Source organism: Pseudogulbenkiania sp. AW2-16 (genome assembly GCF_056824575.1).
The window spans coordinates 4,086,078-4,142,423 of the sequence record NZ_CP157668.1 but is presented as its reverse complement, the minus strand read 5'-3'; the positions used below and the strand labels follow the sequence as shown (position 1 = coordinate 4,142,423).

Annotated in this window: 51 protein-coding genes and 1 pseudogene (2 of these 52 running past the window's edge); 30 read left to right on the top strand and 22 right to left on the bottom strand. The window is 60.8% G+C overall.

The genetic code is table 11. The annotated features are described in order from the left end of the window. On the bottom strand, nt 1-1,271 hold the 5' portion of the coding sequence (gene ctaD / locus ABKF58_RS19920) for a cytochrome c oxidase subunit I (RefSeq protein WP_482582925.1). The gene continues 508 nt to the left of window position 1, outside the view; 1,271 of the gene's 1,779 nt are visible here — the first part of the coding sequence; it begins with the start codon at nt 1,269-1,271; its stop codon lies off the left edge, out of view. A gap of 37 nt (nt 1,272-1,308) precedes the next feature. Continuing rightward, on the bottom strand, nt 1,309-2,439 hold the full coding sequence (locus tag ABKF58_RS19915; protein ID WP_482582924.1) for a c-type cytochrome: 1,131 nt from the start codon (nt 2,437-2,439) through the stop codon (nt 1,309-1,311). A gap of 419 nt (nt 2,440-2,858) precedes the next feature. Between ABKF58_RS19915 and ABKF58_RS19910 the strand changes: the two genes are divergently transcribed. Further along, complete coding sequence (locus tag ABKF58_RS19910; RefSeq protein WP_014086485.1) at nt 2,859-3,374, top strand: hypothetical protein; 516 nt, start codon at nt 2,859-2,861, stop codon at nt 3,372-3,374. Between the two features lie 288 nt (nt 3,375-3,662). Here ABKF58_RS19910 and ABKF58_RS19905 read toward each other — a convergent pair whose 3' ends face one another. The 3 genes from ABKF58_RS19905 to ABKF58_RS19895 form a co-directional block, all read right to left on the bottom strand. Continuing rightward, nucleotides 3,663-3,995, bottom strand: a complete 333-nt coding sequence (locus tag ABKF58_RS19905) for a thioredoxin family protein (protein ID WP_482582923.1) — start codon at nt 3,993-3,995, stop codon at nt 3,663-3,665. A 165-nt stretch (nt 3,996-4,160) separates the two neighbouring features. Then, nucleotides 4,161-5,171, bottom strand: coding sequence for a chorismate transformation FkbO/Hyg5 family protein (locus ABKF58_RS19900; protein WP_482582922.1), 1,011 nt, complete (start codon nt 5,169-5,171; stop codon nt 4,161-4,163). Between the two features lie 55 nt (nt 5,172-5,226). Further along, complete coding sequence (locus ABKF58_RS19895; RefSeq protein ID WP_482582921.1) at nt 5,227-5,913, bottom strand: phosphatase PAP2 family protein; 687 nt, start codon at nt 5,911-5,913, stop codon at nt 5,227-5,229. 237 nt (nt 5,914-6,150) lie between these two features. Here ABKF58_RS19895 and ABKF58_RS19890 point away from each other — a divergent pair, with 237 nt between their 5' ends. From ABKF58_RS19890 to fabG, 13 genes are all read left to right on the top strand, one after another. Further along, the gene (locus tag ABKF58_RS19890) at nt 6,151-6,429 is read left to right on the top strand and encodes a phosphopantetheine-binding protein (protein ID WP_008955199.1); all 279 of its coding nucleotides are present in this window, start codon (nt 6,151-6,153) and stop codon (nt 6,427-6,429) included. Further along, nucleotides 6,426-7,082 (top strand): COG4648 family protein, encoded by a 657-nt coding sequence (locus tag ABKF58_RS19885; RefSeq protein ID WP_014086489.1) that lies wholly within the window; start codon nt 6,426-6,428, stop codon nt 7,080-7,082. Before ABKF58_RS19890 ends, ABKF58_RS19885 begins: the two co-directional genes overlap by 4 nt. A gap of 403 nt (nt 7,083-7,485) precedes the next feature. Next, nucleotides 7,486-8,463: an AMP-binding protein gene (locus tag ABKF58_RS19880; protein ID WP_482582920.1), complete on the top strand. Its 978-nt coding sequence runs from the start codon at nt 7,486-7,488 to the stop codon at nt 8,461-8,463. Nucleotides 8,464-8,465: 2 nt separating this feature from the next. After that, nucleotides 8,466-8,765 (top strand): ApeI family dehydratase, encoded by a 300-nt coding sequence (locus tag ABKF58_RS19875; RefSeq protein ID WP_008955196.1) that lies wholly within the window; start codon nt 8,466-8,468, stop codon nt 8,763-8,765. Beyond that, the gene (locus ABKF58_RS19870; protein ID WP_482582919.1) at nt 8,762-9,688 is read left to right on the top strand and encodes an LpxL/LpxP family acyltransferase; all 927 of its coding nucleotides are present in this window, start codon (nt 8,762-8,764) and stop codon (nt 9,686-9,688) included. The genes ABKF58_RS19875 and ABKF58_RS19870 overlap by 4 nt, the downstream gene beginning before the upstream one ends. Before the next feature lie 22 nt (nt 9,689-9,710). Then, entirely contained in the window at nt 9,711-10,283 is a 573-nt protein-coding gene (locus tag ABKF58_RS19865; RefSeq protein WP_482582918.1) for a LolA-related protein, read from the top strand. After that, entirely contained in the window at nt 10,280-12,631 is a 2,352-nt protein-coding gene (locus ABKF58_RS19860; protein WP_482582917.1) for an MMPL family transporter, read from the top strand. Before ABKF58_RS19865 ends, ABKF58_RS19860 begins: the two co-directional genes overlap by 4 nt. Further along, nucleotides 12,615-13,301 (top strand): alpha/beta fold hydrolase, encoded by a 687-nt coding sequence (locus tag ABKF58_RS19855; protein WP_482582916.1) that lies wholly within the window; start codon nt 12,615-12,617, stop codon nt 13,299-13,301. The genes ABKF58_RS19860 and ABKF58_RS19855 overlap by 17 nt, the downstream gene beginning before the upstream one ends. Further along, entirely contained in the window at nt 13,298-14,101 is an 804-nt protein-coding gene (locus ABKF58_RS19850; protein ID WP_482582915.1) for a polysaccharide deacetylase family protein, read from the top strand. Before ABKF58_RS19855 ends, ABKF58_RS19850 begins: the two co-directional genes overlap by 4 nt. A gap of 61 nt (nt 14,102-14,162) precedes the next feature. Continuing rightward, nucleotides 14,163-15,356, top strand: coding sequence for a beta-ketoacyl-[acyl-carrier-protein] synthase family protein (locus ABKF58_RS19845; RefSeq protein WP_482582914.1), 1,194 nt, complete (start codon nt 14,163-14,165; stop codon nt 15,354-15,356). After that, nucleotides 15,353-16,147, top strand: coding sequence for a beta-ketoacyl synthase chain length factor (locus tag ABKF58_RS19840; protein ID WP_482582913.1), 795 nt, complete (start codon nt 15,353-15,355; stop codon nt 16,145-16,147). The genes ABKF58_RS19845 and ABKF58_RS19840 overlap by 4 nt, the downstream gene beginning before the upstream one ends. Next, nucleotides 16,144-16,596, top strand: coding sequence for a hotdog family protein (locus ABKF58_RS19835; protein ID WP_482582912.1), 453 nt, complete (start codon nt 16,144-16,146; stop codon nt 16,594-16,596). The genes ABKF58_RS19840 and ABKF58_RS19835 overlap by 4 nt, the downstream gene beginning before the upstream one ends. 8 nt (nt 16,597-16,604) lie before the next feature. Further along, on the top strand, nt 16,605-17,324 hold the full coding sequence (gene fabG, locus ABKF58_RS19830; RefSeq protein ID WP_008955187.1) for a 3-oxoacyl-ACP reductase FabG: 720 nt from the start codon (nt 16,605-16,607) through the stop codon (nt 17,322-17,324). A 185-nt stretch (nt 17,325-17,509) separates the two neighbouring features. Here fabG and ABKF58_RS19825 read toward each other — a convergent pair whose 3' ends face one another. Genes ABKF58_RS19825 through ABKF58_RS19815 form a run of 3 tightly spaced genes read right to left on the bottom strand, consistent with a single transcriptional unit; the run spans nt 17,510 to nt 19,532 of the window. Next, nucleotides 17,510-18,004, bottom strand: a complete 495-nt coding sequence (locus tag ABKF58_RS19825) for a 3-hydroxyacyl-ACP dehydratase FabZ family protein (protein WP_482582911.1) — start codon at nt 18,002-18,004, stop codon at nt 17,510-17,512. Next, on the bottom strand, nt 18,001-19,254 hold the full coding sequence (locus ABKF58_RS19820; protein WP_482582910.1) for a beta-ketoacyl-[acyl-carrier-protein] synthase family protein: 1,254 nt from the start codon (nt 19,252-19,254) through the stop codon (nt 18,001-18,003). The genes ABKF58_RS19825 and ABKF58_RS19820 overlap by 4 nt, the downstream gene beginning before the upstream one ends. Then, on the bottom strand, nt 19,254-19,532 hold the full coding sequence (locus tag ABKF58_RS19815) for an acyl carrier protein (RefSeq protein ID WP_482582909.1): 279 nt from the start codon (nt 19,530-19,532) through the stop codon (nt 19,254-19,256). The genes ABKF58_RS19820 and ABKF58_RS19815 overlap by 1 nt, the downstream gene beginning before the upstream one ends. Nucleotides 19,533-19,758: 226 nt before the next feature. On the opposite strand from ABKF58_RS19815, the gene ABKF58_RS19810 reads away from it, so the two are divergent. The 7 genes from ABKF58_RS19810 (at nt 19,759) to ABKF58_RS19780 (ending at nt 27,522) form a co-directional block, all read left to right on the top strand. Continuing rightward, the gene (locus ABKF58_RS19810; RefSeq protein ID WP_482582908.1) at nt 19,759-20,517 is read left to right on the top strand and encodes a lysophospholipid acyltransferase family protein; all 759 of its coding nucleotides are present in this window, start codon (nt 19,759-19,761) and stop codon (nt 20,515-20,517) included. A 136-nt stretch (nt 20,518-20,653) separates the two neighbouring features. Further along, the gene (locus tag ABKF58_RS19805; protein ID WP_482582907.1) at nt 20,654-21,400 is read left to right on the top strand and encodes a glycosyltransferase family 2 protein; all 747 of its coding nucleotides are present in this window, start codon (nt 20,654-20,656) and stop codon (nt 21,398-21,400) included. Nucleotides 21,401-21,445: 45 nt separating this feature from the next. After that, the gene (locus ABKF58_RS19800; protein ID WP_482582906.1) at nt 21,446-22,324 is read left to right on the top strand and encodes a class I SAM-dependent methyltransferase; all 879 of its coding nucleotides are present in this window, start codon (nt 21,446-21,448) and stop codon (nt 22,322-22,324) included. A gap of 727 nt (nt 22,325-23,051) precedes the next feature. Then, nucleotides 23,052-25,184, top strand: coding sequence for a helix-turn-helix domain-containing protein (locus ABKF58_RS19795; protein WP_482582905.1), 2,133 nt, complete (start codon nt 23,052-23,054; stop codon nt 25,182-25,184). A gap of 187 nt (nt 25,185-25,371) precedes the next feature. Continuing rightward, nucleotides 25,372-26,331, top strand: a complete 960-nt coding sequence (locus ABKF58_RS19790; protein ID WP_482582904.1) for a hypothetical protein — start codon at nt 25,372-25,374, stop codon at nt 26,329-26,331. Then, complete coding sequence (locus ABKF58_RS19785; RefSeq protein ID WP_482582903.1) at nt 26,253-27,029, top strand: nuclease-related domain-containing protein; 777 nt, start codon at nt 26,253-26,255, stop codon at nt 27,027-27,029. The genes ABKF58_RS19790 and ABKF58_RS19785 overlap by 79 nt, the downstream gene beginning before the upstream one ends. A 37-nt stretch (nt 27,030-27,066) precedes the next feature. Continuing rightward, nucleotides 27,067-27,522 (top strand): SEC-C metal-binding domain-containing protein, encoded by a 456-nt coding sequence (locus ABKF58_RS19780; RefSeq protein ID WP_482582902.1) that lies wholly within the window; start codon nt 27,067-27,069, stop codon nt 27,520-27,522. Between the two features lie 130 nt (nt 27,523-27,652). Here ABKF58_RS19780 and ABKF58_RS19775 read toward each other — a convergent pair whose 3' ends face one another. The 4 genes from ABKF58_RS19775 to ABKF58_RS19760 are packed head-to-tail and all read right to left on the bottom strand — an operon-like array spanning nt 27,653 to nt 32,856. Further along, nucleotides 27,653-28,081, bottom strand: coding sequence for a hypothetical protein (locus ABKF58_RS19775; protein ID WP_482582901.1), 429 nt, complete (start codon nt 28,079-28,081; stop codon nt 27,653-27,655). Then, the gene (locus tag ABKF58_RS19770; protein ID WP_482582900.1) at nt 28,078-30,084 is read right to left on the bottom strand and encodes a hypothetical protein; all 2,007 of its coding nucleotides are present in this window, start codon (nt 30,082-30,084) and stop codon (nt 28,078-28,080) included. The genes ABKF58_RS19775 and ABKF58_RS19770 overlap by 4 nt, the downstream gene beginning before the upstream one ends. Continuing rightward, a complete protein-coding gene (locus tag ABKF58_RS19765; protein WP_482582899.1) occupies nt 30,081-31,616 on the bottom strand; it encodes a site-specific integrase in 1,536 nt (511 codons plus the stop codon). The genes ABKF58_RS19770 and ABKF58_RS19765 overlap by 4 nt, the downstream gene beginning before the upstream one ends. Next, a complete protein-coding gene (locus ABKF58_RS19760) occupies nt 31,600-32,856 on the bottom strand; it encodes a tyrosine-type recombinase/integrase (RefSeq protein ID WP_482582898.1) in 1,257 nt (418 codons plus the stop codon). Before ABKF58_RS19760 ends, ABKF58_RS19765 begins: the two co-directional genes overlap by 17 nt. Nucleotides 32,857-33,562: 706 nt before the next feature. On the opposite strand from ABKF58_RS19760, the gene ABKF58_RS19755 reads away from it, so the two are divergent. From ABKF58_RS19755 to ABKF58_RS19745, 3 genes and pseudogenes are all read left to right on the top strand, one after another. Beyond that, a complete protein-coding gene (locus ABKF58_RS19755; RefSeq protein ID WP_482582897.1) occupies nt 33,563-34,948 on the top strand; it encodes an HNH endonuclease in 1,386 nt (461 codons plus the stop codon). Between the two features lie 26 nt (nt 34,949-34,974). Continuing rightward, a pseudogene (locus tag ABKF58_RS19750) lies at nt 34,975-35,427 on the top strand (DUF7380 domain-containing protein); the annotation flags it as partial. A 172-nt stretch (nt 35,428-35,599) separates the two neighbouring features. After that, the gene (locus ABKF58_RS19745) at nt 35,600-36,862 is read left to right on the top strand and encodes a DUF4209 domain-containing protein (protein ID WP_482582896.1); all 1,263 of its coding nucleotides are present in this window, start codon (nt 35,600-35,602) and stop codon (nt 36,860-36,862) included. Between the two features lie 318 nt (nt 36,863-37,180). On the opposite strand, the gene ABKF58_RS19740 is transcribed toward ABKF58_RS19745, so the two are convergent. The 3 genes from ABKF58_RS19740 to ABKF58_RS19730 form a co-directional block, all read right to left on the bottom strand. After that, a complete protein-coding gene (locus tag ABKF58_RS19740; RefSeq protein ID WP_482582895.1) occupies nt 37,181-40,393 on the bottom strand; it encodes a hypothetical protein in 3,213 nt (1,070 codons plus the stop codon). 1,009 nt (nt 40,394-41,402) lie between these two features. Beyond that, nucleotides 41,403-41,858, bottom strand: coding sequence for a single-stranded DNA-binding protein (locus ABKF58_RS19735; protein ID WP_008955167.1), 456 nt, complete (start codon nt 41,856-41,858; stop codon nt 41,403-41,405). 90 nt (nt 41,859-41,948) lie between these two features. Next, on the bottom strand, nt 41,949-43,307 hold the full coding sequence (locus ABKF58_RS19730) for an MFS transporter (RefSeq protein ID WP_482582894.1): 1,359 nt from the start codon (nt 43,305-43,307) through the stop codon (nt 41,949-41,951). Between the two features lie 138 nt (nt 43,308-43,445). Between ABKF58_RS19730 and uvrA the strand changes: the two genes are divergently transcribed. Then, a complete protein-coding gene (gene uvrA, locus ABKF58_RS19725; RefSeq protein ID WP_482582893.1) occupies nt 43,446-46,289 on the top strand; it encodes an excinuclease ABC subunit UvrA in 2,844 nt (947 codons plus the stop codon). Nucleotides 46,290-46,371: 82 nt separating this feature from the next. After that, nucleotides 46,372-46,914: a VOC family protein gene (locus ABKF58_RS19720; RefSeq protein WP_014086509.1), complete on the top strand. Its 543-nt coding sequence runs from the start codon at nt 46,372-46,374 to the stop codon at nt 46,912-46,914. Between the two features lie 83 nt (nt 46,915-46,997). Here ABKF58_RS19720 and ABKF58_RS19715 read toward each other — a convergent pair whose 3' ends face one another. Genes ABKF58_RS19715 through ABKF58_RS19705 form a run of 3 tightly spaced genes read right to left on the bottom strand, consistent with a single transcriptional unit; the run spans nt 46,998 to nt 49,808 of the window. Beyond that, nucleotides 46,998-47,771 carry a transporter substrate-binding domain-containing protein gene (locus ABKF58_RS19715; protein ID WP_482582892.1) on the bottom strand — a complete coding sequence of 258 codons (774 nt, stop codon included), beginning with the start codon at nt 47,769-47,771 and terminating at the stop codon, nt 46,998-47,000. 56 nt (nt 47,772-47,827) lie between these two features. Next, the gene (locus tag ABKF58_RS19710; RefSeq protein ID WP_482584408.1) at nt 47,828-48,643 is read right to left on the bottom strand and encodes a carbon-nitrogen hydrolase family protein; all 816 of its coding nucleotides are present in this window, start codon (nt 48,641-48,643) and stop codon (nt 47,828-47,830) included. 10 nt (nt 48,644-48,653) lie between these two features. Then, the gene (locus ABKF58_RS19705) at nt 48,654-49,808 is read right to left on the bottom strand and encodes a methionine aminotransferase (RefSeq protein WP_482582891.1); all 1,155 of its coding nucleotides are present in this window, start codon (nt 49,806-49,808) and stop codon (nt 48,654-48,656) included. 128 nt (nt 49,809-49,936) lie between these two features. Between ABKF58_RS19705 and ABKF58_RS19700 the strand changes: the two genes are divergently transcribed. Beyond that, nucleotides 49,937-50,878, top strand: coding sequence for a LysR substrate-binding domain-containing protein (locus ABKF58_RS19700; protein WP_482582890.1), 942 nt, complete (start codon nt 49,937-49,939; stop codon nt 50,876-50,878). Between the two features lie 233 nt (nt 50,879-51,111). Here the strand turns inward: ABKF58_RS19700 and mnmA are convergent, their stop codons facing one another. The 3 genes from mnmA to ABKF58_RS19685 all read right to left on the bottom strand — a co-directional run bounded on the left by mnmA (nt 51,112) and on the right by ABKF58_RS19685 (nt 53,178). After that, the gene (mnmA, locus tag ABKF58_RS19695; RefSeq protein ID WP_482584407.1) at nt 51,112-52,158 is read right to left on the bottom strand and encodes a tRNA 2-thiouridine(34) synthase MnmA; all 1,047 of its coding nucleotides are present in this window, start codon (nt 52,156-52,158) and stop codon (nt 51,112-51,114) included. 26 nt (nt 52,159-52,184) lie between these two features. Continuing rightward, nucleotides 52,185-52,589, bottom strand: coding sequence for a hypothetical protein (locus ABKF58_RS19690; protein WP_482582889.1), 405 nt, complete (start codon nt 52,587-52,589; stop codon nt 52,185-52,187). Nucleotides 52,590-52,713: 124 nt separating this feature from the next. Further along, nucleotides 52,714-53,178: an NUDIX hydrolase gene (locus ABKF58_RS19685; RefSeq protein WP_482582888.1), complete on the bottom strand. Its 465-nt coding sequence runs from the start codon at nt 53,176-53,178 to the stop codon at nt 52,714-52,716. Between the two features lie 23 nt (nt 53,179-53,201). Here ABKF58_RS19685 and ABKF58_RS19680 point away from each other — a divergent pair, with 23 nt between their 5' ends. Both ABKF58_RS19680 and bfr read left to right on the top strand, forming a co-directional pair. Further along, nucleotides 53,202-53,468 carry a bacterioferritin-associated ferredoxin gene (locus tag ABKF58_RS19680; protein ID WP_008955156.1) on the top strand — a complete coding sequence of 89 codons (267 nt, stop codon included), beginning with the start codon at nt 53,202-53,204 and terminating at the stop codon, nt 53,466-53,468. A gap of 104 nt (nt 53,469-53,572) precedes the next feature. Then, nucleotides 53,573-54,043, top strand: a complete 471-nt coding sequence (gene bfr, locus ABKF58_RS19675; RefSeq protein WP_008955155.1) for a bacterioferritin — start codon at nt 53,573-53,575, stop codon at nt 54,041-54,043. A 59-nt stretch (nt 54,044-54,102) separates the two neighbouring features. Here bfr and ABKF58_RS19670 read toward each other — a convergent pair whose 3' ends face one another. Further along, nucleotides 54,103-55,692, bottom strand: coding sequence for a YdgA family protein (locus tag ABKF58_RS19670; protein ID WP_482582887.1), 1,590 nt, complete (start codon nt 55,690-55,692; stop codon nt 54,103-54,105). 135 nt (nt 55,693-55,827) lie between these two features. Here ABKF58_RS19670 and ABKF58_RS19665 point away from each other — a divergent pair, with 135 nt between their 5' ends. Then, nucleotides 55,828-56,346 carry the start of a DesA family fatty acid desaturase gene (locus ABKF58_RS19665; protein WP_482582886.1) on the top strand. Its footprint extends 648 nt past the window's final position, so 519 of the gene's 1,167 nt are visible here — the first part of the coding sequence; it begins with the start codon at nt 55,828-55,830; its stop codon lies beyond the right edge, outside the window.

Genomic DNA, 56,346 nt, shown 5'->3' with positions numbered 1-56,346 from the left:
GGAAACCAGTGGTAGAGGCCGCCGAAGATCACCAGGATCGGCGACACCCCCATCACCATGTGAAAGTGGGCGACTACGAAATAGGTGTTCGAGAGCGGGATGTCGACGCTGACGTTGCCGAGGAACAGCCCGGTCAGGCCGCCGATCAGGAAGGTGCTGATGAAGCCGATGGCAAACAGCATCGGCACCGAGAGGTGGATATTGCTGTGCCACAGCGTCAGCACCCAGTTGTAGACCTTGATCGCGGTGGGCACCGCGATGATCAGCGTGGTGGTGGCAAAGAAGAAGCCAAAGTAGGGGTTCATGCCGCTGACGAACATGTGGTGCGCCCACACCACGAAGCTCAGCGCCCCGATCATCACGATCGCCCACACCATCATGTGGTAGCCGAAGATCTTCTTGCGGGAATGGGTGCTGATCAGGTCCGAGACGATGCCGAAGGCGGGCAGGGCCACGATGTACACCTCGGGGTGGCCGAAGAACCAGAACAGGTGCTGGAACAGGATCGGGCTGCCGCCCTTGTAGCTCAGCGCCTGCCCCATCGACACGATGGCCGGCATGAAGAAGCTGGTGCCGAGCACCTTGTCGAACAGCAGCATCACGCCGCTGACGAACAGCGACGGAAACGCCAGCAAGGCCATGATGGTGGCGACGAAAATACCCCACACCGTCAGCGGCATGCGCATTAGCGTCATGCCCCGGGTACGCGCCTGCAGCACCGTGATCACGTAGTTCAGCCCGCCCATGGTGGCGGCCACGATGAAGATCAACAGCGAGACCAGCATCAGGATGATGCCCCAGTCCGAACCCGGCGTGCCGGGCAGGATCGATTGCGGCGGGTACAGCGTCCAGCCCGCGCCGGTGGGGCCGCCGGGCACGAAAAAGCTTGCCATCAGCACCAGCACCGCCAGCAGGTAGACCCAGTAGCTCAGCATGTTGAGCAGCGGAAACACCATGTCGCGCGCGCCCACCATCAGCGGAATCAGGTAATTGCCGAAGCCGCCGAGAAACAGCGCAGTGAGCAGGTAGACCACCATGATCATGCCGTGCAGGGTGACGTACTGGTAGTAGTGGTTGGCGTCGATGAAGGCGAAACGGCCCGGAAAGCCCAGTTGCAGCCGCATCAGGTTGGACAGCACCAGGGCCACCATCCCGACGGCGATCGCGGTGAGCGTGTACTGCACCGCGATCACCTTGTGATCCTGGCTCCACACGTAGCGGGTCCAGAAACTGTGCGGTTCGTGATGCTGCTCGGCTGAGGAATACGCCATCACACCCTCCTGCTGTCAATCTTCGGTCCGGGCCCGCTCAGGGCGTCCCGGCTTGCGCCACGGTCTTGTCCGACAGGGTCTTCATGTAGGCGATCAGCGCGGCGAGCTCCGGGTCGCTCAGGCTGAACGGGGGCATGATCGCCGGATAACCGTGCACGATCTTGGCGTTCGGTGTGCGGATCGACTCGGCGATATAGGCAGGGTCGACCTGCACGGTGCTGCCGTCGGCCAGGGTCTCGGTCTTGCCGTACAGGCCTTTCCAGCTTGGGCCGACGCGGGCGCTACCGTCGTCGCTGTGGCAGGCCACGCAACCCCGGCTTTGCGCCAGCAGCTTGCCCTGCGCCGGCAGGGCGGCACCGGTCGCCGCGACCGGCGTGCGGGTGGCGCCATGGGCAAAGGTCGACTGTCGGCCAAGCCAGGCCTGAAAAGCCGCGGGCTCTTCCACCACCACGTAACCGCGCATGTTGAAATGGCCCACGCCGCACAGCTGCGCGCAGAGAATCTCGAAGCGGCCGGTCCGGGTCGGGGTAAACCAGAAATGGGTCACCATGCCGGGAACCAGGTTCATGCGCGCGCGGAAGGGCGGCACGTAGAAGTCGTGCAAGACGTCCTGGGAGCGCAGCAGGACCTTGATCGGCTTGCCGACGGGCAGGTGGACCTCCGAGTTGAGGATCAGGACGTCATCCTGGCCGTGAGGGTCGTTGGGGGCCAGCCCGAGCGGATTCTCCGCGCTCACAAAGCGGCTATCCGTGACCCCCAGCCGGCCATCCCGGCCGGGGAAGCGGAAGCGCCACTGCCACTGCTGGCCCACCGCCTCGAACACCAGGGAATCTGCGGGGGGATCGATATAGGCGGCGTAGACGAACAGGCCAGGGGCCAGCATGGCGATGATGCCTACCGCAGTCAGGCCGGTCAGCCAGCCTTCCAGCTTCTTGTTTTCCGGATCGTGGGCGGCGCGGTGGCCGTCACGCTGGCGGAAGCGGATCAGGCAATAGGCAATGAACAGATTGATGGCAATGAAGAACGCCCCGGTGATGGCGAGGGTGATCATCAGCGTGGTGTCGATCTGTCCCCAGTTGGAGGCCAGCGGCGTGAGCCACCACGGACTCAGGAAGTGAAACAGGACGGCAGCGGCGACCAGCGCCATCAAGACGATTGCGAGTGCCATAGGGTATCGGTCCTGCGTAGTTCTCCTCGCGGAACACTCCGGTCCGGCATGAGGGACGACAGTCACGGGCCGCAGGCTCCAGCGGCGCAGGGCGGGTGAGTGGCCGGCCGGCTTCAATGCGCCAGGCAAGCGTGCCGGATCGACAACATCTCCCGGCCTGGCACAGCAGTCGATGCAACGGACCCCGCGGCGCCTGACCGTTGCCCCGTGTTCGACAGGGCCTGACCAGGCGTGCCCGGATCCGCCATTCCAGTGGTTTCAACTTAGCACATTGTGGGCAAAGGGCACGGTGGCGATCGGTGCGCCGAGCGTGGCGCGGTGGGATGGCCAGGGCGATGCGGGATTGAGAGTGGGCGGGTTTGGGTCTATAAAATGACTTCAAGGTAGTGATTTTCAATCGCAATCCGGGAGGTGGCGCCATGCGCAAACGGATTTATTACCTTATTCCCGACTTGGCCAATGCCCAGCGCCTGATGAACGACTTGCTGCTGGCGCGCATCGAGGAAAAGCACATCCATTTTCTCGCCAAGGAAGGCGTCGATCTGTCCAGTCTCCACCGTGCCAACCTGTTCCAGGAATCGGACATCGTCCACAGCGCGGAGATGGGCTTGATCATCGGTGGGGCCACCGGCTTGATTTCGGGACTGGTGGCCGCCTTGTTCATCCTGGCCGACACCGGCCTGCCGTGGGGCGGCGTGGTGCTGGTGACCTTCCTGATCGGCGCCGTGTTCGGGCCTTGGGCGGCGAGCATGATCGGCTGTTCGGTGCCCAACAGCCGGCTCAAGCCGTTCCGCGAGGCCATCGACCGTGGCCAGATTCTGCTGATGGTGGATGTGCGGGTGGCCGAGGTCGAGGATATCGAGAACTTGCTGCGGAAAATTCATCCGGAAGCCCATCTGGAAGGTGTCGAACCGACGATTCCGGCCTTCCCCTGAGCCTCGTTTTGCCGCAGCCGGCGTCAGGCGGCCGGCGGGAGGCGTGTCGTCAAAACAAACGGCGGGAGCGCGAGGCCCCGCCGTTGTCACGTTAAGTCCGGACGGCCGCTTGGGCGATCGTACCCGCGGCTAGCGTATCACCACTTGTAGATCACCGTGGCCGTCACGTTGCGTTTTTCGCCGTCGCAGCAGGCGCTGCGTCTGGGCCGGGCGTGATGTCCGCGCAGCGATGGGCCTGCCTCGCCGTGGCGGTGCTGCGGTGGTGGTCAAGGTTGGCCGAAGCCCTGGTCACGGCGCGGCATCGATCTGCGCCAGCGCGCGGCCGATCGACCCCGCCTCGTCCGGCCTGACCAGCCGCGCCACTTCCTGGCCGTCGCGCAGGAAGACCAGCGTCGGCCACAACTTCACCCCGAACGAGCGCCCCAGCCGCCGCCCCCTGCCATCCTCGATCTTGATGTGGCACACGCCCGGATGGGGGGAGAGCGCGGCGGCGATCAGTGCTTGCGCGGCCTGGCAGTGGCCGCACCACGGCGCGCCGAATTCGAGCAGGACCGGGCCGGTCATCGCGTCGATCTCGGCGCGTGACGGTTCGTTGTCGGCATAGCGGGTGTTCATGGCCATGTTCTTTCCTTGAACCTGTTTACGATCTGCTGCGCGTCGGCATACGGCGTTAAAAACGTCTGCGGAATGCTCATTTACCGCTTGTAAACCCCGCTTCCTCAGCCGTTTTCGCCTTGTCTCGCTCCAGCTCGCGAGAACGTAAACAGGCTCTTACGACAGACCCTGCTAGGAGCGGCGGGCGATGCCGTGCGCCTCCACTTCCACCAGCAGGTCGCTGCGGCAGACGTCGGCCTGCACATACACGGCCCGGATATCCCGGCCGATCAGTTGCTCCAGCGTGGCGCGCACCTTGGGGTAGTCGGCAGCGTGGCGGATATAAACCCGGTAGTCCAGCCCGGCCAGGGTGTAGCCAGCGGCCGGCGCCAGCTGCCGGGCCTGCTCGACCAGCACGGCGATATTGGCCACGGTTTCCCGGGTCTGCGCCACCACATCGTCGATGTGCACGGTGCCATGGCCGACGATGCTGGCGGTGCCGGAAATGAACAGGATATCGTGCCGGCCACTGTTGGCGATGGCGGCACGGGTAAAGGTGGGGCTGCGTGGCCCGTATTGCCGTGGATACTCGAAAGCGCTGATCTGGCGCGGATTCTCGATGCCGCGCGCGGCCTGGCGCGCCGCCAGGAAGGCAATGCTCAGCGGGCCCTCGGCCACGCCCAGCGCGCAGGCGGCAGGGCTGCTGTTCACCGGCCGCGCGAAGTCGGCAAATGCCTGGTGACGGCCGATGTTGAACTGCCGGTAGCGTTCCAGTCCGTGTTCCATCTCATTGATGCGCGGCACGTAGTTCCACACCCGCCACAGGTGCGGGAAGCCTTCGGCCTCCAGCAGCGAGAACAGCTGGCGGTAGGCTTTTTCCGCGGCCAACTGCAAGGCGGTGCCGGTGTCGCTGCCATGGCTTTCTTGCAGTTCGATCACGCCGTAGAGCAGGTCCTCGTTGGCACTGAAGCGGATGTCCTGGAAGCGGCCGCGGCGGCAGGGTGCCGCACTGTGCCAGTATTCGTGCAGTTGTTGCATGCCGCCCAGCAGAGGCATGCGTACCCGCTGTACCGGCCAGGGCAGGGCTGGCGCCGGATGGTGCAGGCTGCTCATACCCAGGATGCCGGCGTCCGTGGGGAGCGGCTGCCCGCCGCAGGCGGAAGGATCACACTGGAAAAACTGCAAGCTGGTGTCTGGACTCATGATGCGGATGTTTCGGCAGCAACGGCGAAATGGTGAATGGGGTAGGGTGGGCGGCTCAACGCGGCGGCGGCAGGCTGCCGCCTCGGGCATGGGCCTTCAGGCCGCTCAGCCAGGCTGTGCCCAGCCCTAGCAACGTGCCGGCCAGCACGTCGAGCGCCACATGCTGCTTGACCGCCATGGTGGAATAGGCGATGGCCACGCACCAGACGATATTGAGCCATTCGAGGCCGCGGCCCAGCCGCAGCAGCCGGATGCGCCAGTGCAGCCAGAGGGCGGAAAAGACGGCGGTGGCCACGTGCAGCGAAGGAAAGGCATTGCCCGCGGTGTCGACATTTTTCAGAAAGGCCACGCCGGGATACTGCTTCCAGTCGATATCGGCTGGTGCGATGGCGTTGGGCCAGAAATAGAATACCGTCAGCCCCAGGAGGCAGGGCAGGGCAACCCGAAAACCGTACTCGACAATTTCACGCCGGCTCAGCATCAACACCGCCGGCAGGGAAACATAGGCCCACAGCGACAGGTAAATCGGCAATGCCCATGGCTGGAAGCCGAGCAACTGGTCCAGCGGCGTGGCGGGAATGATGGTGACCGCGGAGGCCGGGTGCCGCAACAGGTACACATAGCCGACAAAAAATACCGAGGTGAAGCCCATGGTGCCGAACATTTTGAACCAGAAGTGGGCCAGAATGGTGGCCATGATCCCGGTCTGGCCAGGGGGCTTGCTGATCACTCCCTTGTTCAAAACGGCTCCTTGGAAAATGGTGTCCGGGCGGGGGCGGTGGTATGCCGATGGGAATATTTGTTATACTCCGCGATTGGATTTTCCGCGTGCGCGCGCAGACTTTAGCTGGTGTCGAAAAGACATGTTGAAGGGTTATACCCATGACATGTTTCAATCGGCAGGGCGATGATACCGAAACTGCGTGACGTTGGCGATTGTCAGCATTTCCTTTAAACAAGACCCTATTTATTTCAAATTATGGAACAAGCTACTGCACCGGATCTGGCTCTGGAACGTGAAATCGCCGGGCATATCGTTACCGCGCTAAACTTTGATATCGCACCCGAAGACATCGTTCCTGAGGCGCCGCTGTACGGTGACGCGCTGGGGATCGACTCCATCGACATCCTGGAAATCGCACTGGTGATGTCCAAGCAGTACGGTGTGCAGATGAAAGCTGACAGCGAAGACAACTCCACCATTTTTGCCTCCCTGCGCGCGCTGGCGTCCTATATCCGCGAGCACCGCAGCAAATGACCGGGCTATGGCGCACCGTGCGCCTGGTGTTGCTGGCCCTGGTGGCCGGGGCCTACCTGGTATTTGATTACCTGGCCTCGTCCTCCAGCCAGCCGCCGCTGTACGCAGTGCTGATCGGTGCCACCCCGCTGACTCTCGGGGTGATTGTCGCCTGCTGGAATTCGGCCTTTCGCCTGCCTGCCATGCTGCTGTGCACGGGCGTGCTGCTGGCCGTTGCCCTGAATCTCGATCGCCTGTTGTCGCACGCCGCCTGGCTCTACTTCTTTCAGCACGCCGGCATCATGACCAGCCTCGGCATCATGTTCGGCAGCACCCTGGGCAGCCACGAGGGCGCCCTGTGCTCGCGCATTGCCCGCTTTGCCAGCGCCGAGCCGCTGGATGCGCGCTACCTGCGCTACACCTGGAAAGTCACCCTGGCCTGGACTCTGTACTTTGCGGCCAGTGCCGGCATCTCGCTGCTGCTGTTCGCGTTTGCCGAGCTCGCCACCTGGGCGCTGTTCGCCTCGCTGTTCACCCCGCTGTCGCTAGGGCTGATGTTCGGCGGCGAATACCTGGTCCGCCTGCGCGCGCTGCCGGGGCAGCCACACTTCAGCATCGCCCAGACCATCCAGTCCTATCGCAAATACACACAATGCCGGGACGCCGCTGAATAGTCCCGAACTGCCGACCTTGATCCTTTCCGTTCCATGAGCCTGATTCCGCTGCTTCCCGATGCCGACCGCCATGCCGCTTTTACCTTTCGCCAGGGCAAGGCGATTGACCGGGAGACTTTCCACGCCCACGTGATGGCGCTGGCTGCCGCGCTGCCGGAAGGGCAGCGGGTGACCAACCTGTGTTCCGACCGCTACTGGTTCGCCGTGGCGCTGTTTGCCGCCATCGCCCGCGGCATGCTCACCGTGCTGCCCAATTCGGCCGCGCCCGAGCATATCGCCATGGTGGCGGCCGAGCAGCCGGGCCTCCTAGTGCTGGGCGACCAGTGCCGCCTGCCCGGTGGAGGGCCTGCCGTATTTCCGGGTGGATGTCCTGCCGCAACCGGCGCCGCCTGCCGCGACCGAGATGCCGCGGGTTCCCTTCGACCAGCGTATCGCCTGCATGTACACCTCCGGCTCCACCGGCACGCCGATGCCGCACTACAAGACTTTCGGCCGCCTGCGGCTGGCCGTTCTGGCCGGGGCGGAGCGGGTGTGGGCAGCGGCCGGTGCGCCGTGCTCGGTGGTGGGCACGGTGCCCATCCGCCACATGTACGGGCTGGAATCCAGCGTGCTGCTGCCCATTCTCGGCGGCGGGCGCATGTCGCCGCAAATCCCCTTCTTCCCGGCCGATATCGCGGCTAGCCTGGCGGAAATGCCGGCTCCGCGCCTTTTGGTGATCACCCCTTTCCACCTGCGCAAGCTGCTGGAGGCGGACATCGCCCTGCCGGAAATCGCCGTCATCCTGTCGGCCACCGCGCCGCTCTCGGCCGAGTTGGCCGCACAGGCCCGGCAACAGCTGGGCTGCCCGGTGCTGGAAATCTACGGCTCCACCGAAACCGGCCAGGTCGCCACCCGCGAGACCGAGCGGGAAAGCCACTGGCAGACCCTGCAGGGCATCACGCTGGAACAGTGTGACGACGAGTTCTGGGCGGTGGGCGAGGTGTATGAAACGCCGCAGATGCTCAACGACACGCTCGAGCTGTTCAGCCCGAAGCGGTTCCGCCTAGTGGACCGCAAGGCCAACATGATCAACGTCGCCGGCAAGCGCAGTTCGCTGTCCTTCCTCAATGCCACACTCACCGGCCTGCCCGGTGTGGTGGACGGTGTATTCTGCGTACCCGAGCGCGGCGGCAACGGCGAAGTGGAACGCCTGGCCGTCTTCGTGGTCGCACCGGGACTGGACCGCGCGCGCATTCTGGCCGGCCTGCGCCAGCACATCGATTCGGTCTTCCTGCCGCGCCACGTGGTATTCGTCGAAACCCTGCCGCGCGACGGCAACGGCAAGATTCTGGCCCGCACCCTGCAGGATCTGATCGTGCAACATCTTCCTAAGCGGGACTAAGCATGCAGCACGCCACTCTCCCTATCGCCAGCGATCATCCGGCCTACGCCGGGCATTTTCCCGGCCGTCCGGTGCTGCCGGGAGTGGTGCTGCTCGACCACGCCATGCTGGCCATCGAGGACGCCTGCCAACTGCAACTAAGCGGATTGCTGCTGGCCAAGTTCCATAGCCCGGTCAGCCCGGGGCAGGCGTTGCGGCTGGAATTCCGCCAGGACGCTGCGGCCGTGGCGTTCACTCTCTTCCATGAACAGCGCAAGGTGGCTGACGGCAAGTTCGCCATCGCTGTGGAGCAGGCCGGGTGAGCGAGCCGACCGCCTCGGGACCGCAGCCGGCCGCGCCGGCCTGGATGCAGCAGCGCGAACGCGGCAACCGCTTCTGGTTGCGCGTCATGTCCACGCTGTCCTGCCTGCTGGGCCGGCGTTGCTCGCGGCTGGTGCTGTACGGCATCGCCGCCTATTTCCTGTTGTTTGGCGGCAGGGCGCGTGCGGCTTCCCGCGCCTACCTGACGCGCAGCCTGGGGCGGCCGCCACGCTGGCACGAGCAGTACCGGCATGTGCTGAGCTTCGCCAGCACCATCCACGACCGGGTCTATCTGCTGCGCGACTGTTTCGACGACTTCCACATCGACTTGTCCGGCACCGAGACGCTGCACCGCCACTACGACAGCGGCCAGGGGTTGTTGCTGTTCGGTGCCCACCTGGGCAGCTTCGAGGTCTTGCGGGCGATGGCGCGCAGCCACCCGGAACTGCAGATGAGCATGGCGATGTATCCGGAGAATGCCCGCCAGATCAACCAGGCCCTGCAGGCCATCAACCCGCAGGCGCAGCAGGACATCATCGCGCTGGGGACGCTGGACGCCATGCTGGCCGTGCACCGCCGGCTCGAGGAGGGCGCGCTGGTGGGCATTCTGGCCGACCGCGCCTCCGGGCCGGACCAGTATCTGAGCCGCCCCCTGTTGAGCGCGCCGGCGCGCTTTCCCAGCGGCCCTTTCCGTATGGCGGTCATGCTCAAGCACCCGGTGTACTTCATGGCCGGCATCTATCTGGGCGGCAACCGCTACCGCGTGCATTTCGAGCTGCTGGAGGATTTTTCCGGTACGGGGCGCCAGGGCAGGGAACAAGCGATGGCCGCGCTACTCGACAACTATGTGGCGGCGCTGGAACGTCATTGCCGTGCCTACCCATTCAACTGGTTCAATTTTTACGATTTTTGGGATGAAAGCTAAACCGATCATGCGTGCACCTATCATGAGCAAGACGTTGGCCGGTCTGGCCGTGCTGCTGGCGGCCGGCCTTTGCCAGGCGGCGGAATTGAGCGTGGCGGATTTGATGCAGATGCTGGGGCAGAAAAAATCCGGCACGGCCACCTTTGTCGAGAAGAAATACATCGCCATGCTCAAGCAGCCGCTGGAATCGTCCGGCGAGCTGGCCTTCACCGCGCCCGACCGTTTGGAAAAACGCACGCTCAAGCCGAAGGCGGAATCGGTGGTGCTGGAAGGCAACAAGCTGACGCTGGAGCGCAGTGACGGCCGCAAGATGACGGTGGCCTTGTCCGACCGCCCCGAGGTGGCTGCCTTTGTCGAAAGCATCCGCGCCACCCTGTCCGGCGACCGCGGCGGGTTGGAACGCTTCTATACCCTCGCCCTGAGCGGTGACGCCGAACAGTGGAAGCTCAATCTCACGCCGATCCAGCCGCGCATGCAGAAGGTGATCAGCCAGATCCGCATCGCCGGCAAGCAGGCCCAGGTAAAAACTATCGAATTCCAGCAGGCCGACGGTGACCGTTCGGAAATGGCCATTACCAGCACCAGCGCCAAATGAAGCCACGCCACCACAAACTGGCGCTGTTCGTCTGGCTGGCGCTGATGCTGGCCTCGGTGCTGGTGATCGTTCAAACCCGCTTTGTCGCCGACCTGTCGGCCTTCATGCCCAAGGTGCCCAGTGCACGCCAGCAGATGCTGATCGACCAGCTGCGTGACGGCGCCATCGCCCGTATCGTGCTGGTGGGGATCGAAGGTGGCGACGCGGCAGAGCGCGGCCGGCTGTCGCGCCTCATGGTAAGTGAGCTGGCGCATAACCCGCGTTTCACCTCGGTGCAGAACGGCGATGGCCGGGTCCAGCAGCGCGACCAGCAGTATTTCTTCGCCAACCGTTACCTGCTGAGCCCGGCGGTCTCGTCGCAGCGCTTCAGCGCCGACGGCCTGCGCGCCGCCGTCCAGGACACGCTGGACGCCATGGCCGGCGACGCCGGCCTGGTGGTGAAGAAGATTCTGCCGCGTGACCCCAGCGGCGAAACCCTGCAAATCCTCGACCAGTTTATCGGCGAGAGCCAGCCCAATAGCAGCGACGACATCTGGGTGTCGCGCGACGGTAAGCGTGCCGTGCTGCTGCTGCAACTGGCCGAGTCCGGGCTGGATACCGATGCCCAGGCGGCGGCGCTGGCGGACGTGCGGCAAACCTTCGACCGCCTGCCGGCACGCCATGCCGATACCCGGCTGGTGATGAGCGGCACCAGCGTGCTGTCGGTGGCCTCGCGCGATACCATCAAGAGCGAGGTGGAGCGGCTGGCCACGCTGGGCACCGTGCTGGTGGTGGCGCTGCTGCTGCTGGTGTACCGCTCGCTGCCGCTGCTGCTCTTGGGGCTGATTCCGGTGTTGTCCGGCGCCCTGGTGGGTATTGCCAGTGTCAGCCTGGGCTTCGGCCACGTGCACGGCCTGACGCTGGGCTTCGGCACCACGCTGATCGGCGAGGCGGTCGATTATTCCATCTACCTGTTCATCCAGCGTGCCGGTGGCAACGAGCCCAGCCATTTCTGGCGCACCATCCGGCTCGGGGTGCTGACCTCGATCACCGGCTTTGCCGCGTTGATGTGCTCCAGCTTCCCCGGCCTGTCCCAGTTGGGGCTGTACTCCATCAGCGGCCTGGTCACGGCGGCGCTGGTGACCCGCTACATCCTGCCGGGCCTGATGCCGGCCCGCCTCAACCTGCGCGATTTGAGCGGCGCAGGTCTGCTGCTGCAAAACAGCCTGGATTTCCTGACCCGCATGCGTTGGGTGATGGCGGCGGCCCTGCTGGCGGCGGTGGCGGTACTGGCGTTCAATCCGCAAGACATCTGGAACCGCCAACTGAATGCGCTCAGTTCCATTTCTAAAGAGCAGAACAAGCTGGACGCCGAACTGCGTGGCGATCTGGGCGGCAACGACATGCGCTACGTCGCCAGCTTCAGCACACCGGACCAGGAAAGCGCGCTGCGGTTGGCCGAACGCACCCGCCCCGTGCTGCGCGAGCTGGCCCGTCAGCGCGTCATCGGTGGCTTCCACACCCCGGACGAGCTGCTGCCCAGCCTGGCCAGCCAGCGAGCGCGCCAGGCGGCGCTGCCGGTGGCTGTCGAGGCCAGGCAGCGCCTTGACCAGGCGCTGCAGGGCATGCCGCTGCAAGCCGATCAGCTCCGGGGTTTCCTGGCGGACGTGGAGCGCAGTCGCAGCCAGCCGCTGTTGAGCCGGCAAAGCCTGCAGGGCAGTGCGGCCAGCGTGTTGTTGGATTCGATGCTGATCAAGCGCCCCAACGGCTACCTGGTGCTGATGCCGTTGCGGCCGACCGGCGAGGGGGTGAAGGGCGACCAGATCGCTCTGGACAAGGTGAGGGCGGAGCTGGAGCGGCATCAGCTGGGACAGGTGACAGTGATCGACCTGCTGGAGGAAACCACCGCCATCTTCGACAGCTACACCCACGAGGCACTGGTGTTCTCCTCGCTGGGTAGCCTGGCCATCCTGCTGCTGCTGGGCCTGACCTGCGGCTGGGTGCAGGCGGTGCGGGTGACGATTCCGCTGAGCTGCGCCGTGCTGTGCACAGTGGCCATTTTCGACGCCAGCGGCATCCAGCTGACCATCCTGCATCTGGTGGGGTTGCTGCTGGTAGTGGCCATCGGCTCCAACTACGCGCTGTTCTTCGCCAACAAGCAGCAACTTGGCAACGAGGTGGAGCAGCGCCAGGTGGAAGTCTCGCTGGTGGTGGCCAACCTGGCGACGGTGACCAGTTTCGGCCTGCTGGGGACATCCAGCGTGCCGGTGCTGTCCTTCATCGGCAGCTCCGTGGCGATCGGCGCTTTGCTGGCGCTGGTGTTTTCCGCGATGATGGCGAGGATTCAGCCCCGTGCGCACCATTCTTGATCGTTGGCAGCCGGTAGAGCGGGCCGACAGCCTGCTGGTGCTGCTGCCGCCGGCCAAGGCCAGCCTGGAAGACTTGGTCGCGCAGGGCATGGTGGCGGCAGTGCGCCAGCGCGGCCTGCCGCTGGACATCGTGCTGGCCGAGGTCGGCTACCAGCAGGTGATGGCCGGCACCGTGGCCGGGAGCCTGCATGAAGCGGTGATGGCGCCGGCGCTGGAGGCCGGCTATCGCCGTATCTGGCTGGCCGGCATCTCGCTGGGCGCCTTCAATGCGCTGCACTATGCCGCCCTGTACAGCCGGCATCTGGCGGGGATCAAGCTGCTGGCGCCGTATCCGGGCACCGCCGACATCCTGCAGGAAATCAGTGCCGCCGGCGGGCCGCAGACCTGGGCGGACAGCCCAGCCTCCTCGCGCCAGGACGAGCGCATCTGGTGGCACTGGCTGTGCCAACAGGTGGCGAGCGACGAAGATGACTGCCCGGTATGGCTGGGCATGGCGGAACAAGACCGCTTTGTTGTCGGGCAGCAGATGCTGGCCGGTCTGCTGTCGCCGCAACGGGTGCACCGTGTGGCAGGCGAGCACCACTGGCCGGTCTGGCTGCAGCTGTGGCAGCACTGGCTCGATCACGGCCCGCTGCCGGCCCAACTGTTGTCGGTAAAGGAGCAAGCATGACCTCATGGCAGGCCTCGCCGTTTCTCAAGCTGTGCGTCGCCCTGCATGGCCTGGCCGTGCCGGTCCTGCTCCTGCGGCCGTCCAGTTGGCCGTGGCTGCTGCTGGCGCTGTTCCTGCTGCATGGCGGCATCGCGCTGGCTGGGCTGTTGCCGCGCTGCTCGCTGCTGGGGGGCAACCTGACTCGGCTGCCCGCCGCCGCCGCCCGGCGCGGCGAAGTGGCCATCACCATCGATGACGGCCCGGACCCGGCGGTGACCCCGACCGTGCTCGAGATTCTGCGCCAGTACCAGGTGCCAGCCACCTTCTTCTGCATCGGCGAACGCGCGCTGCGCCACCCCGAACTGTGCCGCCGCGCCGTGGCCGAGGGCCACGACATCGAAAACCATGGTCAGCGCCACCGCAAGCATACCTCCCTGTTCGGACCGGCCGGCTGGCGCGGCGAAGTGGGCGAGGGTCAGGCCACGCTGCAGACGATCACCGGCCGAAAGCCCCTGTTCTATCGGCCGATCGCCGGCCTGCGCAACCCTTTTCTCGACCCGCTGCTGCAGCGCTCCGGGGTGTTTCTTGCCAGCTGGACCCGGCGTGGTTATGATACGCGCGTGCGCGATCCCGACGCGGTGTACGCCCGGCTGGTTCGCAATCTTGCCGCGGGCGATATACTGCTGCTGCACGATGGCAACGCCGCGCGCACTCCTGACGGCAAGCCGGTCATCCTGGCTGTGCTGCCACGCCTGCTGGAAGAGTTGGCTGCGCGCCAGCTGAGGCCGGTCACGTTGAGGCAGGCCTGCAAATCAGCCTGATCAGGTGCCCAGCCGGCCCGCCCTTTCTTTCGCCAACCCATGCTGATCCCTCCGGTTGTTTATGCAAGCTCTCCGACTTAGTGCCTATACCCTGACCAGTGCCTTGGGCGCTGGCCTGGCCTCCCATCTCGATGCCCTGCGCCAGCAGCGCGGCGGCATCGTCAGAAAGCGCTGGGAGACCGTCGAATTCGATGTGTGTGTTGGAGAAGTCGCCGGCCTGGACGAGGTCGTGCTGAGGCAGGATCTGGCGCCCTACGACTGCCGCAACAACCGCCTGGCCCAGCTGGGGGTGGAGCAGGACGGCTTCATTGCCAGCGTAGAGCAGGCCGTGGCGCGCTACGGCGCCAGCCGGGTGGGGGTGTTTCTCGGCTCCAGCACCTCCGGCATCCTCAGTTCGGAAGTAGCCTACCGTCAGCGTGATCCGGAGTCCGGCGCACTGCCGCCGGAGCATCGCTATCGCGAAACCCACAACGCCTATTCGGTGGCGGACTTCGTGCGCCGCTTCTTCGGCCTCTCCGGCCCGGCGGCGGTAGTATCGACCGCCTGTTCCTCCAGTGCCAAGGTGTTCGGCACGGCACAGCGCATGATCGCGGCCGGCCTCATCGACGCTGCCATCGTCGGCGGCGTCGATACCCTGTGCCTGACCACCATCTACGGCTTCTCCTCGCTGCAACTGGTGTCGTCCAATCCCTGTCGTCCCTTCGACGGCGAGCGTGATGGCATCTCGGTAGGCGAGGGCGCAGCGTTCGCCCTGCTGGAGCGTGCCGAGCAGCCGCAGAACGGCGACATCCTGCTGATCGGCGTGGGCGAAAGCAGCGATGCCTACCATATGTCCTCGCCGCACCCGGAAGGCCTCGGCGCCAAGGCGGCCATGGCTCAGGCGTTGCAGCAGGCCGGCCTTACGCCTGCCGACATCGACTACATCAATCTGCACGGCACCGCCACACCCAGCAACGATGCGGCGGAAGGCGCCGCGGTGCTGGCACTGTTCGGCAGCGCCACGCCCTGCAGCTCCACCAAGGGCCACACCGGTCACACCCTGGGCGCCGCCGGTGGTATCGAAGCCCTGATCTGCGCGCTGGCGCTGGACAACGGAGTGATGCCGGGCGGGGTGGGCACGCAGCAACTGGATGCCCGCCTGCAGTGCAATTACCTGCTGACCACGGTGGAGCGTCCGCTGCGCCACGTGTTGAGCAACTCTTTCGGTTTCGGCGGCAGCAACTGCAGCCTGGTTTTCTCGCGGGTGGGCGCATGAGTACGGCAACGATTTATCTCGAGGGGCTGAGCCTGCTCGGGCCGGGCATGAGCGACTGGGCCGAGGCCGTGCCGCGCCTCTTGGGGCAACAGCCTTTTCAGGTCGACGAGGTGCGGCTGGCAGCACCCTCCATCCTGCCAGCGACCGAACGCCGTCGTGCCGGAGCAGCGGTCAAGCTGTCGATGGCGGTGGGGCTGGCGGCAGTCGAAGATGCCGGCGCGGATGCGGCCCAACTGCCCAATGTGTTCAGTTCCACCGGCGGCGACTGCGAAAACTGCCATAGCCTGCTGGAAGTGCTGGCCTCGTCCGAGCGCATGGTTTCCCCCACCCGCTTCCATAATTCGGTGCACAACGCGCCGGCCGGCTACTGGGGCATTGCCACCAAGTGCACCGAGGCCTCCACCAGCCTGTGCGCCTACGATGCCACCTTCGGTGCCGGGCTCCTGGAAACCGTGACTCAGGCGCACAGCGCCGGCAAGCCCTGTCTGCTGATCGCTTTCGATACCGCCTACCCGGAGCCGCTATATGCGCAGCGCCCCATTCCCTATCCGCTGGGGGTAGGTATGGTGTTGAGCCCGGAGCATAGCGCGGTCAGCAAGGCCGCGCTGCGGCTGAGTTTCAGTGATGAGCCAGCCAGCCGCATGGACGATGCGCAGCTGGAAGCACTGCGTCAGGGTATTCCCAGTGCGCGCAGCCTGCCGCTGCTGCACCTGCTGGCCAGTGGGCGGCCGGGACGCGTGGTGATCGACTATCTGGACGACTGCCGTCTCGCCATCGAGGTAGTGGCATGATGGACCGCGACTGGATCGCCGCGCGCATTCCCCATCAGGGCAGCATGTGTCTGTTGTCCGGGGTGGAGTGCTGGGACGAAAACGACATCGTCTGCCATGCCGACAGCCATCGCCAGCCGGACAATCCGCTGCGAGCCGTCGGCCGCCTGGGCGTGGCCAATGCCATCGAATACGCCGCCCAGGCCATGGCGGTGCATGGCGCACTGCTGGCTGGTGATGCCATGCCGGCAAGGGCCGGCTACCTCACCAGCGTGCGCGAGCTGAACTGGCATTGTCGCCGGCTGGACGACGTGGCCGAGCCGCTGCGTATCCACGCCCAGCGCTTGTCCGGCAGCGAGATCAATGCCCTGTACCGCTTCACCCTGCACGCTGGCGACAAACTGCTGGTCAGCGGCCGCCTAGGCGTGGTGCTGGATGCCGATGCGCTGGCGGGCAAGATAACCAATTGAGTAAAACCATGAAGCGAGCCTTGATTACCGGTGGCAGCGGCGCCATTGGCGCAGCCATCAGCCGGCGGCTGGCGGCCGACGGTTTCCACGTCATCATCCATGCCAACCGCAATCTAGAGGCGGCGGAACAGTTGTGCCAGTCACTGCGAGCCCAGGGCCATCAGGCCGAGGCCCTACAGTTCGACGTGGCCGATGCTGCGGCAACGGCGGCTGCGCTGGAAGCCGTGCTGGAGCAGGGGCCGGTACAGGTGCTGGTGAACAATGCCGGCATTCACGATGATGCAGTGTTTCCCGGCATGCAGCCGGCGCAGTGGCACCGGGTGATCGACGTCTCGCTGCATGGCTTCTTCAACGTCACCCAGCCGCTGACCATGCCGATGATCCGCACCCGCTGGGGGCGCATCATCACTATCACCTCGGTGGCGGCGCTGGCTGGCAACCGCGGCCAGACTAACTACGCCGCCGCCAAGAGCGCGCTGCACGGCGCCACCAAGTCGCTGTCCATCGAACTCGCCAGCCGCGGCATCACCGTCAATGCGGTGGCGCCGGGCATCATCGAGTCGGAAATGTCGAAGGATGTGTTCGACAAGGAGATGGTGGCACAGATGGTGCCGATGAAGCGGGTGGGCCGGCCGGAGGAGGTCGCCAGCCTGGTGGGCTTCCTGGCATCGGAGCAGGCGGGCTATATTACCGGCCAGGTGATCTCCATCAACGGTGGCATGATCTAAAAACCTGCCCATGCTCTAAACCTGCCCATGCTCTGCTGCGCTCGGGTGATCCGGCGTTGAAACGTGGCTCAAAATGCTCATGTACCCAACGCACATTCCGCTTTTTCGCCCCGTTTCGCCTTGGCTGACCCTTCGCTCGCGAGAGCCTGAAACAGGTTTTGACGGCTGGAGCAGCGGGACTGCGGTCAGCCGCCGGTGGCCTGCAACTGCGCGCGCGGCGCATAGGCCAGCGCGATTTCCAGCTTGGCCACTTCCTGCTCCGCCACCTTAACCTGGGCGTGGACCTGCACCAGCAAGGGCGCCATCTGGCGGCACTGGATGAAGAACTCCACCTGTTGATCCGGCAGCACCGGCTGCTTGAACCAGCAATTGCGCACAGCCGCCAGCACGCCGACCGAATCCTGCGGCAAGGTCTTGACGTAAGGGTCGCCGGCCAGGAGCCCGGCGCCGGCAAACTGCGCCATCGACTCGATCAGCATCACCCCCGGCACGATGGGCATGCCGGGGAAATGACCCTGGATCACCGCATTGTCGTGCGGCCAGCTCGCCACACCATGGAACTGGTGCGGCCCCTCGATGGTGAGTTGCTGGCAGACGAAAATGGCGCCACGGTGCGGCAATATCTGTTCGATATCGCCGCGCAGCAGCCGCATCGGGTACTGGTAGTCCTGTGCGCTCATGCGGGAAGGCGCCGTGCCACCAGCGAAACGTTGCTGCCGCCGAAGGCGAAGGAGTTGGACATGATGGCGCGAACGTCGCAGTCATGGCGCGCGGTCAGCGGGATGAAATCCAGATCGCAGCGCGGGTCCGCCTGCTCCAGGGTGGCGGTGGGCGGCAGCGAGCCGCTGTTCATCGCCATCACGCTGAGGGCAAATTCCAGGATGCCGCTGGCGCCGATCAGGTGGCCGTGCATCGACTTGGTGGAACTGACGGCCAGTTGTCCGGCCGTCGCGCCGAACACACCGCGGATGGATTCGGTCTCGGTGACGTCGCCGGCATCGGTCGCCGTGCCGTGGGCGTTCAGATACTGGATATCCTCTGCCCGCAACCCGGCATCGTCCAGCGCCTGCTGCATGGCGTTGATCTGTTCGGCGCAGGAAGGCGCGGTAAGGTGGGCGGCATCGCTGCTGCAGCCATAGCCACAGAGCTCGGCCAGTGCGCTCTGGCCGCGAGCGGCGGCACGGGCCTCGCTTTCCAGTACGATGGCGGCACCGCCTTCGCCCAACACGAAACCACTGCGGTCCTGCGAGAAGGGGCGACAACTGCGCGACGGATCGGCGGCATGCGGTTTGGCCATCACGCGCAGCGCATTCCACGCCATCATGGCGCCGGGCGTCAGCATGGCTTCGCAGCCTACCACCACGGCGGCGTCCAGATAGCCGTCGCGGATGGCACGGAAGGCTTCGCCGATGGCGACGGCGGAAGATGCGCAGGCAACAGAATAGGTGTGGCTGGGGCCGTGCAGCCCGTAGCCCATGGAAATGGCGGCTGCCGGCGCGTTCGACATCATGCGTGGGACCGTCAGCGGGTGCACCACCACGGGGTTGCGCTTGCCTTCGCTTTGTACGGCAGACTGGAATCGGCTGTACAGGCCATCCAGGGTATGGGCGCCGCCCAAGCCGATGCCGACATAAATACCGAAGCGGCGTGAGTCGGCAGGCGCGGCGAGGATGTTGGCCTCAGCCAGTGCTTCGTTGGCAGCCACCAGGGCAAACTGGCTGGCGCGGTCCAGGCTGGCGTGCTTGCCGTCAAGCTTGCTGGCCGGATCGGCGGCCGCCTGGGCCAGCAATACATTGGGCAGCCATTTGGCGATGTCGGGGGTGGCGGCACCAATGGCACAGTGGCCGGCCAGTGCCTGGGCGAAGCTGGTGGGCAGGTCGGCACCGAGCGGGCTGATGGCACCCATGCCGGTAATCAAAACCTTGGCCACTATTTGTTCTCTTCGAGGCTGAGTTCCGGCAGTTCGCCGTTATTATGTTCGCGAATGGCAGCTTCGATATCGGCCAGCATGTCACGGAAGGTCATCTGCGGGTAGCGGGTGGGGTCTGGCAACTGAAAGCCGCAGCGGTCCTCGATCTCGAACAGCATCTCCACCATGTCCAGCGAGTCGAGGTCCAGGGCGGAAACCTGCAGCGTCGGATCTTCAAACAGGGCGGGATTCTTGCCCTTGGTATTGACCAGATAGTTTTTGATGATTTGTTCTAACATGAGCGTTCAACCCAAGACGTGGCATGTACCAAAAGGTAGTAATTATAGAGTAAAATTATGGCATATGCGTTGCCTTGGGCTTGATTCGTCAAGCGCTTTGGCAGCAGCCAACGATGCAATGACAGCTGTCAGTCACCCTTAAATCCATCCCGCGGAATGATTGGCCGTTCTGGCCTGCCTAGTAAGAAAAGATGGCTGGCCGGAAGCCGGGAGTAAATTCGAAATAATGTTGAATCGCTGTTTCCGGCTGTTCCAGATCGTCCTGTTTTACCTGATGTTGTGCTGGCTTGGCTCCATGCTGCTGTTGGGCAACATCGCCGCCTTGCCCCTGCTGCTGGCGCCCAGACCACTGCGGCAGCCACTGGTGCAGTGGACCATCAGTGCCATCTGCCGCTGTTTTCTGGCCGGAGCCCAGGCGAGCGGGTTGATGCGGCTGGATTTGCGTGCGCTTGATCGGCTGAACGGCCGGGAGCGCATGCTGTTGGTGCCCAATCATCCAAGTATGATCGATGCCTTTCTGGTGTTGTCTCGCATTCCCCGGGCGGTCTGTCTGATGAAAGCCAGCATCAGCTCCAATCTGTTTCTGGGGGCTGGGGCCTACCTTGCCGGTTATGTTTCCAACCGCTATCCGGAGCAGATGTTCCGTGCCGCTATTCGTGCGGTGCAGCAGGGCTCGGTGCTGATGATTTTTCCGGAAGGTACCCGCACCACGCGACAGCCGGTGAACGATATTGGCGGCTCGGTGGCGCTGATAGCCCAAAAAGCCGAGGCGCCATTGCAGACCATCATCATTACCACCAATTCGCCCTATTTGAGCAAGGGTTGGAAAATATGGCGCCCTCCTGCATTTCCACTGATTTACCGCGCTGTGCCCGGCGAGGAATTCAAGGCCCAGGGTCGGCGCGATGAAACCGCACACCGTTTGCAACAGTATTTCGAAGCGTCGATCCGGCTTTCTATCGACCCGGAGTTGCGGCTGGATTGAGGCGCTTGCCATTCACTACGCATTCTTGACCGGCAGGCTAGCCATCGGCTAGGTTCTGCCCAATTCAAACAGCCCCCCTCAGAGGGGGCATATTCGGTTCAGTAAGTCTGCCATGCCCATTTCTTCAACGACGCATGTGGTTCTCATCCCCAGCTACAATCCAGGCCCCAAGGTTTTCGACACGGTGCGTGCGGCCCGCGCGCAATGGAGCCCGGTATGGGTGATCGTGGACGGTAGCAACGACGGCTCGGAGCAGACGCTGCTGCAAATGGCCGCCGAAGACGAGGGCCTGCAGGTCTTTGTGCTGCCGGAAAATCGCGGCAAGGGTGCTGCGGTGTTGCACGGGCTGGAGCAGGCCACGCGGCAGGGCTTCACCCACGTGCTGTGCATGGATTCAGACGGGCAACATCCAGCAGCTCAGATTCCCGCCTTCATGGCGCGTTCGCAGCAGCAACCTGCTGCCATGGTGCTGGGCCTGCCGGTATTCGATGCCAGTGCGCCCAGCCTGCGGGTCAAGGGGCGCAAGATTTCCAACTGGTGGGCGAACCTGGAAACCCTGTGGATGGGTATCGGCGACTCCCTGTTCGGTTTCCGCGTCTATCCGGTGGCGCCCTTGCGCCGGATCATGCAAGGGCAGCGCTGGATGCGCCGTTTCGACTTCGATCCGGAGGCCGTTGTCCGCCTGTGCTGGCATGGCGTGCCGCCGGTTAACCTGCCGTCGCCGGTGAAGTATTTCCAGGCGGAAGAGGGGGTGTCGCATTTCAATTACTGGCGCGACAACCGCCTGCTGACCTGGATGCACATCCGCCTGATGTTCGGTTTCGCCCTGCGCCTGCCGCTGCTGCTGTGGCGCAGACTGGCCTGCCGCCCGGCCGCTTGCTGATGGAGAGCCGCATGTGCGCATACCAGCCGGGAAGGACGCTCTGAAGTGTCCGCCCCCGTCATGATGGCCCATCTGCTGCTGGAGCGGTTGTCACCGGCCGTGCTGGCGCGCGAGCCGGAGCCGCAGGCCTTGATGGAGGATGCCGATCAGATTCGGGCCTTCATGCAGAGTGGCCTCGCTAACGGCATCCTCAACTACATTTATCTCTTCCACGCCGTCATGTCGCTGCCGGTGATCCGGCCCGGCGACGTGGTGTTGGACCTGGCCTGCGGCCCGGCCAACCAGTTGCTGCAGATTGCCCGGCTGCACCCGGACGCCCGCTTCGTGGGGCTGGATGCCTCTGCTGGCATGCTGGCGTTGGCGCGGGAAAACCTGGTGCAGGCCGGTTTGCCCAATGTCAGCCTGCAGCAGGGCGATATCAGCCGGCTGGATGGCTTTGCCGATGCGGCCGTCGACTGTGTGCTATGCACCATGTCGCTGCATCATCTGCCGGATACCGAGCTGCTGGGGCAGACCATGCGGCAGATTCGCCGCGTGCTGCGCCCAGATGGCGGCGTCTATCTGGCCGATTTCGGCCGGCTCAAGCACCGCGCCACCCAGTATTTCTTTGCCCATGACCGCATTGAACTACAGCCCGAGCTATTTACTATCGACTTCCTCAATTCCTTGCGTGCGGCGTTCAGCCTGGCCGAACTGCGGCAGGCAGCGGCGCTGCTGGGGCGCGAGCTGCATGTCTACCGCACCGCGCTGGCTCCTTTCATGCTGCTGTTCCGCAGCGCGCCGCGCCGCGACATCGATGCGGCTCTGGAGCAGCGTGTGCACGATGGCTATGCCCGACTGACCGCGGCTGAGCAGCGCGACTTCGATAACCTGGCGCGCTGGTTCCGCCTCGGTGGTCTGAATCTGCCTTGTCGCCTGCACTGACCTTTGGGAAAGAAAAAACCGGAAAACCACCATGCAACCTACTGGTTGCACAGTGCTTTTCCGGTTTTTCGATGGTGACGTAGGGTCTAGGCGGGTTATGCCCACCCAAAACTGTTGTTAGCAGCTTTGAGTGAGTAAATTAGGCATTCATTGCCGGTCCGATAGCTTCAAACCGTTGGTTGCCACCACAAGAGACATCCTTTCAATCCAAGAATGAAGCTGATGCGTCAATTTGTGGGTAGTCGATAAACGGATTCTGTGCGAAGGCTGAATTCGCGGAGCCACACTCACACGCACATAAGCAGGTATGGACATGGACCTCAGAACAGGTGACGTAAGGACAAAGTCACGGGGTGAACATGTGTAGCTTTTCGTCTGCAATAAGTGAAGGCAGGGCTGACTACCCCTTCTGTGCGTCATCAACCAACGGGTCAACCAGCATTGCAGCACCTGCATATGCGGAATACAAATCTCGCAACTGTTACTGCTGGTGACCGCGCCAGTCAAGTGTCTTCTTCCCCGTTAGAAGACATCTAACAGACTTGTCCTGCCGGGGTCGACCTTCATCTCGTTTCTAAGCTGGGCAAGCCGGCAAAGCCGGCACGTCACACGCGGTGTGACTTGAAATTTAGGCATTCGCCACCTCGATGTGAATGAATTTAGAATTGTTGTTGAAACGTTTCATGAACGTTGCTATCCTCTCGGCATCACCTCTCGGGAGCATCTAATGGCACGTCCGACTACGAATGAGATTGGTCCTAACCTCGCTAGACTTCGGGAAGCAGCAGGCCTCAAGCAGGCCGAGTTGGCAAGCCGGCTCACCATGAGTGCGCCTTCGCTATCCAGGGTCGAGAGCGGTGAGCGCCCGCTTACACCCGATGAACTTCAATCTTTGCTTGCTGCGATTGGAACGGAGGAAGCGTCGAGGTTCTCCGAGTACCTTGGTCGCAATTGGCTGGAGTTGCCCGTTCCTCCCCTCAACCATCCGAAGCAGGACTTGCTTTGGGAGGCCGACCAAGTCAGCGCCACTCTGCGTCAACTTCTTGATGGGGACATCAAGGCTTCTTTCCAGAAGCGAATTGAGGAATATTTGGAGCAGATTCGCGCGACTGCTGGGCTCCTGTTGAAGCGTGACCACATTGTTGCGCTCATTGGCAGTATCGGCGTCGGCAAAAGTACTGCGATTTGTCGGGCCCTCGGTTTGGAGGTGGGGTCGGAAGATGGGTTGTCACATACGGTGCTCGAAGTTGGCGCAGGGGGCATCACGGTCTGCGAAGTGCACATCTATTCCGGCCCGGGATATGGCCTTATTGTCGAGCCGTGTTCCGAGGATGAAGTTCGGGCGCACGTGATGGACTTCGCGGAATACATCTGGCGTTCAGCAAAGGGAAACACCGTTAGTACGGACGACGATGTCGAGTCGCAAGGTGTTTCGAAAGAGATTGAGCGCGCCATTCGCAACCTGTCGGGATTGCGTGTACGGAAGTCCAAAGGCCCCGATGGGAAGACCCAGCGGTCCGACGAAGCGAAAGCTCTCGCCGCCACTTACGATGCTCCGCGTGATTTTGCGGTTGAGGTCCTTACGCGTATGTCACTGCACAAACGCGACGCACGGAATATTTGGCATGAAAGCCTGAGCGGCAAGGCCCCTCTGGCATGGCTTCGCGAGACCTTCCTTGAAATCAACAACGGGCGCCATCCCGACTTCAGTTTGCCACGACGCATCGAGCTCGTTGTCGCGATGCCACTTGTCCCAGATACGGACCTCAACATCCGATTCATCGACACCAAGGGCATTGACCGCGCAGCGGGACGCGCCGACCTTGAGGTGCATCTTCAAGACCCCCATGCGTTGGCCCTGCTTTGCTCGAAATTTAATAACGCGCCCGGACCAGAGGCGCGCCTGCTGCTAACCCGTGCCAAAGAAGCTGGGAATCGCGACCTGGACAGGAATGCTGCTCTTTTGGTGCTTCCGCATCCCGGCGAAGCTCTGAAAATGAAAGACGATGCAACGTCGGAGCATGTGGAGTCTGCGGAAGAAGGGTGTGAGCTGAAGGGAGAGCAAGTCGAAATGGCACTGGAATCGACCGGCATTCGGAGCATCCCGGTTTGCTTCTTCAACGCAATGGAGGATTCAAGGGATACCTTGGTGCAGTTTGTCATGGACCGCATTGGGAAAGCACGCGATGCATTCAGCGCAGACTTGGAGCGTCTGGTGACAAGCGTTCGCGAGGTGATTGAAAACCAAGCCAAGGAACAGGCGCAAGCGATTCTGCGGGATGCGGCATCCCAGCTCAAACATTGGGTGAACCAAAACAAGGGTGCACCAAGGGCCAACCGCCAGATTCAAAGAAGTCTCATCAATGAGTTGGAGGGCGCGCATCCGAGTACCGTTCACGCAGCAGTTCGCCGGGAAGGAGATTGGCTGCATCTGAACTACGGTTATCAGCTCGGCCACGGAGCGCGGACACTGGCGACTGCAGCGCTCGGCAAGAAGGTCGCCGACTTCACGGCCATCGCCGACAACCTCCGTACGAATCCCGATTTCTCAGGCGCAGAGACGCTTATTTCTCAGTGCGAACAGGTTTTGCAGGTAGCCTTCGCCCAGTTGCTGAGGAAAATGCAAGTCTCTGGCGAATCACTCTTCGCTGAAGAGATGAAGCGGGACAAGAACTTCTGGCTGCAATGCGAACGCGAATGGGGTCGGGGACCAGGATACCGCGACCGGGTGACCACAAAGAGTACCGCCTGGTTCGATGATGATTCACACCAGAATATTGGCGACGAAATCCGCGACCTCCTGGAGCAGGAATGGAAAGATGCGTTGGAACGCGTCGAGGCGATGCTGCAGGACGTTTAAGAAAAAGCGCAGTATTCCGGTCCAAGGTCGCGATTCCCAGCTTCTTTGGCACGGGTTAGCAGCAGGCGCGCCTCTGGTCCGGGCGCGTTATTAAATTTCGAGCAAAGCAGGGCCAACACATGGGGGTCATGAAGATGTACCGAAAAGCTAGACCAAAGCGCCTGAGAAGAGGCCCGGGGGGAGCCGAATGAGTTCGAACGCACGAAGCGAGGCTGACGTGTTTGCCGACTTGGCGAGGCTAACTGCGTCGCCCGGCTACGCACATGCCATCGCGCAAATCTGCCAGCGTGACAACTTGGTGGTCTACAGCAAGGAGCTGAAGTCGTCCGACATGGAGCGGATGTTCGGCTACAACCGCCTCATCAGGTCTGAAGTCACCACGCTGCTCGGTCTGATGATGCGCCAGCCTCTTGACCTCACCCTCCCGTCAGCCGATGTCATCAAGGCCTATGTGGCACGCACCGATGAGTTGATGGAAGAACTGCATCGCACCCTGTCTCGCCCGATGCATGCCGCCCTGCAGGCCAACCTAGGTGCGGGCAACAAAGCGGACGACATCTGGCAGGGCGAGGTGATGCGCGAGCCAATCTTCTATGGAGGCGAGTCCGCATACAGCTTCCAGTACCGTGACCTGCTGCCCGAAAAGTACGGAGCCGATGATGCATGGTTGATGAAGAACATGGGGTTCTCCATCACCCAAGCTCAGGCCATCGCCCGAGCTATGTGTGTGCTCATGGATGAACGGGCAACTCAGATGTTCGCCAAGGCCACAGTGACGAAGCTGCCACCCGAAACCTGGCTGCCTACGTTCGAGTATGCCCCTGATGAAATCGCCCTCCGAAGTGGCGAGGACATGCAGGTCGTTGAGGCTTTCCTCAAGACCTTTACGCTGGCGAGCGATAACAGTCAGTTCCAGACTATCGGAGACTTCAACTCCGTGGCAGCGACGCCGCTGCTACCACTGGTCGAGGAACCGTATTGCTCTTCCAGCATTACGCTATCTATGAGGCGCTGTACGAATCCCCTTTCTTCTGGATGTGGGCCGATGAGGCGTACAGGCCGACCGCCATGGCGAACCGCGGCGCGTTTACGGAGAAGTATTCCGCTCGCAGGCTGGCTGCGGTCTTTGGATGCGCGAACGTCCTGACGAATGTCAACTTGTATCGGGGTAAGGACAGGGTCGGGGAGGCCGATGTTCTGGTTGTCTTCGGTGACCGCATCATCATCGTTCAGGCGAAGGCCAAGAAGCTGACGCTGGAAGCACGCAAAGGGAATGATGGTCAACTCAAGTTAGATTTCGCAGCGGCCATCCAAAAGTCGTACGACCAGGGATGGGAATGTGCCAACGCCATTGTGGCCGGCGGATGTCGTTTGGAGGATGACCTGGGGCGAGAGGTCACGCTGCCTCACGTCGTCAAAGAAGTCTATCTGTTCAACGTTGTCTCGGAGCACTATCCGGCGCTAGCGTTCCAAGCGCGTCAGTACCTGAAGTACCAAACTACCGACGTCATTCGGCCGCCGTTCGTGATGGACGTGTTCCTGCTCGACGCGATGACCGAGATGCTGTCCACGCCGCTTCGGCTACTGAGCTATGTGCGCATGCGGCTTGCCGTCATTGAGAAGGTCTCTCTGAGCCACGAGCTCATGGCGCTGGCCTTCCATCTGCGCCGCAACCTGTGGCTCGATGGTGAGCACGACATGGTCGTGCTCGAGGACTCCATTGTGGTCGACCTCGACACGGCCATGATGGTGCGTAGGGACGGCCTTGCCGGTGAACGAACCCCTCCTGGAATTCTGACGCGAATGGCCGGCACCGCTCTACGAGCGGCTCGTTGCCCAGATTGAGGAGCGGGCGGACCCTGCCACGCTAGAGCTGGGGTTCATGCTGCTCTCCATGGATGAAGATTCCTGTCGCCATGTGCACCTTGGCCTCGAAGCCATCACGAGGAAAGCTCAAGTTGACGGAAAGCGTCATGACCTCAGCCTCGGCCTCAAAACCGCAGGTGGCATTTGCTTCCACTGCAACCCGACGCCGTCACCGGAGGCCGCTGCAGTACTCGGATTTCACTGTAAGAAGCGCAAGTATGTGCAGCGTGCTCAAACCTGGTTCGGTGTGTCGGTGAGTCCAAGCACCGACGTTCAGTTTGGCGTGATGCTGGACTTCCCCTGGTCACCGTCGGAAGAAATGGAGCAGCTTACGAAGGGTATGAAGGGCGGTGCGCCGGTCGCTTCGACGCTTGCGGGGTTCGCGAGAGAGGCGAGCTCGCAGAAGGTCGGGCGCAACGACCCGTGCCCTTGCGGCAGCGGTAGAAAGTTCAAGAAGTGCTGCTTGCCATAGGTCTCAGCGCAGGCATGTCGCAACGAACAGAGCAGGGCATCGATGCATATCTCGTGTACGGCGACTATGACTAAGTGTCATCAAGGACGCCATTTTGGCTCATCCACATCGGCAGATTGGAGTTGCCAGCTCACCCTTTGGTTCGGTCCCGCTCAGGCTTGGGGAGCGGAGCGTTCAACATGTCCATGGTCACGCCCTTGCGCTCCGCATTGATTGCCCAGGTCACGAACTGTTCGAGCAGAAGTTGGTTCTCGGCCTCCAGGCGTTCGGACTTGGCCTTGTGTCGCTCAGCCTGTTCGATTGCTGCTCGAACGCGCTCATCCCGAGGCTCGCCGAGTGAACGAGGCAATGTACCGCGCAAAACGTCCTTCTTGAGCGAGAAGGCATTGGCTATCTCTGGATAATCAGCGAACGTGAATCTCGAGTAACGGTGACCAGTGACTGCCTCGACGACGTCAAGCAGAAGCTCCCACGTAAGCTTCCCCTTCCATGTATCTAGCGTCTCAAGGACGACGGCGATACGCTCGTTCGTTAGGTCGGGGGCACGGCTTTTCTTCATTTCTTTCTCCGAGTGGTTTTGACGACCATTACGGGATGGATGTTGTCCGTGGTAATGAGGGGTGCATTGGCCAAATCCAGGCGAATCCGGGCTCCGACGGAAACCGCTGGGTCTTCCAGAATGGACAGCAGGGCATTGACTCGCTCTAACGTCTTGGTCTGATGCCGCACCCAAATGTCAGCACCATACTCCTCGTCGGTTAGTGCTTCGCGTGCCTGTGTCAGGAGGTACTCGGTTTCGCTCTTAAGCTGACGCAGGTTGGCCTCTTTGTGTGCCTCACCCTTGATGCATTCCTGCTCCTCACAGCTGATGCAGTCTCTATGCATTTGGCATGGATCGCTGGCGAAGTCATGGGCGCACCAGCCATACTCTGTTGTATGTGCTGCCGTTAGCCCTAACCCTTTGAATTCGGCTCGGGTGACTAAGCTACGACCGGAGATATACATGGGTTCCAGTTCGGAAGTGAAGCCGCCTTTCAAGGCTTGGCTAATAGGCATCTGCACTTCATCAGAGGTCATGTGGTCGTAGGTCCGGTTCTGCTTGACGTCTTTGCGCCCTGAGAAGATGGCAATCTCGGTGCTACTGAGCCCGCCGGTCTGAGCCAGCATATTTAGGTAGTGACGCAGGCTATGAGTGCGAAAGTCAATCTGCGAGCCATCGTCTTCCGTATACCCGAACCGCTCAAACACCGATGGCGACTCCTTTGACGTGCAGAAGCGGCCGTCCAGCGCGGAATAGCTAACGCAGCTGAACATACACAGAAACGACGTTTTCACCCGAGACATTTCGTTTTTGCGCGCGATAGCGATGGAGTCCTTGCATAGCAATGAGGAGTCCCCTGGCACGTAGGGGAAGGTCGCTGGTAGCATTCCCAAGATTGCTTCTTCTATGTCCGAAAATCGATAGGCAATCCTTTTCCCATTAAGGTAGACGCTCTCAAGCTTATTGGTTTCCCTGGCCCAATACTGCGCAGAACGCTGCAGCTCCTCATCGCCCCAAAGAAGAAGAGCAATTTCGCGTGTCGTAAGTAGTGTCTTCCCTTCGAGGTGCTTGGCGTATGGGTGTATGAACAGCTTCCCAGGGTTGTCTGTGTACCAAGCCGCAATCTCCTGAGCTGGGGTGGAGACTTTCAGTAGTTTTTCGATGGCCTCGTGAGCAACCAGCGCCATTTCAGTTGGCAACCATTTGGTTGTGTTTTCGAATCCCTTGGAGCCGGGCCACCGAAGACCAAGTTTGCCGCGAAATTCACCCTCCCCATATACCAGACAGTTCCGTCGTAATCTTAAGGCCTCGTTGACGCGTTCAGGTGCGCTGAGCATTAGTGCGCAATAGCTTGAGAGCACTACATCGCCGGGTTCTGTGGCCGCATAGAAAATGTCGGCTAACGCACGAAGAACGGCCGCCGATGGAAGCTTCTTCTGTCGCGCAGCCAGCGCCTCTTTAGAGATGCGGGACCCTGCCTCAATTGGTTTCTTCAGACCGTGGTCCCATGGCTGCCGCATGATAATGAACCGCTTAGTCCTCATAAGCTCGGAGATGATTTTTAGTTGGCCCGAAATACGGTAGGCGATTCCTGGCGTAAATTGTGTCTTGGTAAACTCCACAGCAGTGTCTAGGACTTCAGCGTTCACGGCCGTCGGTCTTGAGCCCCTGTTCCATTCGTGCAATGCCGCTTCGAGACATCTGAGTGCAGCGATTCGGGTTCCATTGGATACAACAGGATTCTTATCTTGCAGATAAACAATGACCGCTTTTGCGAAGTCGAGAAACGGCTGAGCCATATGTGGCTCTTTTGCTTTTGTGTGGGCCGCCTCCAGGGTGCTAAAGACGAGGCGCTGCATCGTGTTGCTACCCTTTCGGTACCTCTCCTCCCACTCGTTTTTCTCAAACTGAATTCGAGCATCGAGTACGTTTGAATTCTTACAGAGTTCGATGAATGTCTTCAAATTGGCTTCGGGTTCTAGTTCCGCGCGGGGAGTGAATTGAAGAATGCTTGTATTCACGCATGCTCCCCATTGGCAGGACGTCGGCGTTGCTCCAGCACCTGAGCGCACTGCGCAAGTACCTCTTCAACGGCACGGATTAGTTCATCATTGACTGCGGCCATCCGTTCATCGCCACTCCACTTTTCTCGCTCTTCCAAGAGCTTCTTCAGCACCTTCTCGTGGGGTGCATCCAGCCAAGGCTCGAAGCGAAAGCAGGTATAGCAAGCAACCGGCTTGTTAAAGGCACAGCCTTGGCCCTTGCCGGCGCAGCTACCTACTGGTGCGGATGAGACGCGGAAGTCAATGATGCGGCTGCCTGGCGTGCCTTTGTGGGTAGTGTGTGCTTCATCCTCGACCAATTGCCCCTTGAAGGCCCTTGCCAGTGGTGAAAGAAGGGCACCCATGGCCTTGTCGATGTTCTCCACAATCTTAGGGGATGCGGCCACGTACACATCAACGTATTGCAGGTCTACGTGACCCAGGCGGTTTGCAATCAATAACTTGCTTGCTCCCTCCTCGGCGAGTCGGGTTCCAAACGTATACCTGAAGCGCTTGGGTGACAGCGGCATCGGTGCGTAGTCCAACCTGGAAGTAGGCGGTGCAATCTGCTTCATGTGAACTATGAAGCGGCGTGACAGCATGTCGGGCGAGCAGTGCCCAAAGAACAGGTCGTCAGGAGCACGGCTGTTTCCCGGACTCTGGGCCATAACGAGAACCTCAGGGAAGAAGGCAGAGTTATCGTCATATATATCTTCCCGCAAACCTTGGAGGTAGTCTGCGATAAGCCGCCCCGTTTGCGGACTGATGTCGAACTCAAGGAAGCTGGTGCGAGAGTGCACCTCACGAGTCTTAGCTTGTGGAAGCTTGAGGACAGACGTGGAGCTGTTGAAGTCACCAATCTTGAGCGAGGCATACTGAGAAATGCGCCCGCCGCTGGCAAGAAGCAACCTAGTGAGCAAAAGCACCCACAAGGGAAGTTCATTACGCCCATAAGCGGTGTTAACCGCTGAGTAAAGGGCAGTGTACTCTTCCTCGCTTAACGGCCCTTTTATCGGGTTACGTGTTCTGACCGCCTCACCCTTTTTGTTGCCAAGGTTACGTCGCTCGGCGAGATAAACGATGCATTCTGGTTCTACTCCGGGAAGCTCGAGCTCCACCCACTTCTGGAGCAGGACTTTGAGGGTACCGAGCCGCCACTGCTCGTGCTCAAGCAATTTTGCCCCATAGTTGGAGACACGCTCAAAGGTGATAGCATCTCCAAAACAGTTTCCGGTAAGCCCCGAGAAGTGACGGAATGCATCTTCCAAATTTTGGACGTAACTGCAAGAGTATCCCTTCACGAAGGGGAGTAGGCATCGCTTTAGAGTAGGGACGAAGGCTTCGTAGCCATTGGTGTGACGGCGAAAGTCAACTCGAGCTTTGAATGGGCCATCCGTCCACTCCCAGACATCTTCCCGAGGGTCGAGGCTAGAGCCGCTCCTAGTGAAAACACGGGACGGGAGAGTGATGGCAAGAGCGGTCGAAACGCCGATTTCACTGGTCTGGGACATTGAGTTTTTCTTGTAGCTTCAGAGAGAGTTCACGGCCCTTGCGGGTGGCGTGCCGGCGGGTATAGGTCAAGGCAGTCTTTGAGTTATCCGCCCATCCTTGCTGCTCGTTGCGAGCCTTCTCCTCAACTGCGTCAGAGAGCTGCAGCAACTCAGCTTGCTCAGAAAACCGTTCATTCCACGTGTGACGCATGACGTGGCTTGTCAGTCGAACGGGAAGGCCAGGGCAGGCCTGGCGTAGCTGCGCAAAAATCTTGTCGACGCTCTTTGCGGATAACGGTTGGCCGTCATAAGCAACGATGAGCTGCGGATACTTGCGTGCCGCCTTAATCGTCCGCCGCTGCTTGTTGATGTACACCCAGACCGCTCGCATGATTCCTGGCCGGAGTTCAATCTCTCGGTCGTTGGTTTTGGTGTTCGGTTGATTCCGTCTAGGGTCTTCCTTTGTGTCCGCTCGCCGGATGATGCGGAGCTTTGGAAGTTGAGGATTCAAGTCTCCAATTTGCAGCCCGAGCAATTCGCCGCGCCGCATGCCAGTTGCTAGCAAGAGGGTAACAATCAGCCAGTTCCGTTGGCGGACGAACCCACGCTCCCAAGGATTGTTTGGGGAATCCGGGCGAATCACATCAAGCAGGCGGTCCTGGTCCTCCTGAGAAAGCCCCTGCCTTGCTCCCAGCTTGGCTCGCCGAGACACCGGAGGAATATGCGCGCGAAACGCCTTCAAGGCGCGGGCGCTCTCGAGCTCAAGTTCATTCCGCTTGTGCGATGGCAACGTCGCGCCAATGTAGGTAGCCAGATAACCCAGATAGTCCGCGATGTACCGGAGTCGTGAGGCTTGGGTGGCAACGTCAACGGCGCGGGTCTCACCTTCGGCTGCTTTGCGGCGAATACGAATGCGCTTGATGTCCACGACGTTGGACTTGCGAGACTCGTCTGCGTCCTCGTAAGAAAGGTCGGCAACCCGGTACTGGGCCGTATCAGCCAAGCGATTGAGCTCTGGCAAAGTTAAGAACCGACCCTGGCTCAGCCGCTGGAGCAAGTCAATTTTGGAGCTATGGAGCCAGCGGTAAACCAGAGCTAGTGTTGAACAGACGGAATGAATTGTGTTGGCGGCCCTCCCGCAGGTACGGAAGCCGGCTAAGTACAGCGTTGCCTCGTGGACTGGCAAACCTCCTGGTCTACTCAACACCGAGTGGCGTTCTCCATTCCGGAACTGGATGCGCTTAGCGACGAAGGTTGTCATTTGACGGCCTACTTTCTTGCTCAATATTGCTGCTGATATTGCCTGCAGGACTTTTATTGATTTACCAGTATTGCGTATTGGTTCGCTGTGGCCGGGCCTCTTAATAGCCATCCATCAGTGCGCTGAATATTGTCTCGATTACATTTCTATTCGAGTATCGGTATACTTGTTGTGGGTCGTTTGCAATAGTTTCAGCTAAAGTCAAGTTGTGAATCGTAGCTCCACTTGAGAGGTCTGTGGAATAATATTTTTTGTCCATACCATGCCCCTGCGAACTCTTTATGACATGTACGCTAGCAATGGATTTAAGTCAGTGTCAACGTGCTTTTGAGTACATTTTGCAAAATACAAATTTGACGATATACGAAAGCCAGCTGCTAGTGTTGTATTCATTCCAATCGCACTTCATTGGACTAGCCATAGAGTATGGTTGGGCACTGCGCTACGTAAGGCGTAAGAACTTCAAGTTCACGCTACAGGACAACAACCCTCCTTCTTCTATCTACCATTCCGAGGCCTTGCGTATTACATGCAGAACTCGGGTAAATGTATATGGCATAGTTGATTTTTTCAGTAGTCATGCTTTTGATTGTTACTGACCTTTTGCCCAGAAAAGTAGAAAATTCAAACAATCACTAGCCAGTCATTCTGGACGTTTGGTCTGCAATATTAAGCAGTGTCGGCTAGTAAATTTATGGAGTAGAAAATGTCGTTAGAAACACCAAAGTGCTATTTGTGCGATAAGCCTTTTGATGAGGATAAGGTCGAGCGTCACGGTGAACATGTTTTCCAGAATTCCATCGGTGGAAAATTAATTCCTGAAGAAATATTATGCAAGGCTTGCGGTGGAAAGCTGGGAAAGTCTGTTGATACGAGCTTCGCGCACGCAATATCTGGCATCTCAATATTGTTTGATACCCCTCGTGACCGAGGATATACATCTAGGACTAGCGCCAAAATTGTTGTCAAGGAAGAAAAGTATTCCAAGCTTGGGACAGAGAAATTTCAATTAAATAGTGATTTTTCTGTAACGTCGACAAAGCCAATTTACATAAAAAATGAGCACGACATGACGGCGACGATATTCGCCGCTACTCCACAGCAGGCAGAACACTATGCAAAATCGTCAATCATATTGTCACTTGAATCACAAGGGTATGAAATTTTCACCGAGACAAACATAGCAAATTATGCTCAAAAGATAATTTTATCAGCAGAAATAGATGCGATAGCCATGCTGCGTGGGGTACTAAAGATTGCAATTGGCTTTGCCTGCCTGCATGGAGTAAAGCGTGCTGATATTGACCATCTATTTGTTGGTGGTGAGGATATAATTGGCGCGGAATCTGAGTTGAGGTCCGTTGTTTTTCCATACTATCCAACAACAGATGAGGAGAAACTTTTTGAAACTGAGAAAAATCGTCACGAGGATTGGTTTCCGAATCATCAGATTTATATTTTTAACAATGGAGAAAATTTATTTTGCTTCGTTGAACTATTTGGGACTGTGCAGAAGTATGTGTATCTTAGCAAGCATTACACCGGTCCGGAGATAAGGCAGAAATATCTACAAAAAGCTGAAAAATGGGAATTTAATGAAAAAGATTTCATTGCGCGGACTGCAAGTGACCTCGATATACTGGCAAAGACATTTGATGTCCGAACTGACGGCAGACAATGGGAAGAAATTCAGGAGAAAGTCCTTCATGCCGCGGAAACAAGAGAATATTCGTTAGAGCCAGATGACCAGATTGAGAAGGTTAAACATTTGATGGGTTCGGTGGCTCTTTTTTCCTTGCTTGGCAAAAGAAACAAGTATGCCGTGGTTGATGATTTATTGGAGAAAGCCAACAAGGCCAAAGATTTGCTGGAGATGGCATGGCTCGACAGCCTGGAGGCTGACCCACTCGTTGCTATGCGGATAGTTCATGATGATTTTAGTGGCTTCAGAATTGGTACATCCGAGCACTTTTGTCCAGATGAAACGAAGAATGTTTCCGCGGATGACGTGAAAAAATACACGGCATACAAATTCTATGATTTACTTTGCTATTGCGAGAAAGAAGATTTTTTGTATTACGAATTGTCGTAGCACCCACCAATAGAAAGCCAAAACGCATGCAGCTTGACTGGCGACTCATCAATGGCGACACCCTGACATCAATCAACTTGGATGGTCTGCTCCAGAACGTCGAGCGGTTTGACTGCAACACGTACCTGAATAAAGTTTCACAGCAACAGTCTGAGGTGCGCTGGAATGCGGAGCAGCTCGAATGCTTGCGCTTCGTCGGTGCTGTGCTGACGATGAGGCTCTGCGCTGACCTGCCGACGGACCCCTTTGGGCCCATGTTTGTGATGGATGGGCAGCGCGGCCCCATTCCTGCCGACTTTCCTAAGGAGGAAGTCCGGGAGCTGCAGGCATGGGCAATGTCGCTGAGTGACCCGGAGCTTCGTGCTCGGTTCCTGGACATGCTGTGGATTCAGGCGCGTTCGTTTCCAGCGGCCCAAGGGGCGGTGGAGGCTTACCTTGCATCGGCACTGAGGTTGGAGCATCCGGAAGAGTGGAATTCGTGCCATAAGCGCTTGGAGCGGGCGTTGCGCCTCTCTGCGGGGCTCGGCAAAGGCGGGGCAGACCTGCGGCTGCGGGTGTTGGGTGAGATAGAGGCCATGTTGCAACGGCATCGTGGCACCGACCCTCTCTATCTAACCCTTCGGCTCACCCGGTTGCTGCTGGAGTTCAAGCATGGCGATGCCAGTGCAATTTGCCGAATTCGCCAAAGTGGCAGCAGCGGCAGCAGAGGAGGCACAAGACTTTTGGAGAGCGAAGGACTACTACCAGCTCGCTGCCGAATGTCATCGCGCTGCGGGCGACGCAGATGGCGAGGGGGCCGCGCTGCGCCGTTCGGCCGAAAGCTTGGTCAAAGAGGCCGAACTGGCGCACAAACAGCCTGGGCGCGGGGCGATGGTCGCGGCCTCAGTCTTGTCAGATGCGGTCGAGGCGATGCGCCAGGCACCAGGTGGACGGGAGCGCGCGGCTGAACTGCATGAGCGGCTGTTGACCCTGCAGCAAGAGTCGGTGACCGAATTGAAGCCAGTTTCGACCAGTATCGACGCCACCGAGTTGGTTCAGCGCGCACTGGCTGCTGTTCGAGACAAGCCAATCAACGAGGCCGTGTACGCACTGTGCACTATGGCAAATCCGCCGTCGGTGGCGAAGCTCAAACACGAAGTCCACGAGCAGGCGCGTGTCGCGGTATTAGGCAGCCTCTTCTCCAGCGAGGTGCTGAATTCGCGTGGTCGTGTCGTTGCACAGGCCCCCGGTCTGGAGGCCGGGGCGGATGACCCTAAGTACGAAGGCCTTCGTTGGCGCATGTTCCGCCATGCGCGCCTGGGGAGAAGTCTAACCGTGCAGGCGATGCTCAACCCTGCCAGGATGGAAATTCTTGTCGCTTATGGTCCGGACCGGCGGGACCTCGCAAGTTTGATTCAGCACAGCCCATGGATTCCGCCGGGTCACATTGAAAGCGTGCTTCGAGCTCTGGTGGCGGGTTTCCAAGGAGACATGCTTGTTGCCGGGCATCTGGTTCCCCCGCAACTTGAGGCGCTGGTGCGCCATGTCGTCGAATCACGCGGTGGTGCTACCTCCATGCTGGAGCCTGGCGGTGTGCAGCCAGAGCGACCACTGGGCGTGCTGCTAGAGACCCCTGAAGCGCTCCAAGCCTTCGGCGAGGATGGTGTCTTCGAGTTACAGGACCTGCTCATCGACCCTCTGGGCACCAATCTCCGAAACGAAGTGGCGCACGGACTGCTCGACGACTCTGGGCTGTTCGGAGCCGATGTCTTGTACGCGTGGTGGCTACTACTGCGGTACTGCGTGCAGACTTCCAAGCTAGTGGAGCGGAGGCTGGCAACATCGGCATTCCCCAGCGCTGCTGACGCATCCGATACGCAGAAAGTTCAGGATGACTCTGTAGCAGGAAATAGCGAAGACTACGCGCCAGATTGAATCAATAACCGCTTGACTGGGATTTTCGGCGCAACCTGGACACGGGAAGCGACCAGAACCGGCGGCACGAGGAGCGACGCAGGCTGATAGCTCACTCTGTTAAAGCCGCCTTCGATGCAATGTTGCAAAAGTCCGCTGAGGGCCGTCTTCTGCCGTCGGAGGGCGGCCGCATCCGGCCAAGAGCTGCCCGTGACGATAATGCTCCAAAGTGGCCGTTATTCGCTTTTGGAGCAGCCTCTTGCGTCATATTTGGTGTACAAATTTTTGCATCGATTGACCCCAGAAAGAATGCTCCAAGGGGTGAGGTTTCGTGCGTGGTTACGCCATCGCAGCTGCGGCTCGTTGAACAGGCTGCCCTATCTCCAATGCCAAGAAAACGACAACGACTTTGCGGGAGTCAATCTCGTAGTAAGCCTTGAAGCCCACTGGCATGGAATCATCATTATCCAGTTCTTCGTTGCGAACGTGGATGAAACCCTCGGGGGGATTGGTGCATGCGGTTCGCAGATGAGCAAGGATTGCCGCACAGTTCGACCGACGGGCATACGTAATGTGAAAGAAGAACCGGCAAGTGTCATACCCTAGTAGCTTGGTGAAGTGTGAGTTGAGATTGCCCGTTTCAACGTAATCAGTGATGAGTGCCTCGAGCACGGCAAGTGTTGCTGTGCCCTTGCTGATGACTATGTCTCGCTCGCCGACGCCACCTGTTTGGGAAAATCCGCCGCGAGGCTGGTCTTCTACTGCCCATTGAGTCAGCAAGAGCCGCGAGCGTAAGACTTGCTTCAAGACTCCTGAGATGTCGTCCTCATAACGAACCATGCCGAGCTCTCTCATCATCGGCGCTACGGCAACGATGCTGGCGCATGCCCCGCGTACTTCCTCAAGCAAGTAAAGCTCAAGGCTACCTCGTGACTGAAGGACTTGGGCTTGTTCAGCAGCCCCCAATCTCGAGAAGGTGTCAAACGCGTGACGAATTCCGGGTACAGGGTCATCATCCAGCAACATGTTTGGCGCTGTAGCGTATGGCCGGTGGGTGTCAATATTCGCCCGGATAGCCGAGAGAAAGTCTGAGCGTCCAAAAGCGCTCTCAGCTTGAGCGAGCACAACCAAGGCTTCTCTCTTGCGGTCCAGTCGCGCCATTGCAAGCGCCCGAAATCCCTCAATACTTGCATCATGGTTTGCATCAGTCAGGTCCATCAAAACCTGAAGGCTTTCCCTAGGTTGACCAACAGCCAGTAGCAACATCGCGCGGTTGATGTCCAGAGCCTTCAGGTCTGCCGGAGAGTGCTGAATTAGCGGCCGAATTTCTTGCTGAGCTTCGGCAAGGTAACGCTTTGCCTGCGTAAGTGCTTCTCCCGATAGTAGAGCGAAGCTGTCACCACTAAGTAGACGGCTCACTCGGCAAGCAAAAAGATTTATAGGGTAGGATGTGACACCATGGTTCCGTTGGGTTAAGTCTAAGAACATAGCTTCGGCCGCCGCTGGATTACCATCCGGCTTCTTCAGCTCAGCAATGCCTCGGTAGAACAGCAGCAAATCACCACTCTCGCGCCGAATGGCTTCACTCAGGTTTTCTGGCAGGCTGTAAGAGGCAATGGCGGACCAGTACTGACGCAGAAGCAACATACGAAGGTTTGCTCGAAGCGTTGAGATTTCGCGGCCCGGCACCGGCCCCCAAGTGCAGGCTTCGCGCTCTGCTGCGATATACACCTCAGCAATTTCAGGCAGTTCCGCATTCAGAAGCGCGTCAACTCGGGCTTGCAACGCCGGCCAATTCCACACTTCGGGAGCGTTTTCAGGCGTCAAGCTTTGCAGGTACGTCTTGATTTGCTCGTGAACAGCTACGGGTGTATTTGCAATGATGCCGGCTAGAACAATGGGCTCATCAATTTGGCAAAGCTGAGTCACAAGCCTTTGGAGCGAATTCCCCTGCAGCCGTCGAAGCGCCCCCGCCAAATCCAGCGCGATTGGCTGTTCCTCTCCCCATGTGAATCCGAAACCTGGTCCTGGAACAAATGCATCGACCCTACCACGCTGCTGTTGGTCCGTTGCTCCAGCGTGTACGGTATTCGACAGTGCCTCGACGAGTTCATTCGGCACTTCGGTTGGCCACCCCGCCATAGCCCGGGACAGCAGCCGAAGATGTAGGAGGATGCGCCGGGCCAACAAGTCGCGGAATGAATACTGCTCATCTGGGGATGGTGGTGCAGACCGTAGCCAGGCCCGCACATCGATAGCACCCAAGAAGCGGTTGCGAAGGCTCTCCTCACATCTTAAGGCAAGGTATACAAACGACTGGGCAGCATTCAGCTCGAACTGTCTAGGCCCCACACGTTCGCCCTGAGGAAGCAATACGTCCAAGTACAACGAGACAATCTCAGAGGGGTCAATGCGGTCAGTTCCCCCACCCTCAGAAACAAAATCGAGGGCGGCACAAAAGCCGGTCATTTTGTCGGTGCCGGCTGAAGCAGATGCAACTAGAGCGGCAAAAACTGCGTCTTGGGTGCTTATATCCGTCGCTGTTAGCTCCTGCCGCAGCAATGACAACATGGCATAACGCCTAGATGACTTACGAGGATTCGACGCCTGTTCGTAGATGTACCGATATAGTGCCGCCAACTCGCTTGCGGGCAAAAGGCCTGCATCAAGGTGTCCACCCAACAACGCGATAGCATCCTCGAACGCAAGCATTTCTGTGGAGTGATTTGCTTGAGCTTGGAAATCCCGATTCCATCCCCCAGTGTTGTACTCCCAGCTTGCGATGAGGCTGCATGCCAATGTGCAGGTTGCTGGAGCCATTAGCATGTCGGCAAGTAGAGCAGGTGCTTGCTTGACTCTCAATACGAGCTGTTGAAGTAGGACTGGTCGCTCAACAACAATCTCCATCAGCCGGGAAGCCAGATGTCGTGGGTCGAAAGTGGCATCCTGAATTTCATTTAGGAGCACGCTCAGTATACTTGAGCCTCTAGTCTCCATGTATTCATAGGAGGTTTGCTCAGCGAGTCCTCGCGCCAGCCATTGAATGCGTTCAACCGTCGTCGCAGGCACTGAGGAAACGACGCTTTCTGAGTCCCCAACTCGATGCGGATAGAGCAGAATCATGGGGGCTCGTGCTGCCTCTCGAAACGCCTCCCATCCGGGTGTGGTTGAGGCTACCCTGAGTACGGTCAAGGCAACCTCAACAAACTCCTCGAAAGAAGGTGATTCAAGATAACTGCTCATTGGGAATGATGGGCAATTCAGTAGTTCCCATCTATCTATCCATCGGCTCAGGCGTTGCTCGGTGTCATCTACCGCGTCATCACCGGCAACCGTCAACTGAGTATCCCAGAGTCTTGCGGCTATCCACGGTCGTGAAATACATGCAACGTCACCTGGCCGATATTGTTCAGTGACGATACCCTCGGCGATGGCCTGAAGTTCGCCGCCGGGGCTAAACCCATCCCGCAGTGTAAATACATCTCTGCAACGCTCTTCAACTAACAGCTTGAATGCAGTACCGGCAGCTTGTGGCTGGCGATAACTGGCCATCCCTAGGTCTCGGGGCACTGAGAGTCGTCCCCACGCTAGGCGAATCCATCCGCGCGCAACCAGCTCGTCAAATGACGGCGGTGGATAAAGTCCATCCATGCAAGGTGAATCTGCAATGATTTGAACGGAAACTGTTACTGGCGAAGGCGGACTGTTGGAGGCTGGTGCCCCGGTGGTGTTATCTTCGGAGGGAGCGAGCTCATTCCCTTCAATAGCGCCAAGCGCTAACACAGCTACTTCTGTTGGAGGCTCCGCCCAGGACAAGGCCTGTCTTTGCGCTGCTTGCTCGTATAGGGTTCGAGCTCGGGAGATGTCGTCACCGGACAAAAACTCTAAATTCAAAAGGAGGTCAACGAACTCCTTGTCCGACACGGAAGGGCGTACCGCCAAGACCAAGCCACCTCTCGGCGTTGAGTGTGTGGGCAAAAATCGCGCTAGCCGCTCTCGCAGCATTCTGCGTGTTTCTCCCGGCACTTGAGTGCTCTCGATTCGCCTCATATTCCTTCCTATGTGATTTTTTAGATTGTCACACACAGAATATTTAATGACTGGTCATTTTTTGTTAAGAAGGCCTACTTCAGGTAACGCAGCAGAACTACCTATCAATCCGCGGTACGTCAGGAAGTGAACGTTAGTGTGGAGCGTCCGTTTTTCTAGGGGCAAGAGACCGCTTGGGTCGTCTTCTGCCGTTGGGTGGCAGGCGGCAGTCGGCCAGAAGCCGGTCAAGAGCGACTGCTTCTGAGCAGGTACCGTTGCCGGGAATTGTGTCAGTTCCGGCCGTCAGATTCTGGCGCTTCCCACACTTGGGGTAGACCAACGCTCTTCACTCTGGAGCTAGATTCGCTTCGCGACGAAACTTGTCATTTACCCACCATTCTGCCTAGTAGTAGTTGAGTAACCTTGCTACTAGACTGCAAAAGCGAGGTGTGGGTAATGAAAAGTAATAAAAAAGGCCCGCGTCCTCTAGGAACGTGAGCCTTCAATCAACAAAAAAGCAACGAAGTAGGTTTTAGAATGGGATGTCGTCGTCCATGAAATCATCGGCCTTGCTGGCCGGTTTCGGCTCCATGCGGCGCGGTGCGGCCGGCGGAGCGGACGGGGCGCTCTGGCGCGGCGCCGGGGCGCCGTAGCCGCTGTCGTCGTCCATGGCGGCGTCGCGCTTGCCGCCTTGAAGGCTGAGTTCGTTCACGCGCACGTCCGGCGACAGCTTCTTGTTGCCGTCGCGGTCTTCCCATTCGCGCAGGGTGAGCTGGCCGTAAACGGTCACCTGCTGACCCTTGCTCAGGTAGTTTTTCAGCGATTCGCCACGCTTGCCCCACACCTGGCAGCTGAACCAGTTGGTGGTGCGGCGTTCGCCAAAGCCGATGTCGCTGGCCACGCGGAAGCTCAGCACCGGTTCGCCGCTGGGGGTGTAACGCAGTTCGGCGTCTGCCGCCAGGCGGCCGTCGAAAGTGATGCTGTTCATGTCATTCTCCGATTCAATGCAATGGATGGCGCTGAGCGCCGGCGTTGGACCGATGGTGTTTGCCTCGGTGTGCCGGGCCAGTCCGCCCCATCAGTTGGTTTCCAAAATCAATTGCTGGACAGCGGCCTCGTCCCAGTCCTGCTGCGATACCTTGAGGTAGGCGACGCGCTCGTCGACGACCACCACCGCTTCCTTGACGCCGCGCTGTGCCGCTAGCCGCTGCGACAGCTGGGTGGCGTTGCCCTGCCAGTTTTCGCCGATGTGGAACATGACCGATTTCACGGCTTGCGGCGGCTGCATGGTGATGGCCAGCGTGAGCCAGGCCAGCATCAGCGCGGCGGCGAAGCCGAACGCACCGCCCGTGCCGTAGTGGCTGTACAGCCAGCCGCCGGCAGCGGCACCGATGAAGAGGCCGAACGATTGGGCGGTATTATACACACCCATGGCCGTGCCCTTGGAGTCGGCAGGCGCGATCTTGGAAATCAGCGACGGCAGGCTCGCCTCCAGAATATTGAAGGCGATGAAGTAGAGCGTCAGCCACAGCACGATCATCCAGAACGAATCGAGCGCCAGCGCCATGCCGAGCTGTGCAGCGGTCATCAGCGTCACCGCACCGACGAAGACCGTCTTCAGCTTGCCCTTTTTCTCGCCGTAGATGATCGCCGGCACCATCAGGAGGAAGCCGACGATCACCACCGGCAGATACACCTGCCAGTGGTGGGCTTTGTCGAGGCCGTGCTTGATCAGGGTAAAGGGAAGCACGACGAACATCGACATCTGCGCCGCATGCAGCGCGAAGATGCCGAAGTTCAGGCGCAGCAACTGCGGGTGCTTAAGCACGGCCGGCAGGCGTTGGGTGTTGGTTTCTGCATCGGAATGGAAGCGCGACACGGCCGGATCGGGAATCAGGTATTTCACCCCGACCAGCGCGGCCAGCGTCAGCACGCCGGTCAGCGTGAAGATGCCGTCGACGCCCATGTAGTGAGCCATGAGCGGGCCGAGCACGAGGCTGGCCGCGAAGGTGGTGCCGATGCTCATGCCGATCATCGCCATCGCCTTGGTGCGGTTTTCCTCGCGCGTGAGGTCGGCCAGCAGCGCGGTGACGGCGGCCGAGATGGCTCCGGCACCCTGCACCACGCGGCCGATCGTGAGCCAGGTGATGTTCGGTGCCCAGGCCGCGATGAAGCTGCCGGCGGCGAAGACCAGCAGGCCGCCGTAGATGACCTTCTTGCGGCCGATGCGGTCGGACAGCATGCCCAGCGGAAGTTGCAGGAAGGCCTGAGTCAGGCCGTAGGCGCCGAGGGCGATACCGATGGCGGTATGGCTGTGGGCGCCCGGCAGCGTCTGGGCGTAGAGTGCGAACACCGGCAGGATCAGGAACATGCCCAGCATGCGCAGGGCGTACACGCCGGCCAGACCGAGGCTGGCACGAAGTTCAAGCGGATTCATCAGTGTTGTTATGTGTCGGCTAGAGGTGAAAACGGAGGCGGACTCCCGCCCCGTCATGATCCGGGCTGCGATGCGGGTGGAGCGTGGTACGCCAAGTCGGGTATATTAACAGGTTCCCCGACTGATCGTGAGTGAGGCATGGACTCCATCCGCATCCGTGGCGCACGTACCCACAACCTGAAAAACATCAATCTTGACCTGCCGCGCCATCAGTTGGTGGTGATCACCGGCCTGTCCGGCTCCGGCAAGTCCTCGCTGGCCTTCGATACCCTGTACGCGGAAGGGCAGCGGCGCTACGTGGAGTCGCTGTCGGCGTATGCGCGCCAGTTCCTGCAACTGATGGAGAAACCGGACGTCGATCTGATCGAGGGCCTGTCGCCGGCCATTTCCATCGAGCAGAAGGCCACCAGCCACAACCCGCGCTCGACGGTCGGCACCGTCACCGAAATCCACGATTACCTGCGCCTCTTGTTCGCCCGCGTCGGCGAGCCGCACTGCCCGGAGCACGGCGTGCCGCTGGCCTCGCAGACCGTGTCGCAAATGGTCGACCACGTGCTGGCGCTGCCGGAAGAGACGCGGGTGATGATCCTGGCGCCGGTGGTGATGGCGCGCAAGGGCGAGAACGCCGACCTGTTCGAGGAGCTGCGCGCGCAGGGTTTCGTGCGCGTGCGCGTCGACGGCGAGGTGGCGGAACTCGACGCCGTGCCCAAGCTCGACAAGAACAAGAAACACACCATCGAGGTGGTGATCGACCGCCTCAAGGTGCGCGCCGATCTGCAGCAAAGGTTGGCCGAAAGCTTTGAAACCGCGCTGCGCCACGCCGAAGGCCGTGCTATCGCGGTGGAGATGGATTCCGGCAAGGAGCATTGGTTCTCCGCCAAGTTCGCCTGCCCGGTGTGCAGCTACAGCCTGCCCGAGCTGGAGCCGCGGCTGTTCTCGTTCAACAACCCGATGGGCGCCTGCCCCAAGTGCGACGGCCTGGGCGAGATCACCTTCTTTGATCCCAAGCGCGTGGTGGCGCATCCGGAACTGAGCCTTGCTGCCGGGGCCATCAAGGGCTGGGACAAGCGCAACCAATTCTATTACCAGATGCTGCAGGCGCTGGCGGAACACTTCGGCTTCGATCTCGAGCTGCCGTTCGAAATCCTGCCGGAGCGGGTGCGCCACGTCATGCTGCACGGTTCCGGACGCGACAACATCGAGTTCACCTATCTGTCCGAACGCGGCGCCAAGTTCACCCGCAGTCATCCGTTCGAGGGCATCATCCCCAACCTCGAGCGGCGCTACCGCGAAACCGACTCGGTGGCGGTGCGCGAGGAACTGTCCAAGTATCAGAATAACCAGCCCTGCCCGCACTGCGAAGGCTCGCGCCTGCGCCGCGAGGCGCGCTACGTCTACGTGGCGGGGCAGACCCTGTACGGCATCAACCAGATGGCATTGAAGGACGCCGCGCGCTTCTTCGAACAGGTGGAATTCAGCGGCCAGAAACAGGCGGTAGCGGAGAAGATCATCAAGGAGATCCGCGACCGCGTGTCCTTCCTCAACAACGTCGGCCTCGATTACCTGTGCCTGGCGCGCTCGGCCGACACCCTGTCCGGCGGCGAGGCCCAGCGCATCCGTCTGGCGAGTCAGATCGGCTCCGGCCTGACCGGCGTGATGTACGTGCTGGACGAGCCCAGTATCGGCCTGCACCAGCGTGACAACGACCGCCTGCTGGCGACGCTGGTGCGGCTGCGCGACCTGGGCAACAGCGTGATCGTGGTGGAGCACGACGAGGATGCCATCCGTGCCGCCGATTACGTGGTCGACATGGGGCCGGGTGCCGGCGAGCATGGCGGCGAGGTGCTGATCGCCGGCACCCCGAGCCAGATCGAAGACAGCGAACGCTCGGTCACCGGCGCCTTTCTGTCCGGCCGCCGCCGCATCGAGGTGGACAGCGAACGCCGTCCGGTCGACCCCGAGCGCCTGCTGGTGCTCTCCGGCGCCAGCGGCAACAACCTCAAGGACACCACGCTGGAACTGCCGCTGGGCATGCTGGTGTGCATCACCGGCGTGTCCGGCTCGGGCAAGTCCACGCTGATCAACGATACCCTGTACAAGATCGCGGCGCGCGAGCTCAACGGTGCCAGCGAGGAGCCGTCGCCATACCGCGAGATCACCGGTCTCAACCACCTGGACAAGGTGATCAGCGTCGACCAGGGGCCGATCGGGCGCACGCCGCGCTCCAACCCGGCCACCTACACCGGGCTGTTCACCCCGATCCGCGAGCTGTTCTCCGGCGTGCCGCTGGCGCGCGAGCGCGGCTACGGCCCGGGACGCTTCAGCTTCAACGTCAAGGGCGGGCGCTGCGAGGCCTGTCAGGGCGACGGCGTGATCAAGGTCGAGATGCACTTCCTGCCGGACATCTACGTGCCGTGCGACGTCTGCCACGGCAAGCGCTACAACCGCGAGACGCTGGAGGTGAAGTACAAGGGCCAGACCATCCACGAAGTGCTGGACATGACGGTGGAGCACGCGCTGGAGTTCTTCGGCGCGGTGCCGACGGTGGCGCGCAAGCTGCAGACCCTGATGGACGTCGGTTTGGGCTACATCCGCCTGGGGCAGTCGGCCACCACGTTGTCCGGCGGCGAGGCGCAGCGCGTCAAGCTGGCGCTGGAACTCTCCAAGCGTGACACAGGCCGCACCCTGTACATCCTCGACGAGCCCACCACCGGCCTGCATTTCCACGATATCGACCTGCTCTTGAAGGTGCTGCACCGCCTGCGCGGCAACGGCAACACCGTGGTGGTGATCGAGCATAATCTCGACGTCATCAAAACCGCGGACTGGTTGATCGACCTCGGGCCGGAGGGCGGAGCCGGCGGCGGCCAGATCATCGCTACCGGCACGCCGGAGCAGGTGGCGGGCAATCCGGTGAGCCATACCGGCCGTTATCTGGCCTCCTTGCTGGAGCGCGACAAGATTTCACAGGCGATAGGCTGACAACGGGATGGTTTCCGATATACTTCAGACAGGGGATTCAGGGAGGCTGAGTCACATAAAGTGACCCGATGGTGAGGATTGCATGTTAAATCTTGGAAAAATCGACCATATTCATGTCCGTGTCACGGACACTCCCACTGCGGTCGAGTGGTATCAGCGCGTGCTGGGTCTGACGCCAGACCCCCGCTATCGCCATATGCAGGAGGAACCGCATGGCGTCACCATGGTAGCCAACCCCAGTGCTAGCGTGCGATTGGCCCTGTGTGAGGACGCCGATTTCAGCGCAGCAGTCAGTGCCGTGGCTTTCGTGGTAAGCGGCCAGGAGTTCATGGAGTGGATCGACCAGCTCGCTGGCGAGCGTGTCACCAATCGCGAGGGGCAGACCATCGCTCGCGACTCGGTGTACGACCACCACTTCTTCTGCTCGTTGGCGTTCGTCGATCCGTTTGGCAATGCTTTCGAAGTGGTCAGTTACGACCACACCTGGCTGACCGGCAAGCTGAAGCTGACTGGCCGCAACAATCACAATGGTCAAAACGGTCATGCAATTAATGGCCATAATGGTCACAATATCCTTAATGGCCATAACGGCCATAATGGCCATGTCCCGACTGCCAGCGAGTAAGTTGGCCGAAGCTCGACAAAAAACCCGCGCTCAAGCGGGTTTTTTGTTGCTCGCCAGGCCAGGTGGCCGCGTGTGGGATTGGCTCAATCGGCCAACAGGCCGTCGAGCTTATGTTTCACCAGCAGCTCGTGGTACACGCCTTTCTTCTTGACGGCGTCGATGGCGGTGTTGAAGCGGGCCTTGAGCGCTCCGTCCTGCTTGCGTAGCGCCACCGCCACGCCTTCGCCCAGCACCTTGTCCTGACGTCCGTCGAACACCGGGCCGACGAATTCGAAACCCTTGCCCGGTGCGGTTTCCAGGAAGCCTTTCTGCAACTGCACGGTGTTGCCGAAGGTGTAGTCGGCCCGGCCCGAGGTCAGCTCCATCATCGGGTCCTGGGCGTTGACATAGCGCTTGATGGTGGCGGACTTGCCGAACTGCTGGGTGACGAAGCGATCCTGCGGCGTGCCGGTCTGCACCGCGATGGTCTTGCCGCTGAGCGCGGCGGGCTGGATTTCGCCCTTGTGGCCCTTGGCCGTGACGAAGCGGTTCTGCATCAGGTAGTAGACCTTGCTGAAATCCACCGCCTTCCGCCGCTCGTCGGTGATGTTCATCGACGACATGATGGCATCGTATTTCTTCACCTGCAGCCCGGGAATCAAACCGTCCCACGGCTGGTTGACCACCTCGCACTGCACCTTCATTTCCTTGCACACGGCGTAGGCGAAATCCACCTCGAAGCCGGACACCTTGCCGTTGGCGTCGACGTATTCGAACGGCGGGTAGGTGGCGTCGGTGGCGATGCGCAGGGTTTCGGCGGAGTGCGCCGCCAGCGGGGCGGTCAGCGACAACAGGGCCAGCGTGATGAGCTTCTTCATGATGTTTCCTTCCTTTGTAGAGGGGATGCGGACCGTCTTGTTGTGTCTATTCCGGGTTAGTCCAGACGGCGGTGTTCCAAGGCCGGCAGGCGCCGGCGCAGCTCGGCCTGCCGATTCAGATCGAGGGTGGTGAGCGCGATGCCTTCCCCGTCGTCGTGGCGGGCCAGCACCGTGCCCCACGGGTCCACGATCAGGCTGTGGCCGAAGGTGCGTTTGCCGCCAGGGTGGACACCGCCCTGGCCGGCGCCGATGACGAAGGCCAGGTTGTCGACGGCGCGGGCGCGCAGCAGCAGCTCCCAGTGCGCCTCGCCGGTGGTGTGGGTGAAGGCGGCCGGGGCGCTGATCAGTGTCGGCGCCGGGCGCTGGCGGTACAGTTCGGGAAAGCGCAGATCGTAGCAGACCGACAGCCGCAGCGGCCCCCACGGCGTGTCGCCGTTGGCGACCTGCTCGCCGGCGCTCATGGTGGCCGCTTCGTCGTAGCGCTCGCTGCCGTTATCGAAGCCGAACAGGTGCATCTTGTCGTAGTGTGCCCGGCAGCGGCCGTCCGGGCCGAACAGCAGGCTGGAGTTGAACATCTTGCCCGGCTCCGGGCTCGCCAGTGGTAGCGTGCCGCCGACCAGCCACAGCCGGTGCCGTTCGGCCAACTGGGCCAGGTAGCGGTAAATCGGGCCGTCGCCCAGCGGGCGGGCCAGCGCCACTCGTTCGCGCTCGTCTTCCGGCATCAGGTAGAAATACTCCGGCAATACCACCAGGTCGGCGCCGGCGGCGGCCGCTTCGCCAACCAGTGCGCGGGCGCGTTCGAGGTTGGCCGAAAGATCGTCGCCGGACACCATCTGGATGGCAGCAGCGGTGAGCTGTTGTGCAGTGGACATCATCGGGCTCCTACAGGCGGCAGAGGCGCTCGGCCCCGGCTCGCAACGTGGCCTCGTCCTTGGCGAACGACAGGCGGATCAGGTGGTGATCGGTTCCGTCGCTATAGAACGCTGACACCGGAATGGTCGCCACCTGGTGCTCGCGGATCAGCGTCTGCACGAAATCACTGTCGGACTGCTCGCTGATGTTCTCGTAGCTCGCCAGCATGAAGAAACTGCCGGCCGACGGCAGCAGTGTCAGGCGTGAGCCGGCCAGGCAGTCGACCAGCAAGTCGCGCTTCTGCTGGTAGAAATCCGCCAGCTCGAGGTAATGCGACGGGGTCTGCATCAGGCGCGCCAGGCCGTACTGCATCGGCGTGTCGGCGGCGAACATGGCGAACTGGTGCACCTTGCGGATTTCCTCCATCAGGGCCGCCGGTGCCGGGCAGTAGCCGACGCGCCAGCCGGTGATGTGGAAGGTCTTGCCGAACGAGGCCACCACCACCGCGCGCTCGGCCAGCTCCGGGTGGCGGCTCATGCTGTGGTGCAGCGCGCCGTCGAATACCACGTGCTCGTAGACCTCGTCGGACAGCAGCACGATGTCGGTGCCGGCGGTGAGGCGCTTGAGCGCGGCGATGTCCTCGTCGCCCAGCACCGCCCCGCTCGGGTTGTGCGGGCTGTTGAGCAGGATCATGCGGGTGCGCGGGGTGATGCGCGCGGCGACCTCGTCCCAGGGGATGGCGAACGCCGGCGGCGCCAGCTTGATCGGCACCACGGTGGCGCCCTGCAGCTCGATCATCGGCGCGTAGCTGTCGAAGCAGGGCTCGAACACGATCACCTCGTCGCCGGGGTGGACCAGCGCGGTGATGCTGGCGAACAGCCCCTCGCTGGCGCTGGCGGTGATGGTGACTTCGCGTTCCGGGTCGTAGTGCCGGCCGTACAGCGTCGCCACCTTGCCGGCGACCGCTTCGCGCAGCGCGAACAGGCCGGCCATCGGCGAGTACTGGTTGTGGCCGTCGAGCATGGCGCGGTGGGTGTGCTCGATCAGCTCGGGCGAGCAGGGGAAGTTGGGTGCGCCTTGCGACAGGTTGATCGCCTGGTGTTTGGCGGCCAGCTGGCCGATCACAGTGAAGATGGTGGTGCCCACGTGCGGCAGCTTGGAGCGCGGCGTGATGGAGTCGGTCATGTTGTCCCCCGTTTGTTGTGTCGGAGCCATCAGGTGGCGTTCGTGCCCATTAAACGGGTGCCGGGGCTTGTGCGACAAACGAATTGTCGGCATGTTATGCATGAGTTTTTTTCGGGCATGAAGAGACCATGACACAGCGCCCATTACCCTTGTACGGCCTGCAGGTTTTCGAGGTCGCCGCCCGCCACATGAGCTTCACCCTGGCGGCGCACGAGCTGTGTCTGACCCAGGGTGCGGTGAGCAAGCAGGTGGCTCAGCTCGAACAGCAACTGGGCTACCCGCTGTTCCATCGCCAGGTGCGCCGGCTGGTGCTGACCAGCGAGGGCGAGGCCTTGCTGCCCTATGTGACGCGCGCGCTGGCGACGCTGGGCAAGGGGGTGGAAGCGGCGCGGCTGGCGCGCAACCACCTGCGCCTGAAGGCGCCATCGTGCATCTCGCGCTGGCTGCTGCGCGAGATCATGCTGTTCCGCAAGGATCATCCGGAGATCGAGGTCGAGGTCACCAGCGTTCACGAGCACGGCATCGACTTCGCCAAGGAAGCGTTCGATCTCGCCATCGTGTTCGGGCCGGTGCCGTCACGCCAGCCGCGGCAGACCCCCTTGTTCCGCGAGCAGCTGACGCCAGTCTGCTCCCCGGCGCTGCTGGAGTCCTTCGGCCAACCTTTGCACGAGCCGGAAGAGCTGGCGCGCTTCCCGCTGCTGCACCCGTCGCGCGATCGGCGCGACTGGTCGTTGTGGTTGAAGTCGGTCGGGGTCAAGGGCGTCAATCCCGGCAGCGGCCGGGTGTTCGACACCCTGGACCTGGCGACGAACGCCGCCCAGCAAGGCTTCGGCGTGTCGCTGGCGGATGTGGTGCTGGTGGAAGAGGAGTTGAAGCGCGGAACGGTCATCACGCCGTTCGCCCAGACCGTGTTCACCGGCAACGGCTATCTGCTGGCCTTGCCCGTGGCTCGGCGCACCGCCGAGGCGGCGCAGCTGCTGCACGACTGGCTGGCGGCACGCCATCCGATGTCGGACGAACCACATCTCGGCCCGGTGCCGGGCAAAACACCCGCGCAGGCCATGTCCTGAGCCACGAAAAGCAAACGGCCGCTGTGAGCGGCCGTCGTGTTGATAGCGGAGAGAGTGGGGCTCAGAACTGCTTCAGGATCTGTCGCGAGCGACGACCCTCAGCGGGGTGAAGAGCCGCAAAGAAACCGGAATGTACTGGAGTGCATGAGGATTTCCGATCTCTCAGCGACAGATTCGCACGCAGTGCGCATAAGCCCCGATCAGGGACGCACAGCAAGATCATGAGCCGGTTCTCAGCGGATGATGCCGCCGCCCAGACAGATATCACCGTCATACAGCACCGCCGACTGGCCCGGCGTCACCGCCCACTGCTTGTCGCGGAAGGTGAGGGTGGCCTCGCCGTCCACCACCGGCGACAGCGCACAGGCTGCATCAGCCATGCGGTAGCGGTTCTTGGCGGCGTAATCGCCGGCGGCCGGCGCCTCGTCCAGCGTCCACGACAGATCGCCCATCGCCAGCGTGCTCTTCAAGAGCAGCGGATGGTCGTGCCCCTGCACCACGATCAGCTTATTGGCAGGAATGTCCTTGCCGGCGACAAACCACGGCTCGCCGCTGCCGTCCTTGGCGCCGCCGATATTTAGCCCCTTGCGTTGCCCCAGCGTGTAGTACATCAGCCCCTCGTGCCGGCCCACGGTCTTGCCCTCCGGCGTCACCATGTCGCCCGGCTGGGTCGGCAGGTAGCGCTGCAGGAACTCGCGGAACGGCCGCTCGCCGATGAAGCAGATGCCGGTGCTATCCTTCTTGGCCGCCGTCGGTAGGCCGGCCTGTTCGGCCAGCTGGCGCACCTCGGTCTTGCGGATCTCGCCCAGCGGGAACATCGCCTTGGAAAGCTGCGCCTGGTTGAGGCGGTACAGGAAGTAGCTCTGGTCCTTGGTGTGGTCCACCGCCTTCAGCAGGTAGTGCTTGCCGTTGCGTTCTTCCTTGCGCGCATAGTGGCCGGTGGCGATGCAATCCGCCCCCAGTTCCATGGCGTAGTCGAGAAAGGCCTTGAACTTGATTTCGGCATTGCACAGCACGTCCGGGTTGGGGGTGCGGCCGGCCGAGTACTCCTTGAGGAAGTACGAGAACACGCGGTCCTTGTATTCCTTGGCGAAGTTGACCACTTCCATGTCGATGCCGACGATGTCGGCCACGCTCATCGCGTCCAGCGCATCCTGCTTGATCGAACAGTATTCGTCGTCGTTGTCGTCTTCCCAGTTCTGCATGAACACGCCGATCACCTCGTGGCCCTGCTGCTTCAGCAGCCACGCAGTGACCGACGAATCCACGCCGCCGGACATGCCGACGACAATGCGTTTCTTACCCGTCACGGGGAATATCCTTCTTTCCAAATGGCGAGGGGCACCACCTCCGGCGGTGCCCCAAAATCCTTGAACCAACTGTCCACGGCCCAATCCTCACCGCTGCCACTGTCGTGCAGCACGGCGGTGTAATGCAGGTCGAGGAAGCGCGGCGCGCGCCACACCGGCTTGCCGACGGTGTGAAACCGCAGCCATCCCTGCTCCTGCAGATAATTCAGGAAGGTGGTGACGTTGCGGCTGTGATCCACGCAATCCATGCGTCCATCGGCGGTACCGTCCGGGAAGTTGCCCCCCTTGTCCTGCCAGATGGGGGTGCTACGCCCTGCCATCAAGTACAACTCCCGCACCGCGGCTTTGACGGCGGCGCGCTCGGCCTCGGCCGTGGCGTCGTCGGACAGCAGACGGGCCAAGCGCTGCTTGTCATCGGCGCCGACCTCGAAGTGGGAATCACGTTTGCAGCCGTAATGGTAACAGAGGGGAGGGCGTCCGCATGGACGTTGCTGACGGTCAGCAGCCCAAGCCAGAGCCACCACTTCATGCCTTGTCCCGGTTGTTGAGGTGCTGGATCACCGCCAGCGGCAGGCGCTGGCCGGCCAGCCAGTCCTCCAGGCTCAGCGCCACCGCCGGGCTGCGATGCTGGCGGGTACGGGCACGGATTTCCGCCGCGGTGAGCCAGGGGGCGGCGACGATACCATCGTCCAGACGGCGCTCCGTCTCTTCGCGCAAGGCCCGGCCGCAGAAGGTGAAGCGCAGGTAGGTGATATCGCTGCCCGGCTTGTCGGCCAGGTAGATGCCCACCAGCGCTTCCGGCTCGAAATGCCACGCCGTTTCTTCCAGCACTTCGCGGCGTACTGCCTCGAACAGCGTTTCGCCATGTTCCAGATGACCGGCCGGCTGGTTCAGGCGCAGTCCTTCGGGGGTGTCTTCTTCCACCATCAGAAAGCGGCCTTCGCGCTCGATGACGGCGGCCACGGTGACATTCGGTTTCCAGATTCTCATGGGGTGGTCGGTTCCAGTTGACAATGGTTCTTGTTTATCCACATAATGATAATAATTCACATTTATATGTGCTGGGTGAAAACATGTACGTTTGTCTTTGTCATGGTGTGACCGACACGCAGATTCGCGACGCCGTCATGGACGGGGCAACCCGCCTGCGAGACGTCGCCCAGCAACTGGGCGTTGCGACCGACTGCGGCCGTTGTGCCTGCTGCGCCCACCAGTTGATCAAAGAAACGTTGACCGAGCTCACCGCCGAAGCCCATTCCCCCTTTCGCGAAGTCGCCTGAGCCGCGCTGCTTCCGGCGCAAACTGCACCGCAAGTCACACCACTCGGCCTTGCGCTGGTAAACCCGTGTGCAATAATTTCAAGATATGCGCACAGGAGCTTGTCATGCAAGGCGATAAAAAAGTCCTAAAATTCCTCAATCAAATCCTCAAGAACGAACTTACCGCCATCAACCAGTACTTCCTGCATGCCCGCATGTACAAGAACTGGGGTCTCAAGAAGCTCAACGAGCACGAGTATCACGAATCCATCGACGAGATGAAGCATGCCGACCGGCTGATCGAGCGCATCCTGTTCCTCGAGGGCCTGCCCAATCTGCAGGATCTGGGCAAGCTGTACATCGGTGAAAAGCCGCAGGAAATGCTCGAACTCGACCTCAAGCTGGAACTGGAGGCGCTGCCGCTGCTGCGCGAAGCCATCACCCATTGCGAGAGCGTCAGTGATTACGTCACCCGCGATCTGCTCGAAGACATCCTGGAAAGCGAAGAAGAGCACGTCGACTGGCTGGAAACCCAGTTGGGCCTGATCGAGAAAGTCGGCCTGCCGAATTATCTGCAGAGCCAGATGGAAGACTGAGCGGTCGCAGGACCGTAATGGAACAAGGGGGCCTAGGCCCCCTTGTCGGTTTGCGGCGATCAGCTGCCGCTGCTGGTACTGGCCGGTGTCGCGTCCGGGGCGTCGCTCTCCTCCCACGGCAGATCGACCTTCTTGTGATTGATGGTCATCACCCCGTGCTTGTATTCCAGATCGGTGGAAATCTGGCCGTTCTGCTGCTTCAGATAGCCCTGCTCGGTCCATTGCGCCAGCTGGCTGTCGAGCAGGCTGCGCGCCAGGTCGTCCACTTCCTTCAGGTTCGGCTGGTCCTCCGCCGAAGCGTCGACGGTGAACAGGTTGCGTGCCTGCGCCACCACCAGGTCTTCCAGGGTCTGGCGCGGCAGGTTGACGCTGGCCTCGGCCTCGAAGCGTTTGAGGAAGGTCAGCGGGTTTTGCAGGTCGGTCTTCTGGAAGCCGGTGAGCGTCAGGTTGCCCTTGAGCCGCGCTTCGCCGCTTGGCATGCGTAGCGAGAACTCGTTGACCACCAGGCGCGGGTTGTTTTCCAGCAGCGGCACGCCGTAAGTCTTGATGGCATTGACGTAACGCTGGCGCAGGATGGTCGGGTCGACCCCTTCGAACGGAATCTTGCCAATCTCCTGATCGAGCTTGAGCAGGGTCGGGCCATGCAGATGGTTGGCCGAAACATCCAGCTTCATCGGGCCGTAGTGCTTGTCGTTGAGATTGAAGCTGGCGAAGTCGAACTTGCCGCGCGTATTGACGAACTCGTCCTGCTCGCTGGTCACCATCTGGTAACGCAGGTCTTTCAGCCCCACGTTGGACGGGCGGAATTCGCCGGACGGGTTGATGAACTCACCGACGCGAATGCGCGTCAACACGTAGACCAGTTCGTTGAGCTTGAGGTTGTACGGAACGCTTTCCTTCCAGTTGAGCTGGACGTTGCCTACCGTCAGCTCACTGGTGCCAAGCTTGATGCCGCTGCTGCCCGGACGCACGTCGGACAGGTATTTGACTCCGTCGAAGGCCAACGAGCCCTTGGTCGACGCTTCGAGCAGGAACCCGGGCGAGAGAGCCTCGGTCTTGTATTCCTTGTAGCCAGAGGCGTAATCGACCTTGAGGTCGAAGCCCTTCCACTTGACCTTCACCCCGGACAGCGCTTCGTCGTAGTCGAATGAAGGGATGTTGACCTCCAGCAGGCCGCCGCCGCCGAAGCCCAGGCGGTTGGTGACGGTGATGGGCTCCTTGTCGCCAAAGAACCGCGACAGCGTCTTGCGGGTGGCGTCGCTCATGGCGAACTCGGTCGACACCAGGGCGCGTGCCGGGCGGAAGTCGAAGCTGCCGATGCCCGGCAGCGGGCCGTGCTTGACGTGATGGGTAAAGCGGATGGTCGAGCCGAGCAGGGGACGCAGGTTGTCCGGCAGCATGGCCTCGTACGGCCCCGACAGGCGGCGGTTGAAAGTGAGCTCGGTGGTCTCGGTGGACGAGAACCAGCCTCGTTCATAGCTGTGGGACTTCACCTTGAACAGAGGAAACTCCGCCAGCATGCGGTGTTGTTCGGCCAGCGTATCCTCGGCCTTGAGACCAGCCCAGTAGGCGGCCCCTCCGTACAGGACGAACAGGCCACCCAGTACCCCACCTGCAATGATCAGACGTTTTTTTTGCGGCACAAGCATCGGCTTCTGAAAGTGTAAAAAGACATCATATGTTACACCAGAGCGCTAGGGGAACACATCGGCGAAGAAAGAGTCTGACATGAGCGTAACTATTTATTACAATGGGACTTTATCCCTGATGAGGTGTGCGATTTAATGGAATGGATTAATGGTTTGATTGACTTGCCGTGGTGGGGATATGTTGCCGTCGCCCTGGTGCTGACGCACATTACCATCGCCTCGGTGACCATCTTCCTGCATCGCCATCAGGCTCACCGCGCTCTGGACCTGCATCCTGTCCCAAGCCATTTCTTCCGTTTCTGGCTCTGGCTGACTACCGGCATGGTGACCAAGGAGTGGGCCTCGGTGCACCGCAAGCACCACGCCCGCTGCGAAACCGCCGAAGACCCGCACAGCCCGCAAGTGCTGGGTATTAACAAAGTATTCTGGGAAGGCGCCGAACTTTACCGCGTCGCCTGCAAAGACCGCAGCACCATGGAGAAGTTCGGTCACGGCACGCCGGACGACTGGCTCGAGCGCAACGTCTATACTCGCCACAGCGCCAAGGGCATCATCCTGATGCTGGCGATCGATCTCGTGCTGTTCGGCCCGATCGGGCTGACCATCTGGGCGGTGCAGATGATCTGGATTCCGCTGACCGCGGCCGGGATCATC

What these genes read in the sequence shown, in the direction of transcription:
- ABKF58_RS19670 (WP_482582887.1), bottom strand. Translation starts at nt 55,692, where the DNA reads ATGCTTGTGCCGCAAAAAAAACGTCTGATCATTGCAGGTGGGGTACTG.
- ABKF58_RS19825 (WP_482582911.1), bottom strand. Translation starts at nt 18,004, where the DNA reads ATGAGCGCACAGGACTACCAGTACCCGATGCGGCTGCTGCGCGGCGAT.
- ABKF58_RS19875 (WP_008955196.1), top strand. Translation starts at nt 8,466, where the DNA reads ATGCAGCACGCCACTCTCCCTATCGCCAGCGATCATCCGGCCTACGCC.
- ABKF58_RS19840 (WP_482582913.1), top strand. Translation starts at nt 15,353, where the DNA reads ATGAGTACGGCAACGATTTATCTCGAGGGGCTGAGCCTGCTCGGGCCG.
- ABKF58_RS19715 (WP_482582892.1), bottom strand. Translation starts at nt 47,771, where the DNA reads ATGAAGAAGCTCATCACGCTGGCCCTGTTGTCGCTGACCGCCCCGCTG.
- ABKF58_RS19795 (WP_482582905.1), top strand. Translation starts at nt 23,052, where the DNA reads ATGGCACGTCCGACTACGAATGAGATTGGTCCTAACCTCGCTAGACTT.
- ABKF58_RS19740 (WP_482582895.1), bottom strand. Translation starts at nt 40,393, where the DNA reads ATGGCCAGTTATCGCCAGCCACAAGCTGCCGGTACTGCATTCAAGCTG.
- ABKF58_RS19780 (WP_482582902.1), top strand. Translation starts at nt 27,067, where the DNA reads ATGCTGCTCTCCATGGATGAAGATTCCTGTCGCCATGTGCACCTTGGC.
- ABKF58_RS19685 (WP_482582888.1), bottom strand. Translation starts at nt 53,178, where the DNA reads ATGAGAATCTGGAAACCGAATGTCACCGTGGCCGCCGTCATCGAGCGC.
- ABKF58_RS19735 (WP_008955167.1), bottom strand. Translation starts at nt 41,858, where the DNA reads ATGAACAGCATCACTTTCGACGGCCGCCTGGCGGCAGACGCCGAACTG.
- ABKF58_RS19885 (WP_014086489.1), top strand. Translation starts at nt 6,426, where the DNA reads ATGACCGGGCTATGGCGCACCGTGCGCCTGGTGTTGCTGGCCCTGGTG.
- ABKF58_RS19700 (WP_482582890.1), top strand. Translation starts at nt 49,937, where the DNA reads ATGACACAGCGCCCATTACCCTTGTACGGCCTGCAGGTTTTCGAGGTC.
- ABKF58_RS19765 (WP_482582899.1), bottom strand. Translation starts at nt 31,616, where the DNA reads ATGTCCCAGACCAGTGAAATCGGCGTTTCGACCGCTCTTGCCATCACT.
- ABKF58_RS19815 (WP_482582909.1), bottom strand. Translation starts at nt 19,532, where the DNA reads ATGTTAGAACAAATCATCAAAAACTATCTGGTCAATACCAAGGGCAAG.
- mnmA (WP_482584407.1), bottom strand. Translation starts at nt 52,158, where the DNA reads ATGTCCGGCGGCGTGGATTCGTCGGTCACTGCGTGGCTGCTGAAGCAG.
- bfr (WP_008955155.1), top strand. Translation starts at nt 53,573, where the DNA reads ATGCAAGGCGATAAAAAAGTCCTAAAATTCCTCAATCAAATCCTCAAG.
- ABKF58_RS19915 (WP_482582924.1), bottom strand. Translation starts at nt 2,439, where the DNA reads ATGGCACTCGCAATCGTCTTGATGGCGCTGGTCGCCGCTGCCGTCCTG.
- ABKF58_RS19710 (WP_482584408.1), bottom strand. Translation starts at nt 48,643, where the DNA reads ATGTCCACTGCACAACAGCTCACCGCTGCTGCCATCCAGATGGTGTCC.
- ABKF58_RS19880 (WP_482582920.1), top strand. Translation starts at nt 7,486, where the DNA reads ATGCCGCGGGTTCCCTTCGACCAGCGTATCGCCTGCATGTACACCTCC.
- ABKF58_RS19860 (WP_482582917.1), top strand. Translation starts at nt 10,280, where the DNA reads ATGAAGCCACGCCACCACAAACTGGCGCTGTTCGTCTGGCTGGCGCTG.
- ABKF58_RS19900 (WP_482582922.1), bottom strand. Translation starts at nt 5,171, where the DNA reads ATGAGTCCAGACACCAGCTTGCAGTTTTTCCAGTGTGATCCTTCCGCC.
- ABKF58_RS19810 (WP_482582908.1), top strand. Translation starts at nt 19,759, where the DNA reads ATGTTGAATCGCTGTTTCCGGCTGTTCCAGATCGTCCTGTTTTACCTG.
- ABKF58_RS19775 (WP_482582901.1), bottom strand. Translation starts at nt 28,081, where the DNA reads ATGAAGAAAAGCCGTGCCCCCGACCTAACGAACGAGCGTATCGCCGTC.
- ABKF58_RS19835 (WP_482582912.1), top strand. Translation starts at nt 16,144, where the DNA reads ATGATGGACCGCGACTGGATCGCCGCGCGCATTCCCCATCAGGGCAGC.
- ABKF58_RS19905 (WP_482582923.1), bottom strand. Translation starts at nt 3,995, where the DNA reads ATGGCCATGAACACCCGCTATGCCGACAACGAACCGTCACGCGCCGAG.
- ABKF58_RS19865 (WP_482582918.1), top strand. Translation starts at nt 9,711, where the DNA reads ATGAGCAAGACGTTGGCCGGTCTGGCCGTGCTGCTGGCGGCCGGCCTT.
- ABKF58_RS19850 (WP_482582915.1), top strand. Translation starts at nt 13,298, where the DNA reads ATGACCTCATGGCAGGCCTCGCCGTTTCTCAAGCTGTGCGTCGCCCTG.
- ABKF58_RS19785 (WP_482582903.1), top strand. Translation starts at nt 26,253, where the DNA reads ATGGCGAACCGCGGCGCGTTTACGGAGAAGTATTCCGCTCGCAGGCTG.
- ABKF58_RS19680 (WP_008955156.1), top strand. Translation starts at nt 53,202, where the DNA reads ATGGTTCTTGTTTATCCACATAATGATAATAATTCACATTTATATGTG.
- ABKF58_RS19890 (WP_008955199.1), top strand. Translation starts at nt 6,151, where the DNA reads ATGGAACAAGCTACTGCACCGGATCTGGCTCTGGAACGTGAAATCGCC.
- ABKF58_RS19910 (WP_014086485.1), top strand. Translation starts at nt 2,859, where the DNA reads ATGCGCAAACGGATTTATTACCTTATTCCCGACTTGGCCAATGCCCAG.
- ABKF58_RS19745 (WP_482582896.1), top strand. Translation starts at nt 35,600, where the DNA reads ATGGCGATGCCAGTGCAATTTGCCGAATTCGCCAAAGTGGCAGCAGCG.
- fabG (WP_008955187.1), top strand. Translation starts at nt 16,605, where the DNA reads ATGAAGCGAGCCTTGATTACCGGTGGCAGCGGCGCCATTGGCGCAGCC.
- ABKF58_RS19705 (WP_482582891.1), bottom strand. Translation starts at nt 49,808, where the DNA reads ATGACCGACTCCATCACGCCGCGCTCCAAGCTGCCGCACGTGGGCACC.
- ABKF58_RS19730 (WP_482582894.1), bottom strand. Translation starts at nt 43,307, where the DNA reads ATGAATCCGCTTGAACTTCGTGCCAGCCTCGGTCTGGCCGGCGTGTAC.
- ABKF58_RS19845 (WP_482582914.1), top strand. Translation starts at nt 14,163, where the DNA reads ATGCAAGCTCTCCGACTTAGTGCCTATACCCTGACCAGTGCCTTGGGC.
- ABKF58_RS19760 (WP_482582898.1), bottom strand. Translation starts at nt 32,856, where the DNA reads ATGACAACCTTCGTCGCTAAGCGCATCCAGTTCCGGAATGGAGAACGC.
- uvrA (WP_482582893.1), top strand. Translation starts at nt 43,446, where the DNA reads ATGGACTCCATCCGCATCCGTGGCGCACGTACCCACAACCTGAAAAAC.
- ABKF58_RS19720 (WP_014086509.1), top strand. Translation starts at nt 46,372, where the DNA reads ATGTTAAATCTTGGAAAAATCGACCATATTCATGTCCGTGTCACGGAC.
- ABKF58_RS19755 (WP_482582897.1), top strand. Translation starts at nt 33,563, where the DNA reads ATGTCGTTAGAAACACCAAAGTGCTATTTGTGCGATAAGCCTTTTGAT.
- ABKF58_RS19790 (WP_482582904.1), top strand. Translation starts at nt 25,372, where the DNA reads ATGAGTTCGAACGCACGAAGCGAGGCTGACGTGTTTGCCGACTTGGCG.